A 49219-nucleotide genomic window follows, 5' to 3' on the forward strand; every position below is an offset into this window, starting at 1 on the left:
TGAAATGGAAGTGCGTGAGCTGCTGTCTCAGTACGACTTCCCAGGCGACGACACGCCAATCATCCGTGGTTCTGCTCTGAAAGCGCTGGAAGGCGACGCAGAGTGGGAAGCTAAAGTTGTTGAACTGGCTGAAGCACTGGATACTTACATTCCAGAACCAGAGCGTGACATTGACAAGCCATTCCTGCTGCCAATCGAAGACGTATTCTCCATCTCCGGCCGTGGTACTGTTGTAACGGGTCGTGTTGAGCGTGGTATCGTTAAAGTTGGTGACGAAGTTGAAATCGTTGGTATCAAAGATACTGCGAAAACAACTTGTACTGGCGTTGAAATGTTCCGCAAACTGCTGGACGAAGGCCGTGCGGGTGAGAACGTTGGTGTTCTGCTGCGTGGTACTAAGCGTGACGAAATCGAACGTGGTCAGGTACTGGCTAAACCAGGTTCAATCAAGCCACACACTACTTTCGAATCTGAAGTATATATCCTGAGCAAAGATGAAGGTGGCCGTCATACTCCATTCTTCAAAGGTTACCGTCCACAGTTCTACTTCCGTACAACTGACGTAACCGGTACTATCGAACTGCCAGAAGGCGTTGAGATGGTAATGCCAGGTGACAACATCAACATGATCGTTACTCTGATTGCTCCAATCGCAATGGACGAAGGTCTGCGTTTTGCAATCCGTGAAGGCGGCCGTACCGTAGGTGCTGGTGTTGTTGCTAAAGTGATCGCATAATTTTTTAATGTGTTCATTTTGGAAGGGCATCGATAGATGCCCTTTTTATACGTTGTCTTAAAAAGAACCTATCTCATCAATAGTTATTTAATAGTTGTTCGATAGTTGTCGATGGGTACATGAAATAGTTGTACTGAATTATTGGTGAGATAGGCTCTGATACAACGGATAGGATTTGGTATCCGCCTGTTTTCAGACAGATAGTTTTAAGAGAGTTTTCTTAATAAGTTCGTTTTCAGGAAAACGGGTACGAAAAGTCCTGCTGAATTATGACGCCGAGTCAGATACAATTACAATTATTTTTGGGTTCGGTCTGATTTGTTTTGCTCTTGCGAGGCAAGCTGGCTATCTATTTACATCATAGTTACTTACATATAGTTACAGGTTGGTTTATGAGTGCGAATAGCAATGCTCAAGAAAGCGGGCGTGGTCTTGATATAGCAAAATGGCTATTGGTAGCAGTGCTGCTGGTGGTTGCTATTGTGGGTAATTACTATTACCGGGAGTATAACCTGCCCCTGCGCGCGATAGCCGTTGTTGCTATTGTTGCCCTTGCAGGAGCAGTTGCATTGTTGACTGCGAAAGGTAAAGCTGCATTAGCATTTGCCCGTGAATCTCGCGTCGAAATGCGTAAAGTCATTTGGCCAACTCGCCAGGAAGCCCTGCATACAACTCTCATTGTTGCAGCAGTAACCGCTGTCATGTCACTGATTTTGTGGGGGCTTGATGGTATTCTGGTGCGTTTAGTTTCATTTATTACAGGCCTGAGGTTTTAAGAATGTCTGAGTCCCCAAAAAAGCGTTGGTATGTCATACAGGCATTTTCTGGGTTTGAAGGTCGCGTAGTTCAATCTCTGCGTGAACATATCAAATTACAAGATATGGAAGATTCTTTCGGTGACATTATGGTGCCGACAGAAGAAGTCGTTGAGATCCGCAGTGGCCAGCGTCGTAAAAGCGAACGTAAATTCTTCCCGGGCTATGTCTTGGTACAAATGGTAATGAACGATGCAACATGGCATCTGGTTCGCGGTGTACCTCGCGTAATGGGTTTTGTTGGCGGTACACCTGACCGTCCTGCACCAATCACTGGCAAAGAAGTCGATGCTATTATGAATCGTCTGCAGCAGGTTGGTGATAAACCACGTCCAAAAACTTTGTTCGAACCAGGCGAAATGGTCCGTGTCAACGATGGTCCATTTGTAGACTTCAATGGTGTTGTAGAAGAAGTCGATTACGAGAAGAGCCGCCTGAAAGTTTCGGTTTCTATCTTTGGTCGTACTACGCCAGTTGAGCTGGATTTCAGTCAGGTCGAGAAAGCTTGATTTGATGCTTAATTGAGCATTTTTTCTTGCAAAGGGTGTGAAATTAGCATACAATTTCGCGCCTTTTGTTTTTATTCGGGGGCTATTTTAGGTTATCCGAATAGGCAACTCAGTCTGATGACAGACATAATTTTTTGTGGTTTTGCCTGATTTAATTATTAGGCGGGGCCTGAAACGTTAGGGGAGCCTCTTTTCTGAGGCGATAACACCCATATAGAGGAAATATAGATGGCTAAGAAAGTACAAGCCTACGTTAAGCTGCAAGTTGCAGCGGGTATGGCTAACCCAAGCCCACCAGTTGGTCCAGCACTGGGTCAGCAGGGTGTTAACATCATGGAATTCTGTAAAGCGTTCAATGCTAAAACTGAAAGCATTGAAAAAGGCCTGCCAATTCCAGTTGTTATCACTGTTTATGCAGACCGTTCTTTCACTTTCGTTACCAAAACCCCACCAGCGGCCGTTCTGCTGAAAAAAGCAGCTGGCGTTAAATCTGGTTCCGGCAAACCGAATAAAGAGAAAGTTGGTAAAGTAACCAGCGCTCAGATTCGTGAAATTGCTGAAACTAAAGCTGCGGATATGACTGGTGCTGACATTGACGCAATGATGCGTTCAATCGAAGGTACTGCTCGTTCCATGGGCCTGGTAGTGGAGGGTTAATCAATGGCTAAACTGACTAAGCGCATGCGCACTATTCGTGAAAAAGTTGATGCAACTAAGCAATATGACATCAATGAAGCCGTTGCTCTGCTGAAAGAACTGGCTACTGCTAAGTTCGTAGAAAGCGTTGACGTAGCTGTTAATCTTGGCATCGATGCTCGTAAATCTGACCAGAACGTTCGTGGCGCGACTGTACTGCCACACGGTACCGGTCGTTCAGTACGTGTTGCTGTATTTACCCAGGGTGCAAACGCTGAAGCGGCTAAAGCTGCTGGCGCAGAACTGGTAGGTATGGAAGATCTGGCTGAACAGATTAAGAAAGGCGAGATGAACTTCGACGTTGTTATCGCATCTCCAGATGCAATGCGCGTTGTTGGTCAACTGGGTCAAATCCTGGGCCCACGTGGTCTGATGCCAAACCCGAAAGTTGGTACTGTAACTCCTAACGTTGCTGAAGCTGTACAGAATGCTAAAGCTGGTCAGGTTCGTTACCGTAACGACAAAAACGGTATCATCCACACCACCATCGGTAAAGTTGACTTTGACGCTGACAAACTGAAAGAAAACCTGGAAGCTCTGCTGGTTGCGCTGAAAAAAGCAAAACCATCTTCAGCTAAAGGCGTTTACGTTAAGAAAGTTAGCCTGTCCACTACCATGGGCGCAGGTGTTGCGATTGACCAGTCTGGTCTGAACACCGTAACAGCTTAATAATTTAGGCTGAAAGCGAATAACGCTTTACCTCGGCGTCAGATTTGTTTAAAATCTGACGCCTCGAATTTGACTGAACAGATTTATAACAATTTATAATAATTGGCGCATAAAATTTGTTCAGGGCAAATCACAGTTTTCGGTTGGAGCTTGGCCTAATCCAAGCCCCGTCCAAGACCGCAGGCGTAAGTACGTAGATAAATTACTTACTTAATATCCTGCGTAGACGGTGACAGAGCCAAATGAAATTTAATTTCTGGATTCTGCTCACCGTGTTTCAGCGCTCAGGCATATTTCATGTTCTGAGTGAAGTGAGTCCCGGGTTTGCCCGGTTAATCCAGGAGCAAGAAGCTAATGGCACTAAATCTTCAAGACAAACAAGCGATTGTTGCTGAAGTCAGCGAAGTAGCCAAAGGCGCGCTGTCTGCGGTTGTTGCGGATTCTCGCGGCGTTACTGTAGATAAAATGACTGAACTGCGTAAAGCAGGTCGCGAAGCTGGCGTTTACATGCGTGTTGTTCGTAACACTCTGATGCGTCGTGCTGTTGAAGGTACTGATTATGAGTGCCTGAAAGAAGCGTTTGTTGGTCCAACCTTGATTGCTTTTTCTAACGAACATCCGGGCGCCGCTGCTCGTCTGTTCAAAGATTTCGCGAAAGCGAACCCAGCATTCGAGATTAAAGCAGCAGCCTTTGAAGGTGAGTTTATCCCAGGTTCGGACATCGATCGTCTGGCTACACTCCCAACTTACGAAGAAGCAATCGCACGCCTGATGTCAACCATGAAAGAAGCCGCTGCAGGCAAACTGGTTCGCACTCTGGCTGCGCTACGCGATCAGAAAGAAGCTGCTTAATTGCTTATTTCCTTCGTTGCTTTTTAACGTATAAATTATTTCTGAATTTTAGGAACACTTGTTATGTCTATCACTAAAGAACAAATTCTGGACGCAGTTGCAGAAATGTCTGTAATGGACGTTGTTGAACTGATCAGCATGATGGAAGAAAAATTCGGCGTTTCTGCTGCTGCAGCTGTAGCTGTAGTTGGTGGCGCTGCTGAAGCAGTTGAAGAAAAAACTGAATTCGACGTAATCCTGACTGGCGTTGGCGCTAACAAAGTTGCTGTAATCAAAGCAGTACGTGGCGCAACTGGCCTGGGTCTGAAAGAAGCTAAAGACCTGGTTGAAAGCGCACCAGCAGCACTGAAAGAAGGCATCAGCAAAGACGACGCTGAAGCTCTGAAAAAATCTCTGGAAGAAGCAGGTGCTTCTGTTGAGATCAAGTAAGATCAGTTTGAAGTTCGCAGCCTGATTTTCAAGGCTGGCGGCTGGCGGTTTTTTAATCGCCAGCCTTTTTGCGCTGTAAGGCAGCTTGTAGTTTGTAAGGGACTTGTTTTACAAGGATGACTTTACAGAAAGACTGCCTTACAGAGCACATGCAGGGTGTTAGTAGCATTTCACACTGTTTGGCTACTAATCAACCCTAAATACTCCTTCCTATTGACGACTTAATATACTGTGTTCTCAGCTACGATCCACTCGGGTAGCTCGGTAGTAAGGTAACGCAATGAAATGATTTAAGAGTAATAGCAATGGGTATTACGGAAAATATTCTATTTTCTGTTCGAAAAAATAGTGTTGCAGAGTGCTGTCCTTAAGGGCGGACAGAGTGGGTCACTTATCAGCGAGCTGAGGAACCCTATGGTTTACTCCTATACCGAGAAAAAACGTATTCGTAAGGATTTTGGTAAACGTCCACAAGTTTTGGATGTTCCATACCTTCTTTCTATCCAACTTGACTCGTTCCAGAAGTTTATCGAGCAAGATCCTGAAGGCCAGAATGGACTGGAAGCGGCCTTCCGTTCTGTGTTCCCAATTCAGAGTTACAGCGGCAGTTCTGAGCTGCAATATGTAAGCTACCGTCTTGGCGAACCTGTTTTTGATGTTCAAGAGTGTCAGATCCGTGGTGTGACTTATTCCGCTCCACTGCGCGTTAAACTGCGTCTGGTGATCTATGAGCGTGAAGCGCCGGAAGGCACAGTAAAAGACATCAAAGAACAAGAAGTCTACATGGGTGAAATTCCACTCATGACTGATAACGGTACTTTCGTTATCAACGGTACTGAGCGCGTAATCGTATCTCAGTTACATCGTAGCCCAGGCGTTTTCTTTGACAGCGATAAGGGTAAAACCCATTCATCCGGTAAGGTACTGTATAATGCACGTATCATTCCTTACCGTGGTTCATGGTTGGATTTCGAATTCGATCCTAAAGATAACCTGTTTGTGCGTATCGACCGCCGTCGTAAATTACCGGCTTCGATTATTCTGCGCGCGATGGATTACACGAGCGAAGACATTCTGAATCTGTTCTTCGACAAGACCACGTTCGAAATTCGCGACAACAAATTGCAGATGACTCTGGTACCAGAACGTCTGCGTGGTGAGACAGCTTCATTTGATATTGAAGCGAACGGCAAACTTTATGTTGAAAAAGGCCGTCGTATCACTGCACGTCATATCCGCCAGTTAGAAAAAGATCAGGTAGACCGCATTGAGGTGCCTGTTGAATATATCGCGGGTAAAGTTGTTGCAAGAGATTACATCGATCAGCACACGGGTGAAATCATCTGTGCTGCGAACATGGAACTCTCTTTGGATCTGCTGGCACGTTTGAGCCAATCTGGTCATAAAACCATTGAGACCCTGTTCACCAACGACTTGGATCACGGTGCATACATCTCCGAGACTCTGCGAATTGACCCAACCAACGACCGCCTGAGCGCATTGGTTGAAATCTATCGCATGATGCGTCCGGGTGAACCACCAACACGTGAAGCAGCAGAAAATCTGTTTGAGAACCTGTTCTTCTCTGAAGATCGCTATGATCTGTCTGCTGTTGGCCGTATGAAGTTCAACCGTTCACTGGATCGTGAAGAGATTGAAGGTTCAGGTATCCTGAGCAAAGCTGACATCATTGATGTCATGAAAAAGCTTATCGATATCCGTAACGGTAAAGGCGAAGTGGATGATATCGACCACTTGGGCAACCGTCGTATCCGCTCCGTTGGTGAAATGGCTGAAAACCAGTTCCGTGTAGGTCTGGTACGTGTAGAGCGTGCGGTGAAAGAGCGTCTGTCTCTGGGCGATCTGGATACCCTGATGCCTCAGGATATGATCAACGCTAAGCCAATTTCAGCCGCAGTGAAAGAGTTCTTTGGTTCCAGCCAGCTGTCTCAGTTTATGGACCAGAACAACCCACTGTCTGAAATCACGCACAAACGCCGTATTTCTGCTTTGGGCCCGGGCGGTCTGACCCGTGAACGTGCAGGCTTTGAAGTTCGAGACGTACACCCGACTCACTATGGTCGTGTATGTCCAATCGAAACGCCTGAAGGTCCAAACATCGGTCTGATTAACTCCCTGTCCGTTTATGCCCGTACCAACGAATATGGTTTCCTTGAAACCCCTTATCGTTTAGTACGTGATGGCGTGGTAACCGATGAGATTCATTACCTGTCAGCGATTGAAGAAGGTAACTACGTCATTGCGCAGGCTAACTCCGCACTGGACGAAGAAGGCCACTTCATTGAAGAACTGGTAACCTGCCGTCATTATGACGAATCCAGCTTGTTCAGCCGTGATCAGGTTCAGTACATGGACGTTTCGACACAACAGATCGTGTCCGTCGGTGCTTCCCTGATCCCATTCCTTGAACACGATGACGCCAACCGTGCATTGATGGGTGCGAACATGCAACGTCAGGCAGTTCCAACTCTGCGTGCAGACAAGCCGCTGGTCGGAACAGGTATGGAGCGTGCGGTAGCGGTTGACTCCGGTGTAACCTCCGTTGCTAAACGTGGCGGTGTGGTTCAGTACGTTGACGCATCCCGTATCGTGATTAAGGTTAACGAAGATGAAATGTACGCTGGTGAAGCGGGCATTGATATCTATAACCTGACCAAGTACACCCGCTCTAACCAGAACACTTGTATCAACCAGATGCCATGTGTGTCTCTGGGTGAAATGGTAGAACGTGGTGACGTTCTGGCTGATGGCCCATCCACCGATTTGGGTGAGCTGGCACTGGGTCAGAACATGCGCGTGGCGTTCATGCCATGGAATGGTTATAACTTCGAGGACTCCATCCTCGTCTCTGAGCGTGTTGTTCAGGAAGACCGTTTCACTACTATTCATATTCAGGAACTGGCTTGTGTATCCCGTGATACTAAACTGGGGCCTGAAGAGATCACTGCTGACATCCCTAACGTGGGTGAAGCAGCGCTGTCTAAACTGGACGAATCCGGTATTGTTTATATCGGTGCGGAAGTGAAAGGTGGCGACATTCTGGTCGGTAAAGTGACACCAAAAGGTGAAACTCAGTTAACGCCAGAAGAAAAACTGTTGCGTGCGATCTTTGGTGAAAAAGCGTCTGACGTTAAAGATTCATCACTGCGTGTACCAAACGGTGTTTCCGGTACTGTTATCGACGTACAGGTCTTTACCCGTGATGGCGTAGAAAAAGACAAGCGTGCTCTGGAAATCGAAGAGATGCAGCTGCGTCAGGCGAAGAAAGACCTGACTGAAGAACTGCGTATTTTCGAAGCTGGTTTGTTTGCCCGTATTCGTTCCGCACTGGTTTCCGGTGGAATTGAAGCGGAAAAATTAGACAAGCTGCCACGTGAGCGCTGGTTAGAACTGGGTCTGGCTGATGAAGATAAACAGAATCAGCTGGAACAGTTGGCAGAACAGTATGACGAACTGAAAGCTGAGTTCGAGAAAAAACTGGATGCTAAACGCCGTAAGATCACTCAGGGTGATGATTTAGCACCTGGTGTACTGAAAATCGTTAAGGTTTATCTGGCAGTGAAACGTCAGATCCAGCCTGGTGATAAGATGGCAGGTCGTCACGGTAACAAGGGTGTAATCTCTAAGATCAACCCAATCGAAGACATGCCTTACGATGAAAATGGTACTCCTGTTGACATCGTACTGAACCCGCTGGGCGTACCATCACGTATGAACATCGGTCAGATTCTGGAAACTCACCTGGGTATGGCGGCGAAGGGCATTGGTGACAAGATCAATGCAATGCTGAAACAGCAGCAGGAAGTTGCCAAACTGCGTGAATTTATCCAGAAAGCTTATGATCTGGGTGATGACACCCGTCAGAAAGTTGATTTGAATACTTTCACTGACGACGAAGTCATGCGTCTGGCTGAAAACCTGAAAAAAGGTATGCCAATCGCAACGCCAGTTTTCGACGGTGCGAAAGAGACTGAAATCAAAGAGCTGTTGAAACTGGGTGGCCTGCCGACTTCCGGTCAGATCACACTGTTTGACGGCCGTACCGGTGAGCAATTCGAGCGTCAGGTAACCGTTGGTTACATGTACATGCTGAAATTGAACCACTTGGTTGATGACAAGATGCACGCCCGTTCTACCGGTTCTTACAGCTTGGTTACTCAGCAGCCGCTGGGTGGTAAAGCACAGTTCGGTGGTCAGCGTTTCGGGGAGATGGAAGTGTGGGCACTGGAAGCATACGGTGCTGCCTATACTCTGCAAGAAATGCTTACCGTTAAGTCTGATGACGTTAACGGTCGTACCAAGATGTATAAAAACATCGTGGACGGTAACCACCAGATGGAACCAGGTATGCCGGAGTCTTTCAACGTATTGCTGAAAGAGATCCGTTCCTTGGGTATCAACATCGAGCTGGAAGACGAATAAATCGTTTTCCGCTGGCACTACCCCCTTAAATACATAAGGGGGTAGTTTGCCAGCCAGTGGTTACACTGGTTACAAGGGGGGAGTGGCATGGGCCACTCACCTAACAGGTCTAACTCCGACAGGAGCCATTTCGTGAAAGACTTATTGAAGTTTCTGAAAGCGCAAACCAAGACCGAAGAGTTTGATGCGATCAAAATTGCTCTGGCCTCTCCAGATATGATCCGTTCGTGGTCATTCGGGGAAGTAAAAAAGCCGGAAACCATTAACTACCGTACGTTCAAACCTGAGCGTGACGGTCTTTTCTGTGCGCGTATTTTCGGGCCGGTAAAAGATTACGAATGCTTGTGTGGTAAATACAAGCGCTTAAAACACCGTGGTGTGATTTGTGAGAAGTGTGGTGTTGAAGTCACTCAGACTAAAGTTCGCCGTGAACGTATGGGTCACATTGAACTGGCATCTCCGACTGCTCACATCTGGTTCCTGAAATCACTGCCATCCCGTATCGGCTTATTGCTGGATATGCCATTGCGTGACATCGAACGCGTACTGTACTTCGAATCCTATGTGGTTGTAGAAGGCGGCATGACCAGTCTTGAGCGCAGTCAGATCCTGACTGAAGAGCAGTATCTGGATGCACTGGAAGAGTTCGGTGATGAGTTCGACGCAAAAATGGGTGCAGAAGCGATCCAGTCTTTGTTGAAAAACATCGATCTGGAAAACGAATGTGAAACTCTGCGTGAAGAGCTGAACGAAACTAACTCTGAAACCAAACGTAAGAAACTGACCAAGCGCATCAAGCTGCTGGAAGCTTTCATTCAGTCTGGTAACAAACCAGAGTGGATGGTTCTGACTGTTCTGCCAGTTCTGCCACCGGATCTGCGTCCATTGGTTCCTCTGGATGGCGGCCGTTTCGCAACGTCTGACCTGAACGATCTGTATCGTCGCGTTATCAACCGTAACAACCGTCTGAAACGCCTGCTGGATCTGGCTGCGCCAGACATCATCGTACGTAACGAAAAACGTATGTTGCAGGAAGCGGTTGATGCATTGCTGGACAACGGTCGTCGTGGTCGCGCAATCACGGGTTCCAACAAGCGTCCTCTGAAATCCCTGGCTGACATGATCAAGGGTAAACAGGGTCGTTTCCGTCAGAACCTGTTGGGTAAACGTGTTGACTACTCAGGCCGTTCTGTAATTACAGTAGGTCCATACCTGCGCCTGCATCAGTGTGGTCTTCCTAAGAAGATGGCACTGGAGCTGTTCAAACCATTTATCTACGGCAAGCTGGAACTGCGTGGTCTGGCGACTACCATCAAAGCAGCTAAGAAAATGGTTGAACGCGAAGAAGCGGTTGTATGGGATATCCTTGATGAGGTTATCCGTGAGCATCCGGTTCTGCTGAACCGTGCACCAACCCTTCACCGTCTGGGTATTCAGGCGTTTGAACCGGTTCTGATCGAAGGTAAAGCGATTCAGTTGCACCCATTGGTGTGTGCGGCTTATAACGCCGACTTCGATGGTGACCAGATGGCTGTTCACGTACCGTTGACACTGGAAGCCCAGTTGGAAGCGCGTGCGCTGATGATGTCTACCAACAACATCCTGTCTCCGGCGAGCGGTGAACCAATCATCGTTCCATCTCAGGACGTTGTATTGGGTCTGTACTACATGACCCGTGACTGTGTTAACGCGAAAGGCGAAGGCATGGTTCTGACCGGTCCTAAAGAAGCAGAACGCGTATACCGCGCAGGTCTGGCTTCTCTGCATGCCCGTGTCAAAGTTCGTATCACTGAAGAAGTGAGAGATGGTGAAGGTAACGTTGCTGTTAATACAGGTCTGGTTGATACCACTATCGGTCGTGCCATCCTGTGGATGATTGTACCGCGTGGTCTGCCATACTCACTGATTAACCAGCCACTGGGTAAAAAAGCAATCTCTAAGATGCTGAATACCTGTTACCGTGTGCTGGGCCTGAAACCAACCGTTATCTTAGCTGACCAGACCATGTACACCGGTTTTGCTTACGCTGCCCGTTCAGGGGTATCCGTAGGTATTGACGACATGGTTATTCCTGAGAAGAAAGAAGGCATCATCGCGGAAGCAGAAGCTGAAGTTGCTGAAATTCAGGAACAGTTCCAGTCAGGTCTGGTAACTGCGGGCGAACGCTATAACAAAGTTATCGATATCTGGGCTGCGGCAAACGAACGTGTTGCTAAAGCGATGATGGAAAACCTCTCTTCTGAGACTGTGATTAACAGCAAAGGTGAAGAAGAACAACAGGTTTCCTTCAACAACATCTTTATGATGGCCGACTCCGGTGCTCGTGGTTCTGCTGCTCAGATTCGTCAGTTGGCGGGTATGCGTGGTCTGATGGCAACGCCAGATGGCTCCATCATCGAAACCCCAATCACCGCGAACTTCCGTGAAGGTCTGAACGTACTTCAGTACTTCATCTCAACCCACGGTGCTCGTAAAGGTCTTGCGGATACCGCACTGAAAACTGCGAACTCCGGTTATCTGACTCGTCGTCTGGTTGACGTTGCTCAGGATCTGGTTGTTACTGAAGATGACTGTGGTACTCATAATGGCATCATGATGACTCCGGTTATCGAAGGTGGTGACGTTAAAGAACCTCTGCGTGAGCGTGTACTGGGTCGTGTGACTGCTGAAGACGTTCTGAAACCGGGTTCTGCGGATATTCTGGTTCCACGTAACACTCTGCTGAACGAGAAATGGTGTGATCTGTTAGAAGAAAACTCCGTTGACAGCGTGAAAGTACGCTCTGTAGTAAGTTGTGAAACTGACTTCGGTGTCTGTGCGAACTGTTACGGACGTGACCTTGCTCGTGGTCATATCATCAACAAAGGTGAAGCAGTTGGTGTTATCGCGGCACAGTCAATCGGTGAGCCGGGTACACAGCTGACGATGCGTACGTTCCACATCGGTGGTGCGGCATCTCGTGCGGCAGCAGAATCCAGCATTCAGGTACGTAACAAAGGTCAATTGAAACTGACCAACGCTAAATTCGTTACCAACTCAGCGGGCAAACTGGTTATTACTTCCCGTAATACCGAATTGCGTCTGATTGACGATTTCGGCCGTACTAAAGAAAGCTATAAAGTGCCTTACGGCTCCGTATTGTCTAAAGGTGATGGCGAGAAAGTTGCCGGCGGTGAAACCGTTGCTAACTGGGACCCACACACCATGCCAGTCGTGAGTGAAGTGTCCGGTATCATCCAGTTCTCTGACATGGTAGATGGCCAGACCATTACCCGTCAGACGGACGAACTGACCGGCCTTTCATCACTGGTGGTTCTGGACAGTGCAGAGCGTACCGGTAGCGGTAAAGACCTGCGTCCGGCACTGAAAATCGTTGATGCTCAGGGTAACGACGTTCTGATCCCAGGTACAGATATGCCTGCTCAGTACTTCCTGCCGGGTAAAGCGATTGTTCAGCTGGAAGATGGCATATCTATCTCTGCGGGTGACACGCTGGCGCGTATTCCTCAGGAATCTGGCGGTACTAAAGATATCACCGGTGGTCTGCCACGCGTTGCAGACCTGTTCGAAGCACGTCGTCCGAAAGAGCCTGCTATCCTGGCAGAAATCAGCGGTATCGTTTCCTTCGGTAAAGAAACCAAAGGTAAACGCCGTTTGGTAATCAGCCCACTGGATGGTAGTGATGCTTACGAAGAGATGATCCCTAAATGGCGTCAGCTCAACGTATTCGAAGGTGAGGTTGTTGAACGTGGTGACGTGATCTCCGATGGCCCAGAATCTCCACACGACATTCTGCGTCTGCGTGGCGTTCATGCCGTTGCTCGTTACATCACTAACGAAGTTCAGGAAGTTTACCGTCTGCAAGGCGTTAAGATTAACGATAAACACATTGAGGTTATCGTTCGTCAGATGCTGCGTAAAGTGACCATTGCAAGCGCAGGAAGCTCTGAATTCCTTGAAGGCGAGCAAGTTGAATACGCACGCGTTAAAGTTGCTAACCGTAAATTGGATCAAGATGGCAAAGTCCCTGCGACCTTCCACCGTGATCTGTTGGGTATCACCAAAGCATCACTGGCAACAGAATCCTTCATCTCTGCGGCGTCGTTCCAGGAAACAACCCGCGTACTGACTGAAGCAGCTGTTGCAGGTAAACGTGATGAACTGCGTGGCCTGAAAGAGAACGTAATTGTGGGTCGTCTGATCCCAGCGGGTACCGGTTATGCTTACCATCAGGATCGTATGCGTCGTCGTCACGAGAATGAAGTGGTTGAAGCACCACAAGTGACTGTTGACGAAGCCACTGCAAACCTTGCTGAATTGTTGAATGCAGGTTTCGGTAGCAGCTCCAACGAGTAATACCATGATGAGTAGGATACATAATTCGTATCACTAATCATAAAATGCCCTCTCTGGTAGAGGGCATTTTTATTTTGGATGGAAAACAGAATGAGACAAATCGTTAATGTTGCTGCCATGATTTTCTTGCTGTCGTTATTCTTTTTCTCCAATCAGGTCGCAGCGTATCAGCCTGATGGGAAAAACTATCGTTATATGGAGGTCATCAGAGACAGCGAAATTTATGCCTTGATCGGAGAGCATGTGATTCAGGTTGGCACCTTTAGGGAAGGGCAGAGCCTGCAAGTGGTTCAGGATGAAGGGGAAGACAGTGATTATTATGTATTTAGGTTTGGTAATGGGAAAGGTTATATAGCTAAAAACCATTTAAAAGAAATAAAAAAAGCCCAATTCCCCAGTGATCCTTTCCCCATCCTCAATAATAAAGTCGCTCAGGGTTTAGCCACCTTTCAGAAAACGAAGGTTTACAGCACGCTGAAAGTTGATAGCAAGCCAATTGCAGTACTGGCAGCCGATCTCCGCTATCCGATTCAGGATAAGGTACAGGATATTAAGCATAATATTTGGTATGAAATTAATCTGGGGGGACGGTTGGGCTATATTCGTGCTCAGGATGCTGAACAGGATAATGGTATACCTGTGCTGACATACCACCATATCCTTAATGATAAAGAAAATAAGCGTTTTCTGCATACATCAACAACCACGTCTTTGAACGCCTTCCGTAGTCAAATGGATTACTTAAAACAGGCTGGCTACACCACAATTTCACTCTATGAGTTGGAAGGGTACTTAAAAGGTACAATTAACCTGCCGGCGAAAGTCGTTGCTTTGACTTTTGATGATGGATTGAAGTCAGTGTATCGCTATGCTTATCCAATACTGAAAAAAAATGGACAAGAGGCGACACTTTTTATCATTTCATCCCGAATCAAACGTCACCCTCAGAAATGGAATCCCAATAATCTACAATTTTTGAGTCTTAATGAATTGTTATCTATGCAGGATGTTTTTGATTTTCAATCCCATACTCATTTTTTGCATCGGTTAGATAAAAATAAGAAACCCATATTATTCAAGCGATCATACCGGAATATTTTGTATGATTTTGAACGCTCCCGCCGGGCATTATCACAATTTAATCCCCACGTGATTTATCTTTCCTATCCGTTTGGCGGATATAATATGTCAGCGATGAAAGCGGCTAAAAATGCAGGTTTTCATTTGGCGGTTACTACCGTGCAGGGAAAAGTTAAATTGGGAGATAATCCTTTTTCTTTGAAACGGCTATATATATTACGGACAGATTCCATTGAAAAAATGGCAAAAATAATAGCCAATAAACCAAGAGATATTTCTTTTTCTAAGATAAATAGTCACAAATGACATATTAAGGTTAGCGGTTATGTCTCCAATGTTCTGCTCAAGAAAATAAACGTATTTATAATAAATTATGTGATTTGGCAGAGCGTCAGTTGCTATTTTTTGATGATGACAAAATTAAGTTAACACGCAGTGGCAAAGCGCTGATTGAGTCAATCGTAACTACAGAATTTAATGACTAAATATGATGAGTAATCATCATTAAAGCCACCCGTTTTTATTCCTATGTTACACAATGGATTTCAAGATGCAGCCACCAAAGAAGCAACTTAAAAGACGAAGTGTATAAACGGGTGGTTTTAATGTGTGCCGGTTCAGGTAGATCCTTTACTCTTTATCATTTTGATAAATGTTTCCCGGGCACTCGATGAACCAAGGCGTTCAGCTTCATCTAGCAGAGCCAGTGCCTTATTGATATCTCCCTTTTTAATTGCTTCTCTGATGGCCTCGTTGAAGTGCTGTTCTGTTTCATTTGAAATAGATTTAGTCACCCTATTAGGCTTCGGATCTATAAGAGAATGATCAGCCAATACGTTTTCGGTAGTTCGTTCTGACGTCACTTTCAGTATTAAAGTTCCGGTATCAGTATGGCGAGCTACTGGGTCTGGAATATTGGGAACCGCGTTACCTACTCCCTGAGCATAGGCTTTGGCTGGATCAACCATTTTTGTCGATGTTTGTAGGTCTGCATGGGTAGTATAAATCAGCAAATATATCTTTTTCTGGCCTGATGTCGGCGTTATTTTAAACGTTCTTTCAACCCGTTCCCCTGAAAAGATCTCCGGCTGTTGATAGGAAAAAGAATGGCTTGAATAAAATGCAACAGGTTGAAATTTTTCATCAAACGCCAACACGTTAGGTAAATAGACCTGCTTATCATTTATCAGGCTGCTTAACGTCATTTTCAGTGCACCCTGACTGGCTGGTAAAGCAAGAGTGGTAACTGCTCCCTGAATATTTCCTTCGTTAATCTGAGGTGAAGTCCGATTGAGAACAATGGTGTGCATTGCCGGGAGCTTCATGGGTTTCCATACCTGCTTCTGTAAAACAGAAGCAGGTATGGAATAAGCAACATTGTTGCTTATTTCCTGATTAAACATAGCCTTCTCAGAGACAGTATCTGTTGCATAAGCCACTAAGGGGAGGCTTAGGCAGGAGAGAATACTGTAATAGAAGAGAGTAGTTAGTGTGGTTTTCATCGTTTTACCCTTACCTGAAATTACCACCAGGCTTCAAATTGAGCACCAAACGTGAACTCATCATTCTTACCACGGCTGAAATGGTGATCAGTGGTGTCACGATACGCTACCCCATCGTTATAACCGGGAATTTTATTGGCATAACCCCATTTTTCATTCCATTTAGCATAAGTGGTGTACAAACGGATAGCCGGACGGGACCAGATGCTATCACCCGCCTGCCATTGTTGGGCCAGCGTGATTTTGTACTGGTCATTAATCGCTTTGGTACGCTGAGACTGGACATTATCGTAGCCAATCTCCATTAACGTACTCATGGTGGGTGTCCATTTGTACATTGGGCGGATACCTGCGGTATACCAAATAGTGCCATTACGATTATCGCGATCAATATTTTGGTACATGGCGACGTACATTAAGTCCCATTCTTTAGCCAGATTGATGGCTCCATGATTTATTACACGCAGCACATGACCATTATTGTTGGTACTGGCTCCCGCAGAACGACCATTATTATTGGATGTCATAGCGTCAGTCGCATACTGAACAACAAGTTTATTGAACCCATCCAACATACTTTGGGTATGTTCAGCCGTTAGCATGACTCCATCTTTAGACGCATTTTGGGCCAGATGATAACCCTTACGTAGATTAGTCCGCCCGTAATCGACACCTAATTCCAGCACGCCATCACTGTTGATGGGGAGGGCTGCAAGCCGGGCATCAAAAATATCATTAGAGGTTTCTGTATTTTGATTTTTATTACCAACCCAGCGATATGAACCTCCACTTTCGGTATTGCGTGTCACGGCAAGAGAAAGTTTGCCAAAATCAAGGTCAATATTTTCTAAACCGGCTCCGGGACCGGAGGTGTCCCAATAATAGAAATCGATCATATGTACATCATGGCGTTGATAAAAACGCTTCCCGGCCCACAGTGTTGAACCGGGTAACCAGTCAATCAGGTTAGTTGCCTTTACATTCACTTCGCGGAATACTGGGTTGACTGATTCATTATCGTTTTTCTGAGCGACGCTATAGGCCAGATTGGTATCGAAATAGAAGCGTTTATCGTCTTGCTGCCATAAAGCTTGCCCCAATTTTAATTCAGCATAGGTTTCACACTCATTTCCGAGGCGGTATTTACTCTGTGCCCCTGTACTTTGAGCACATGTTTGCTCACCGCCACGGCCTGCCCAGCCGATACCTGAACGGGCATAACCGTGGAAGTCTACCGCAGCGGCCTGCATGGAAAATAATCCAGCCAGCACGGGTAATGAGAGAGGTAAGATGCGCATAATTGTTCTCCTGTTATTTTTTTATGGCGGGGTTTTAAACCCCTGGTTCTTTATATAGACGCCGACATGCCGTTCCGTCTTCCCGAAACAGATGACAACGATGAGGGGCTAATCCGATAGTGAAGGTTGCCCCTTCTTCTACAAGAACAATATCAGGCTGGAGATAAACGAGATTTTGACGAATGGTTGATATGTGGATATGAATATGCGTTTCATTACCTAACTGCTCTATTATCTGTACAGTTCCTGTCAGTGTTACGTCAGCGATATCGCTGGGCAAAAGGTGTTCCGGACGGATACCCAGAGACACATTACTCCCGACGGTAACTCCGTTACTTTCGACCGGAAGCCAGACATGCTGCCCATTAGGCAGGCTGATCTGTACTTGATCAACAGCGATTGCAGAGACTTTGACAGGTAAGAAATTCATCTTTGGAGAGCCCATGAAACTGGCTACGAAACGGTTAGCCGGATAGTGATAAATTTCGAGAGGTTTACCAACCTGAGCAATACTGCCAGCATCCAATACAACGATTTTGTCCGCTAATGTCATGGCCTCGGTTTGATCATGGGTGACATAGATCATGGTACGTTGCAGACGTTTGTGCAGACGTGAAATTTCGATACGCATCTGGACTCGCAGAGCAGCGTCCAGATTGGAAAGAGGTTCATCCAGTAGAAAAATATTGGGTTCGGCTACCAGAGTACGGCCAATAGCCACTCGCTGGCGCTGACCACCGGATAGTGCTTTGGGACGGCGATCCAGTAGATGAGCGAGCTGGAGAGTTTCTGCGACTTGCTCTACCCGTCTTTGAATCTCACTTTTTTTAATACCTGCCAGTTTCAGGCCGAAAGACATGTTATCTGCTACGGACAAATGGGGGTAAAGTGCATAAGATTGGAAAACCATGCCGATACTGCGTTTCGCAGGTGGCACATCATTTATGACTTGGCCTGCAATCAGCATTTCACCGGACGTAATATCTTCCAGACCGGCAATCATCCTCAATAAAGTCGATTTTCCACATCCTGACGGACCAACAAAAACCACAAACTCCCCTTCATCAATCTCAAGATTGAGATTTCTGGAAATAACATTTTCACCATAAGCCTTAGATACATTACGCAGTGTGACGCTGGACATATGTTTCCCTCGGAGTTGCCATCCTGGTTTGTAGTGAAATGTAGATGGCAGGATTGTGTACAAAATTACAGGAATAAAAATCCTCCATTTTATCGTTTTTTTATGGGGGAGGGATTAGGAGGATGAGATTAGTCGGATTACAAAATTCCTTGATATTTCACGAAATAAAATGTGATTTTAGTTCCAAAAATGGGTGCCTTCTTAAGGCTGGCGGCATGATTTACAGTGCTTTTGTAATCACGTTCACACTCATTTGATGAGAGGCGTAGACAAGGGGAGGATGAGTCGGCTTTCTATTAATTGCACACTGTGAAATATTTTCTGGCGGTGTAGTGAAAAATGCATTTTAAATCAGCAAATACTGAAAAGGACGGAATGATGACAAAAATAATCTCAAAAGTAGGTGCTCGTGCGCTGATGCTTTCCGTTTTATCTGCATGGGTACTTTCTATTCCTGCTTTCGCAAAACTGGAAGAAGGTAAGCTGGTGATTTGGATCAATGGGGATAAGGGATATAACGGGTTGGCGCAAGTTGGTGACAGGTTTATGCAGGAAACGGGGATCCCAGTCAGTGTTGAACATCCCGATAAACTGGAAGAAAAATATCCTCAGATTGCGGCTGTGGGAGATGGCCCGGATATCATTTTCTGGGCACATGATCGTTTTGGGGGCTATGCACAGTCGGGGTTACTGGCTGAGGTTACGCCTGATAAGAATTTTATGGATAAACTATTTCCCTTTACCTGGGATGCGGTTCGTTATGAGGGCAAATTGATCGGCTACCCTATTGCGGTAGAAGCTCTTTCTCTTATTTACAATAAGGACTTGGTTAAGTCACCTCCCTTAACATGGGAAGAGATTCCAGTGTTAGATAACGAGCTAAAAAAGCAGGGGAAAAATGCGATCATGTTTAATCTTCAGGAACCTTATTTCCCTTGGCCCCTGATTGCTGCTGATGGTGGATACGCTTTCAAGAGGCAGGGTGATACCTACGATATTAAAGATAGCGGGGTAAATCATACTGGTTCTAAAGCTGGTCTGGCATTTTTAGTCAGTCTGGTAAAAAACAAACACCTTAGTGCTGATACCGATTATTCCATTGCTGAAGCTGCTTTTAATAAAGGTACGATAGCAATGACGATTAATGGCCCCTGGTCATGGGGGAATATCGATAAAAGTAATATTAACTATGGTGTTACTCTGCTGCCGACTTTTAAAGGCCAGCCTTCTAAACCTTTTGTTGGCATTTTAAGTGCAGGAATTAACGCCGCCAGCCCCAATAAAGAACTGGCCAAGGAGTTTTTGGAAAACTACCTGCTGACTAATGATGGCTTAGCAATGATGGATAAGGATAAGCCGTTGGGTGCTGTAGCGTTGAAGTCTTATCAGGATATCCTTGCTAAAGATCCCCGCATTGCAGCCACGATGGATAATGCCCAGAAAGGCGAAATTATGCCGAATATTTCACAAATGAGCGGCTTTTGGTACGCCATGCGTAGTGCAGTTCTTAATGCCGTCAGTGGCCGACAACCTGTAGATGCGGCTCTCAATGATGCAGAAGCCCGGATTGTAAAATAAACGAGTATGTGTCTTCTTCTTTTGAAGGAGATTTTTGGTTTATTGGAGGAAGGATTTTCTCATTGAATCTCAGTAACACCGATTCGTGGGAAGAGGCACACAGGTAATAAATTTTTAGTGACAGGAAGTACATAATGTCAGCAAGGTTGAACAAAAATGTATGGTGGCCAGGTTCTCTCCTGAAATGGTTTGCAGTTGGACTGAGCTTGTCTTTTACCGGTTATTTGATTGTGTTGATGTACGCACAAGGGGAATACCTGTTTGCGATTCTGATACTGGTATTACTGGGTAGTGGTGTTTATGTTTTCGCTAATAGTCAGTCCTATGCTTGGCGTTATACCTACCCGGGTATTGCCGCAATGTTATTGTTTGTTCTGTTCCCGCTGATTTGTACCATTGCGATTGCTTTTACAAACTATAGCAGTACAAACCAGCTTACCCTTGAACGAGCTCAGGTAGTACTGATGAGTAGACAATATCAGACAGGGCAGTCATTTAATTTCAAACTTTATCCCCAAGATCAGCAGTGGGTTTTGGTATTAAATTCTGCTGACAGTTCAAAGGTATTGGTATCAGCACCTTTTTCTTTATCTGATAAAGAAAAAATCATTCTGCCATTATATGAGCAAGTAACCCGCTTTCATCATGATGCTGCTACATTGCGTACCATTACACAGAACCGTCAGGCATTAGGGCAAATAACCGTTATTCTGCCGGATAACAGTCGATTACGCATGAGTTCTTTGCGGCAATTTTCCGGTCTACATTCCCTTTATACTCTGGATAAAGAGGATAATACCCTCACTAATAATCAGACAGGTGTAAAATATCGCCCGAATATGGAGACAGGTTTTTACCAATCTATTGATGCAAAAGGGGAATGGGGTGATGGGACGTTGAGTCCCGGATTTACGGTTTCCATTGGTTGGAAAAATTTTCTACGGGTTATGCAAGACGAAGGGATTCAAAAACCTTTCCTCTCCATTTTTATCTGGACTGTGCTCTTTTCTCTGTTAACGGTAATATTAACTGTGGCACTGGGCATGATTCTGGCTTGTATTGTGCAGTGGGAAGCGCTTAAGGGCAGGGCTATTTATCGTGTATTGCTTATCTTACCGTATGCCGTACCTTCCTTTATTTCTATCTTGATTTTCAAAGGATTATTTAACCAGAGTTTTGGTGAGGTTAATCTACTGCTTAATGGATTATTTGGTCTGAAGCCGGACTGGTTTACTGACCCGACTCTGGCCAGAACTATGTTGATTATTGTTAATACATGGCTGGGCTATCCCTACATGATGATCCTTTGTATGGGGCTATTGAAAGCGATTCCTGATGATCTGTATGAAGCCTCCGCGATGGATGGTGCCGGGCCGCTACAGAATTTCTGCTATATCACTTTTCCTTTGTTAATTAAACCTCTGACGCCTTTGATGATTGCTAGTTTTGCTTTTAACTTCAATAACTTTGTTCTCATCCAATTGCTTACCAACGGCAGGCCGGACCATATTGGGACAACGACACCTGCGGGTTATACCGACCTACTAGTCAGCTATACCTACCGTATTGCTTTTGAGGGTGATGGAGGACAGGATTTTGGATTGGCGGCGGCGATAGCAACGTTAATCTTCTTGTTGGTGGGAGCGTTGGCAATCATTAACCTGAAAACGACACGAATTAAATTTGATTAAGGAGATAGTGGCATGGCGATGGTGCAACCTAAATCACAGCGGTGGCGAATATGGGTAACGCATATATTCATGCTGATTTTTATCGCCTCGATTTTATTTCCCTTACTCATGGTCATTGCTATCTCTTTACGACCGGGGAACTTTGCGACGGGTAGTTTGATCCCTGAGTCGATTTCCTGGGAACACTGGAAATTAGCATTGGGCTATAGTGTTGAATCCTCTGATGGGCGCATTACTCCTCCACCGTTTCCGGTAATGTTGTGGTTATGGAACTCTATAAAAGTCGCATTAATTACGGCGACTGGCATTGTTGCGTTGTCAACAACGTGTGCTTATGCTTTTGCTCGAATGCGTTTTCGTGGCAAAAACACCTTATTGAAAGGAATGCTTATTTTTCAAATGTTTCCCGCTGTTTTGTCGTTGGTGGCATTGTATGCCTTGTTTGATCGTTTGGGGGAATATATCCCTTTTATTGGTCTGAATACCCACGGTGGTGTGATTTTTGCCTATCTGGGGGGCATTGCTCTACACGTGTGGACGATAAAAGGTTATTTTGAAACGTTAGATCGGTCTTTAGAAGAAGCGGCCATGCTGGATGGCGCAACATCGTGGCAGGTTTTTCGTTTGATACTGTTGCCGCTTTCTGTCCCGATATTAGCGGTGGTATTTATCCTGTCTTTTATTGGTGCGATTACTGAAGTGCCAGTCGCATCGTTATTGTTAAGGGATGTGGATAATTACACATTAGCTGTGGGTATGCAGCAATATCTCCACCCTCAAAATTACCTCTGGGGTGACTTTGCCGCCGCTGCTGTACTTTCTGCTATACCTATTACAGTGGTTTTCTTACTTGCTCAGCGTTGGTTAGTGGGAGGATTGACAGCTGGTGGTGTGAAGGGGTGACAGTCTGTTCTAAACTCATCAAAGAGTAAAGGTAAAGCAAAACTTCGTACCTGAATAAAGGGTACGAAGTTTAATATTTTTTCGTCTTTTTCGTCTTTTTCGTCTTTTTCGTCTTTTTCGTCTGTCGTTATGGCACTCTTCTTCTGTGTTTATCTATTGTTTCCAATAATTGATTTATGTGTGCATTTTTGAACATCTCTTCCAATGTGACGGTTAATTTACGTCTCCAATTAGGATATTCCACAGTTGTGCCCGGGACATTGACAGGATTTTCCATACCCAGCCAGTCCTCAGGTTGTAAGCCCAACAAGGCACTGGTACAGCTGGCGAGATAATAGTGTATTCCTTGATTAATGGATGTTGGTATCTGTGATGAAGATGTCTCTGGCTGCAAGGGGGTTAGCGTATTTTCTGATCCTGAGAGATAGCCATGATGATTTAAACTCTGTAATAGTTTTTGCTTACAGTATTCGCGTTCATCATGTAATTCAGTAAGTAATGCCTTATCAGGATATAACCCAATTGATTCCCCCAGTTCCAGATCACCACTTTGCCAAAATCCACATAATGTCGGTAAATCATGAGTAGTGATAGTAGCCATAGCTTGTGTCTGATATTTTTCGGGTGGCTTAAATTCACCTTGTCCGTCGCGCTCAAAATAAAAAACCTTATAAGAATAAACACCACGGTCACGTAATTTTCCAACAATCTCTTCCGGTACAATCCCTAAATCTTCGCCTATCACCATGCAACAATGACGCTGGCTTTCTAATGCCAGTATCGCCAATAAATCATCAACAGGATAATGGATATAAACGCCTTGAGCTGCGGTTTCTCCCTGAGGGATCCACCAAAGCCTGAGCAGTGCCATAACATGATCAATGCGTAATGCTCCACAGTGACGCATATTACTACGCAGTAATTGAATAAAAGGTTGATAATTCTGAGCCTGTAATACATGAGGATTTATTGGAGGAAGCCCCCAATTTTGCCCCAATGGCCCCATGATATCAGGCGGCGCACCAATAGATGCTTTCATACAATAGAGATCTCGGTTATCCCAGGTTTCTGAACCACCTTGTGCCACGCCAACGGCCAGATCACGATAAATACCAATCGGCATAGCATAGCGCTGACTTTTACGAAAACAGTCAGCCAGTTGCCTATCAGCAATCCATTGTAACCAAAGAAAAAATTCCACCTCCTGTAGATGGGCGTGACAAAATGCCTGTACAGTCTCATTATCTGGATCGCGGTACTTTTCAGGCCAGACGTGCCAACCCCAATAAGTAGGACTTTCTCTATATAGTTTGTAATGCAGTGCATCATAGGTAGCCTGAGAATACAGGCTTTTGCCACCTTGTTTAATGAATTGACGGAATGCGAGATTTAGGGGATCGGCATCAGTTCGAGTATTGAATTGTTGATAAGCTAAACGTAACGCTGCCATTTTTAATGCCATTACACCGGCATAATCAACCCATTCTGTTTGGCGGAGACTTTGAATTCTGCTCTGGGTTTCCGGCCTCATCCACCACTTTTGAGCGTTGGCACTGGCTTGGAAATCCTCTACCTGACTGACATCAATATAAATGATATTCAACCAGTGGCGGGATGAGGGACTATAAGGACTGGCGTTTTCAGGCATGGCAGGATACATCGCATGTAGCGGGTTCAAGCCAATAAAAGCGCCGCCACGTCGAGCCAGTTCACGTAATATCTTTTTCAGATCGCCAAAATCGCCAATTCCCCAGTTAGTTTCGGAGCGCAGGGTATAAAGCTGGATACAGGCTCCCCACAATTTGTTACCTTCTATCAGTGATTCTGGTTCATAACAGCGTTCCGGTGCGATGATGATCTGCATAACATGGCGTTGTACCGTATCTTTGGAGCATGATAAGGGGACTAAACTAAGCGTGTGATAACCCAGAGGCAAAGAGGTTGGTAGTGCAAGTTGGTACTGGCAGTTTCCATGCAGGTGTGCCCCTTGTTCTGTCTGTATTTGCCACTGATATTGGGCAGAGGTATTCAGCGTAAATGTGAATGACTGACCAATGATTAATACTTTCACGGTGGGTAAGGCTGAAACCAATGGATCAGAAACCGGCCTTTTGACCGGTATATTTTCCTCCATGGCTTGCAGGATCCTATGCCTTATCTGAGTAGGAATAGTTTGTGGTTTGCCATAGGCATTAATATATTCAGTGACTATGCCAGCTTCTGCTGCTAAATCATCAAGGCTTTTGTTTTCCATTATGATCCTCTATTTAACCTGCCAGATACGTTGTTGATAATCCTGAATTGTTCTGTCGGAACTGAATGTTCCCATACGGGCAGTATTAAGGATCGTACTTTGTGTCCAGTGCGGGGTATTACGGTAGCGTTCATCAATCTGCTGATGCGTGGCACAGTAAGACGCAAAGTCAGCTAATACTAGATAAGGGTCACCACCATCAATCAGGCTGTGCAGCATTAAATCAAATGCCTGTTTATCTCCATGACTGAACTCACCGTTGGCGAGGGAATCCAGTATTGGTTGTAATTGCTTATTTTGTTGGAGAATGCTGGTGGGATCATAGCCCTCTCTCAGTAAGGTTTTTGCTTCTTCTACTGTATGTCCAAAGATAAAAATGTTGTCGCTACCAACCTGTTCGGCAATTTCGACATTCGCACCATCTAAGGTTCCAATAGTCAGTGCTCCGTTCAAGGCAAGTTTCATGTTACCAGTGCCGGAGGCTTCTTTTCCTGCTGTGGAGATTTGCTCTGATACATCGGCAGCCGGGATCATCAACTCAGCTTTGGAAACATTGTAATCAGGAATAAAGACAATTTTTATGCGATTGCGTACGATCGGATCATGGTTGATTTTTTCTGCTGCGTGATTGATAGCTGAAATAATATTTTTTGCCAGATAGTAGCCGGGAGCTGCTTTAGCACCAAACAGGAAAACACGCGGGTAAATGTCCAGTGTCGGATTTTCCTGAATCTGTCGATAAAGTGAGAGAATATGCAGCAGATTCAAATGCTGTCGTTTGTACTCATGCAGTCGTTTGATCTGCACGTCGAAAATGGCATGAGGGTCTAGTTTAATCCCCATTGTTTTATTGATGTAATTGGAAAGACGGATTTTATTGTTCTGTTTGACGGTGCGATAAGCTTCACGAAAAGCAGCATCAGCAGCGTAGGGTTCGAGTTTTTTTAGTTCAGTAATATCATTGCGCCATTCATGGCCTAATGTTTGATCAATCAGTGAAGAGAGTGCGGGGTTACACTGTGTTAACCAGCGACGTGGTGTCACTCCATTGGTAACGTTATGGAATTTTTGAGGCCACAATTGGTGATATTCAGGGAAGAGATCCGTCACAATTAAAGATGAATGCAATGCGGCAACGCCGTTAATCGCAAAACAGGCTACAACACAAAGATTGGCCATTCTTATCTGATGATCATGGATGACTGCCAGTTTTTCCCATATTCTTTGATTACCCGGCCAGTTTTGTTCTACCGTTTTACGAAAACGATGGTTTATTTCCTGAATAATACGATGGTGGCGTGGCAGTAATTCGCTGATGAGATGTTCATCCCAACGTTCCAAACCTTCCGGTAATAGAGTGTGGTTAGTATAAGCGAAGGTTTTCCCGGTAATGCTCCATGCAGTATCCCAATCTAGTTGGTGTTCATCAATCAGCAGGCGCATCATTTCAGGAATAGCGATAGTGGGGTGGGTATCATTGAGCTGTATCACTTCGTATTGCGGCAGCTCCTGTATTTGCCGTCCCGTTCGCTGGTAACGACGCAGAATATCGGCTACAGAACAGGCGCACTGAAAATATTGCTGCATCAGGCGGAGGCGTTTTCCAGCCCGATGGTTATCATTCGGGTAAAGAACTTTGGTCAGGCTGGTGGCTTCTATACCTTGTTGTTCCGCATGCAGGAACTGCCCATCATTGAACAGTGATAAATCAAAGGGATTATCATGTGTTGCTTGCCACAGGCGCAGCGGCTGTATAACACCATTATTATAACCAACGACAGGCAGATCCCACGCTTCCCCGGTCAGAGTAAAAGCCGGTTGCCAGATTTCACCACCGTCGGTTGTTGTGACCATTTCACCGCCGAAACTAACATCAACGTTCAGTGGTATATTGCGGTAAAACCATGGGTAGGTATTGCGCCCCCAGTCATCCGGAGTTTCAATTTGTAACCCTTGTTCGAAGGATTGCCGGAACAGCCCATACTGATAGTTAAGGCCGTAGCCGATTGCCGGTTGATTAATGGTTGCCATTGAGTCAAGAAAACAAGCAGCCAGACGACCTAAACCACCATTACCCAAGGCAGGATCAACTTCTTCTTCCAGGACATCACTTAGTACCACACCATATTCGGCTAAATACGTCTGAATATCATCATACCAGCCAAGATTCAGCAGATTGTTACCGGTTAAACGACCGATCAGAAACTCCATTGAAATGTAGTTTACATGCCGTTGCTTGCCTTTTGAGCCATCGGTAAGGGGAGGATTATTTATTTGATGGTGATTGTTTTGGTGATAAGCAGGCAGTAATTCCAAAAGAGTGGCACTGACAATTTGCCACCACTGATGTGTTGTTATTCCCTGTGCTAAGTCAAGGCCAAAGCGCTGCAACTGCCGGGTCAGGGCAGCCTGAAATTCGGCTTTATCAAGTTGGGGCTTTTTCATGGCGTCTTCATCCTGTCACTGAATAAGGAAAATATGCAGATTATTTAGTCTGATATGCTGAGGGTTCAGTGGACAAGAAACATCATCCTGTCAGGATATTCACGGGGATGAGTATTAGGGCGTAGCTATTTTTTCGTGCGCTTTCGCAATTTATTCAGGAAAAAGAAACGTTTCAGTTAAAGAATGTGACAGGGTGCAATTTAACACAATCTAATCAATCAACCTCATTGCAAATGGCGCACGTTTCTCTAAATTTGGGTGCTTATTTATGAATGTTACTGATTTGTATTTCTCAATAACATGACAACAAGGTTACAGGGATCAGTTCTACTCATTGCTTGTGAGGGGAGGAAATCAATGCTTATCCCATCGAAACTCAGTCGCCCCCTTCGCCTCAATCATATGGTCATGCGTGAGCGTCTGCTAGCGCAGCTGAATGAAGCACAGAATTATCGTTTGGTATTAGTAACCAGCCCGGCAGGGTATGGTAAAACTACGCTGATGTCACAATGGGCGGCAGGGCAGGGTAATCTGGGGTGGTATTCTCTGGATGATAGTGATAATCAGCCGGAGCGTTTTGCCAGTTATCTGATTGCTGCGATTCAACAGGCCACACAGGGGCATTGTGTCAAAAGTGAGGTTTTGGCGCAGAAACACCAGTATGCCAATTTATCGGCGCTGTTCGCACAGTTGTTTATCGAATTGAATGAATGGAAGCAGTCATTGTTTCTGGTGATCGATGATTATCATCTGATAGTGAATAATCTTATTCATGAAGCCATGCGTTTTTTTCTCCGTTATCAGCCGGAAAATCTCACTCTGATTATTCTTTCCCGTCAATTACCGTCGCTGGGGATTGCTAACTTGCGGGTGCGTGAGCAATTGCTGGAGTTTGACAGCCAGCAGTTAGCGTTTAATTATCAGGAGGCTCAGCAATTTTTTGATAAACGGTTGCCCAGTCCACTGGACGAGGATAATTGCAGGCAGTTATGTCATGACGTGGCCGGTTGGGCAACTGCGTTGCAGTTGATTGCTCTTTCTGCCCGTCAGGCCGGTAATACAGCAGAAATATCGGCAAAACGTCTCTCAGGCATTAATGCGGGTCATTTGTCCGATTATCTGGTGGATGAAGTTTTAAACCGTGTTGATCAGGAAACTCGCGCATTTTTGTTGCGCAGTTCTCTCCTGCGTTCAATGAATGATGGGTTGATTGTTTGTCTGACGGGCATGGAAAATGGTCAGCAACGCCTTGAAGATATTGAGCGTCAGGGGTTATTTATCCAGCGCATGGATGATTTCGGAGAATGGTTTTGTTTTCATCCCTTGTTCGCATCATTTCTTCGGCAGCGTTGTCATTGGGAAATGGCAGCCGATCTGCCGAAATTACATAGTACGGCGGCAGAAGGCTGGTTGATACAGGGGTATCCGGGAGAAGCCATTCATCATGCTTTGGCAGCAGGGGATACGAAGTTATTGTGCGATATTTTGCTGCAATATGCGTGGGAGCTGTTCAACCAGAGTCAACTGTCGCTATTGGAAGAGTGCATGAATGCGTTGCCCTATGAACAGCTCTTGGAAAACCCCCGTCTGGTGTTGTTACAGGCATGGTTGGCGCAGAGTCAGCATCGTCATTATGAGGTTAATGCGTTACTGAATCAGGCAGAGCAATCGTTGAAGCAAAAACAGATAACGATTGAGGCTGAACTATTGGGAGAATTTGATGCATTGCGTGCTCAGGTTGCGATTAATGATGGTCGACCGGATGACGCGGATTTGCTGGCTGAAAAAGCATTAGCTGCACTGCTGCCTGATAATGAATATGGTCGTATTGTTGCGATGTCAGTGAAAGGGGAAGTGTTGCACTGTAAGGGGGCGCTGTCTCAGGCATTAGCATTGATGAAACAGACGGAACAGTTGGCCCGTCGCTGCCATGTCTACCACTATGCGTTATGGGCATTATTACAGCAAAGTGAAATTTTACTGGCGCAGGGGTATTTACAGGGCGCTTATGAAACCCAAAAACACGCTTTTGATCTGGTCCGTGAACAACACTTGGAACAGCTACCGATGCATGAGTTTCTTTTGCGTATTCGCTCTCAGCTTCTGTGGTGTTGGGCGCGTATTGATGAATCAGAGGAAGCGGCCCGGCATGGTCTGGAGGTACTATCTAACTTTCAGCCTCAGCAACAATTGCAATGTCTGTCTCAACTGGCGAAATGCTCCTTAATCCGGGGAGATATTGATAACGCCCGCCGCCATTTAACCCGTTGTGAAAATTTGTTGAGTAATGGGCATTATCATCGGGACTGGAGGACGAATACCGATAAATTGCGGATCATTATCTGGCAGCATCTGGAAGATAATATTTCAGTAGCTCAATGGCTGGCTCAGGCTGAGAAACCTGAAAGTTTCAGTAATCACTTCAATCAGAATCAGTGGCGTAATATTGCCCGTGCTCAGATATTACTCGGCCAGAATGAAGAGGCGGAGACCATTTTAAACCGGCTGAATCAGTATGCGGTAAAACTGGAGTTGGTCAGTGATTTAAACCGCAATTTGTTGCTGTGCAACCTGCTTCACTGGCAGCTTGGTCGCAAGGCAGAAGCGCAAAAAGTGCTGATAGAAGCGCTGAAATTGGCTAATCGCACGGGCTTCATCAGTCACTTTGTACTTGAGGGTGAGTTGATGGCCCTGCAATTACGCCAGCTCATCCAGCTTAATATCCTGCCTGACTTTGAACAACATCGGGCACAGCGTATTTTGCGTGAAATTAATCGTCAGCATCGGCATAAATTTGCGCATTTCGATGAAACTTTTGTTGAACAGCTAATTACTCATCCCGATGTACCCGAACTTATCCGTAATAGTCCATTAACCCAACGTGAATGGCAGGTATTAGGCTTAATTTATTCTGGTTACAGTAATGAGCAAATTGCGACTGAACTGGAAGTCGCCGCTACGACGATTAAGACGCATATACGTAATCTGTATCAAAAAATGGGTATTACTCATCGTCAGGAAGCGATTCAACAAGCGCAGAGTTTAATGAAAATGATGGGGCTGGGTGTTCAATAAAATTTTCGTGAGGATGACATTTCTGATGATTTCATAAATAAAAAGGGGATATTGATGAATTTATTGCACTGTCATTGGCTTAATGAACCGGCCTCATGGCAACGTCAGGATAATGTACTGAGCGTGATAACTGATAATAAAACTGATTTTTGGCGTGACACATGGTATGGCTTTCAGCGCCACAGTGGCCATGTTTTTGGCTGCTATATTGGTGATTCACTGATTAAAGAAGGGTTCACTTTTCAGCTCTGCATTGAAGGGCGTTTTGAGCAGTTATACGATCAGGCTGGTATTATGTTGTTGCTTGATGAGCAGCATTGGCTGAAAGCCGGTATTGAATATGCCGATGGCAAGGCAACAATCGGCAGTGTATTAACCTCACCTTATTCTGATTGGGCGATGGGAGTTTTTTCGGGTAACGCTGAGAAATTCTGGTTGCGGCTGACCTATCAGGAAGGCGCTATCCGGCTGCAATATTCCACAGATGGTAAGCAGTGGCCCCTGTTGCGGTTATCCCCTTTTGCTATTAACCAACACAATGGTCAACGAGTGTTGATTGGTGCGATGTGTTGTTCACCAGAAAGAGAAGGGTTACAAGTGAAGTTCTCTGAATTCAGACTGAGGCCAGCCCTGAACAAGCCTTTGCATGATTTGAGTTAGTGTAATGGCTACAAATCGGTCAGATGAAATGCTTTTATGATGGATTAATACCCGAATATAAAAAGTAAAATAAAGGTATTATGGAAAAGGAGATGCAGATGGAAGATTTGTTGGAGTTTTTCGCGGCACTACTGGAGTGTATTTATCACATCATAAAATGCATATTTACATTATTAAGATGGATAATGGAAAATATCTTTAATTTTTTTATGGTTATCGGGGTTTTATTCTGTATTCCCATCGCGGGAAGTATCGTTAAATTTATTTGTTATAGCAGCTTCTTGGTATTGGTTTTATTAGCGTGTAAATACCGAAGAAAAATAAAAAGATATCTGAATGAAAAAGATCTCTTTAAATAAGTATTGAGGCGACTATCCCTCACCCAATGTGCAGTGTGGATGAGGGACATAAGTTTATTTCTTATCCCTGCCTGCCCAAATAATTATCCCAATCTTTCCAGACTGGCTGTAAGCCCGATCTGACCAGTGCTTCGGCAACCTGTTCCACAGAGCGGTGGTCATTCGGAGAAAATTGTTCCAGTTCGAGATGATCATTTTCGACGTAACCACCCGGCTGAGTCTTAGAACCAGCACTGACACTGTTTATCGCCAGAGGTACAACATGGTCGCGGAAATAAGGTGACTCACGGGTAGAAAGAGAAAGTTCAACATCGGGTGCCAGCAGGCGGAATGCGCAGATCAGTTGTACCAGTTCTGCATCATTCATCAGGGATGCGGGTTCAATCCCGCCAGCACAGGGACGCAGGCGTGGAAAGGAGATGGAATAACGGCTTTTCCAGAACTGTTTTTGTAGGAAAAACAGATGTTCTGCCACCATATAGCAATCAGTTCGCCAATGAGGTGATAAGCCGATTAATGCGCCCAGACCAATTTTATCAATGCCCGCCCGCCCTAGCCGCTCAGGGGTTTCCAGCCGCCAGTGAAAATCTTGTTTCTTACCCCTGAGATGGTGTAATTGATAACTGGGTTCGTGGTAGGTTTCCTGATAGACCAGTACAGCATCTAATCCCAGTGTTTTCAGTTCGGCATATTCTTTTTGCGCCAGTGGCTGAACTTCCATTGTGACTGAACTGAAATAACGGTGTATTAAGGGAAGGTAATGGCGAAAATAATCCATACCGACCTTTTTCTGGTGCTCCCCTGTCACCAGAAGGATATGCTCAAATCCCAGTTTTTTCAGCGCCTGACATTCAGCCTCAATTTCCTGTTCATTGAGCGTCTTACGTTTGATGTGGTTACTCATGGAAAAACCACAATAGGTACAGTCATTGGCGCACAAATTGGAAAGATAAAGCGGGATATAGAATCCCACAGTATTACCGAATCGCTGACGGGTTAATTGCTGTGCCCGCTGCGCTAATGGTTCAAGGTAGGGAAGGGCGGCGGGTGAGAGCAGAGCCATAAAATCATTCAGTGTCAGACGTTCACTATTTAGAGCATGCTCAACATCATGGCGGGTTTTACTATTGATGCTCAGCGTAATGTCATCCCAGTCTAACTGTTGCCAGTGATGGCGGAAAGTCTGTTCTGTCACGGTATTGCTGCTCATAAAGCCCCCAGAAAATCGGTCAGTGGGCTGGAGGCTTCCGCATGGAATTTCTGGCTTGCCACTCCTGCCTGATGAGCGAGTTCGCCTGCTTCAATGGCTGTTTTGAATGCCTGCGCCATTTTGACCGGATTACGGGCAACGGCGATTGCCGTATTGACCAAGACAGCATCGGCACCCATTTCAATGGCTGCCAATGCATGGCTAGGAGCACCAATACCGGCATCGACAACCACAGGAACATTAGACTGTTCAATGATAATTTGCAGAAAATCCCGGGTGAGTAAGCCCTTATTTGAACCAATAGGCGCTCCCAATGGCATGACAGCGGCACAACCCACTTCTTCCAGACGGCGGCACAGAACCGGATCTGCGCCACAGTAAGGCAGAACCACAAAACCTTCTCTGACTAATTGTTCCGCTCCTTTCAGGGTTTCTATCGGATCAGGTAACAGATATTTCACGTCAGGGTGGATTTCCAGCTTAACCCAGTTAGTGCCTAGCGCTTCCCGTGCAAGGCGGGCAGCAAATACCGCCTCTTCTGCGGTTTTTGCGCCGGAAGTATTTGGCAGGAGTTTAACCCCCAGTTCCTGCAAGGGAATGAGAATGCCATCATCTTTGCCTTGCAGATCAATCCGTTTCATCGCCATTGTGACTAACTGGCTACCGGAGGCGCGGATGGCTTCAATCATCAGCCCGGCATTGGCAAATTTTCCTGTGCCTGTAAACAGACGGGAATGAAAGGTGGTATCAGCAATTTTTAACATGGTTAACCTCCGGCATTAGCCCCCTGCTATGGCCTGAAACAGCAGGATATTATCCCCGTCATTGAGCTGATGGGTACTCCATTCTGAGCGGGGGATGATGGTCTGGTTAATAGCCAGTGCAGTACCTGACTGAGTACGCTGCATATGCTCCAGTAATTGCTGAATTGTCATGGGATTATCTGTCGGCGTATCCAGCGTGATCGTTTGATCGTTGACAATAATGTTCATACGATTTCTGTTCCTGAAACGGTTTTATCTGTGCCTGCTGTTTTACCTATGACTGGTCGTGTTCCGCATATCGGACATCGTGGTGAGGGTGTCAGCTGTAACGTACTCCAGTTTTGTTTTCTGCCATCAAACAATCGCAGTTTTCCACTCAGATAAGAAGGAAGACCCGCCAGCATTTTAATGGCTTCCAGCGCCTGTAATGTCCCAATCACACCGACTACCGGCCCTAAAACACCCGCAGTACGGCAGTTACGCTGAGGCTCTTCCTGATCGGGATAGAGGCAGGCATAACAGCCATGCTGGTAAGGCGGTTCGAATACCATAAGCTGACCACTGAAACCGACGGCGCTGCCACTGATAAGGGGTTTACCGGTTTCGATACAGGCGGCGTTAATAGCATGGCGGGTTGCCATGTTATCGCAGCAATCCAGTATCAGATCGACCTGCCGGACGAGGTTTGTCAGTGATTTTTTATCCAATCGTTCATTAATGACGGTTGTATTAACCAATGGATTCAGATCAGCCAGTTTTTGTGCCGCCAGAGCGGCTTTACCTGCAGGAATATCAGCCGTGCGATAGAGGATCTGACGTTGCAGATTTGAGACATGTAACTTGTCATCATCGGCAAGATAAAGATGCCCCACTCCCGCTGCTGCGAGGTAGAGTGCGGCAGGGGAACCTAATCCCCCCATCCCGACGATTAACACCTTGCCGTTTTTTAATTTTTCCTGTCCGTCCGGGCCGATATCTTCCAGTAATAATTGACGGCTGTATCGCATAAATTCTTGATCGTTCAACATAAGCGCCTCCGATCATTTTCTTCAACGTTTCTGTCAGGTGTCCCTTCAACTAAATGAAGCAATCTGGCTGTTGCCTGCCGCCAGTCTTTCGCTTTAGTGATGGCACTGACCAGCGCGACACCACCGACACCGGTTGCGACCACATCAGCTACACGCTCCAGTGAAATACCACCAATAGCCACTGTCGGGAATTCAGGTGTGAGCGTGACCTGATGTTTCAGGGCGATTAAGCCCTGTGGCGATGAAGGCATCTCTTTGGTTGTTGTCGGGAAAATATGCCCCAGAGCAATGTAGGATGGGCGTAAGGTTTTTGCCCGCGCCAGTTCCTGTTCGTCATGGGTGGAGATCCCCAGCCGCAGCCCTGCTTGTCGGATGGCACTGAGATCAGCGATGTCTAAATCCTCCTGCCCCAGATGAACGCCATAAGCACGGTGTTTGATTGCCAGACGCCAGTAATCGTTGATAAACAGACGCGCGTTGTATTGCTTCCCCAATGCGATCGCCTGCCGGATATCATGCTCTACCTGATCTTCGGGCAGATCTTTAATACGCAGTTGCAGCGTTCTGACCCCCGCTTCCAGTAACCGCTCAATCCATATCAGAGAGTCCACCACCGGATATAACCCCAACCGATGCTCAGTTGGCGCAAAGGAGGCTGTTTCAGGGCAAACGGTTTCAGATAAAATGGCTTCAGACTGATTTAACATCGTTGATATCCTCAGCCCGGTGATACAGTTCGCTGCCATGTGTCCGGAATTCTTCGGACATCTGTTCCATACCCGATTGTTGTTCCAGTTTTGCGGCATAGTCCCGCACATCCTGTGTAATTTTCATTGAGCAGAATTTCGGCCCGCACATGGAGCAGAAATGGGCAACTTTACCGGATTCCTGCGGCAATGTTTCATCGTGATAAGCGCGGGCGGTATCAGGATCAAGGGCCAGATTAAACTGGTCTTCCCAGCGGAATTCAAAACGCGCTTTTGACATGGCGTTATCACGAATTTGAGCACCGGGATGCCCTTTCGCTAAATCTGCCGCATGAGCTGCGATTTTGTACGTGATGAGTCCTTGTTTCACATCTTCTTTGTTTGGCAGGCCAAGGTGCTCTTTCGGCGTAACGTAACAGAGCATGGCACAACCGAACCAGCCAATCATGGCTGCACCAATGCCGGAGGTGAAATGGTCATAACCCGGTGCGATATCGGTGGTCAATGGCCCTAATGTGTAGAAAGGCGCTTCGTGGCAGTGTTCCAGCTCTTCCGTCATATTGCGGCGGATTAACTGCATCGGAATATGCCCCGGCCCTTCGATCATCACCTGAACATCATATTCCCAAGCGATTTTGGTCAGCTCACCCAGCGTATGCAGTTCGGAAAACTGTGCTTCATCATTGGCATCCTGAATAGAACCGGGACGCAAACCATCCCCCAGAGAAAGAGAAACATCGTAGGCGGCACAGATTTCACAAATTTCACGGAAATGGGTATAGAGGAAGTTTTCCTGATGATGGGAAAGACACCATTTCGCCATAATGGAACCCCCACGGGAAACGATGCCTGTCAGTCGTTTGGCGGTCATCGGGACATAGCGCAGCAGAACACCGGCATGAATAGTGAAATAATCGACTCCCTGTTCCGCCTGTTCCAGTAACGTATCGCGGAACATTTCCCACGTCAGGTTTTCCGCAATGCCGTTGACTTTTTCCAGTGCCTGATAGATGGGAACTGTACCGATTGGCACCGGGCTATTACGCAGTATCCATTCACGGGTTTCGTGGATATAGCGCCCGGTGGAAAGATCCATCACGGTATCCGCGCCCCAGCGGGTAGACCAGATCAGCTTCTCAACTTCTTCTTCAATGGAAGAGGTTACGGAAGAATTACCGATATTGGCATTCACTTTCACCAGAAAGTTACGCCCGATAATCATTGGTTCGGATTCTGGATGGTTAATGTTGGCAGGAATAATCGCACGACCCGCAGCGACTTCCTGTCGCACAAATTCCGGCGTAATGTTTTCCGGTAAGTTGGCACCGAAACTTTGCCCCGGATGTTGCTGGAGCAGAATTTCGCCGCGAATACGTTCACGCCCCATATTTTCCCGCAGAGCGATAAATTCCATCTCCGGCGTAATAACACCTTTACGCGCGTAGTGTAATTGGGTAACGCGTTCGCCTGATTTCGCTTTCAAAGGGTGGGGGCGATGGTGAAAACGCAGGTGATCCAGACCAGCATCAGCAAGGCGCTGTTGGGTAAAATCAGAGCTGAGGGTTGTGACAGGCTCTGTGTCATTGCGCTCTTCAATCCACGGCTGGCGGATTTTCTGCAAACCTGCGTGGACGTTCAGCACGGCTTCAGGGTCGCCATAAGGGCCGGAAGTATCATAAACAGGTACGGGTTCATTTTCCTCAAATTGAGGCGCTTCTTTTGTCCCGCCAACCAGTGTAGGAGATACCTGAATTTCACGCATAGGAACCTGAATATCCTCGCGTGAGCCTTCCAGATAGATACGGCGTGAATTGGGGAAGGTAACACCCTGAATTGAATTGATAAATTCCTGTGCGGCATCCCGTTGGACTTTACGTGGACGTGCCGGATGGGTTTTAGGGGAGATATCCGTTGTAGGGATAATATCGGCGCTGGAGGTAACAGTTTCGTTAGTAATAGCATTAGACATAGCAAATTCCTGACTGTGTAATCGCCTGTAATCAGGCTTAAGTTGAGAAAATTGCTTGTCTGGAGCTCGCAGGGAGTAATGATGGTTGCTGAACGATGTTATCTGGCAGAAGGTCTGTACAGAAGCAATAAGTCATATCAGCAGAGGGATTACTCTTGTTCCCTTCGCGGGTATTAGCCCGATCAGGTTCTGCGGATCCCGAATAAACGGTCTCAGCCTGTGTTCACCGTGATATACGCTGAACGCTAGGCACTCCGACAAGAAAACACCCCAGAGTATAAAGGGGATTATGGAAACTGCAACCGGAAAACTGAGCCTTTTGTATTGGCCCGATGTCAGGTATTAACTCCGTGGCGCTAACGCCCTGCTCAATTGCTTCCAACCATGTTTTTCTGCTGCTGACTGTAATTTTGTATCAGCATTAACCGTAAATACCTCACTGGCAAAGAAACACATCGGTAAGTCGTTTGCTGAGTCTGTGTAAAAAGAGATATGTTGTGGCGATAAATTCTGTTCTGCCAGCCATTGCTGTAAGCGGGTCACTTTCCCTTCACGGAAAGTCGGGATACCCTCAATATCGCCGGTATAACAACCCTCTTTCATGACCATATCAATGCCCATTGCGGTTTTTACGCCGAATGCAGCCGCAATTTTTTTCACCACGAAAGAAACAGTCGCAGAAATGATAATGACAGGAATATTTTGTTGGCGGTAAATATCTAATTGTGTTTTCGCTGCGGGATAGAAGAGAGGCTTGATTGTCGTTTCCACAAAATCCGTCAGCCAGACATCAACTTGTTCATGGGGTATTTGGCAGAGGGCTTGCAAACTGACTGACAGGTATTCCTGCATGTTCAGCTTCCCTGCGCTGTAATCCGATATCATTTTCTGATCTGCTTCTACAAAACGTGGGTCAGTAATGATCTGTTTTTCCCATAAATATTTTGTCCAGAGTAGACTGGAATCCCCACGGATCAGGGTGTCGTCCAGATCAAATATGGCAACCTGCTGTGACATAGTTGTTATTCCTCACATCCGAAATCGACAGGATAGGGTCGGTTGAAAGAGAATCAAATATTTTATTGTGACTTATTATTGCTTTATTGCTGCTCACTGTTATTGCCGTGCTTCAATGAATATCCGAAAACATGCACATTCAGAAACATTGTTAATATAACAGATTGCAGACAGAGTACGATGAAGAAGAGTATGCTGTAATGGTATTAACCTTGGTTAACATTTAATTAACACTGACTTGGTTAATATATTCTTAATGATCACAGCATATGACACAACACATGATGGAGCCAATAATGCAAAAAAAACTGACAGGTATAGAACGAGGCTGGTGGATTGTCAGCCTTGAAAACAGAGTTTGGCTTCCACAGGGAGATTTACCGCTAGGCACTGCCGAGAGCTGGTCATTACAGGGCCTTGTAGCCTACGCTATCGGCGAGTGGTTGGGAGAAATAGTATGGCTTGTCCGTCATAAGATGGCATCAGAGATGTATTCTCCCCGCCGGATTGTAGAACAGGATCCTCAATTATTTCAGCTGGTAGGGCGCGGAGTCCAGTTGGCTGAGTTTTACCGCTCACATCGTTACTGTGGGTATTGCGGTCATGAAATGCAGCAGACTGAGCACGAGTGGGCCTGCCTGTGCCACCATTGCGATGAACGCTATTATCCGCAGATTGCTCCTTGCATTATTGTGGGTATCCGCCGTGAAGATCACATTCTACTGGCACAACATCAGCGTCATCGCAATGGTATTCATACCGTGCTGGCTGGGTTTGTGGAAGTGGGTGAAACACTTGAAGAGACGGTTCACCGCGAGGTGATGGAAGAGAGTGGGATAAAAATCCGTAACCTGCGTTATGTGACTTCTCAACCGTGGCCTTTTCCGCATTCATTGATGATGGGGTTTCTGGCTGATTATGAGAGTGGCGATATTGAGCATGACCCCGTTGAGCTAATCAGTGCGGATTGGTATCGATATGATGATCTTCCCCTGATCCCCGGGCCTGATACGATTGCCCGCCGTCTGATTGAGGAAACGGTCGCACTGTGTCGTCAGAACTGTCGCCAATATTGATAGTGAATACTTACAAATCATGAGAGTTACCCGATTTTTTCTATCAGGTAACTCTCAATATTTCAGGGTACTTGGTTATTCTTGTTCCGTAAGACCCCGGTTTTTCAGCATAGATTCGGTACTTGGCGGTTTACCTCGCCAGTTTATATACAGTTTTTCCAGATCTGTACTATTACCGCGTGACAATATCTTATCGCGGAAAATCTGCCCATTTTCTCTTGTCAGACCGCCATGCTCGGTAAACCATCCAAACGCATCGTCGGCCAGCATTTCTGTCCACAGATAGGCATAATAACCGGCAGCATAACCACCACCCCAAATGTGTTTGAAGTAACTGGAGCGGTAGCGCGGTGGCACGTAGCTGAGATGGATGTTGTCTTCTTGCAGAGATGCGGCTTCAAATTTATTCACGTCCTGCTGGGGCTTATCAGCGGCTAGCATATGCCAGTGCATATCCAGCAATGCGGCTGACAGCAACTCAGTCATTGTATAGCCTTTGTTAAATTTATCCGCCTGATTGATTTTATCCATCAGCGCCTGTGGCATGACCTCGCCGGTTTGGTAATGTCTGGCGTAATTCGCAAATACCTTAGGATCGCGAGCCCAGTATTCATTAATTTGTGATGGGAACTCCACAAAGTCACGAGCAGTACTGGTTCCTGACAACGTCGGATATTCCTGATCGGCGAACATGCCGTGTAAAGCATGCCCAAATTCATGGAATATTGTGATCACGTCATCATACGATAACAGCGCAGGCTGGCCCGGAGCCGGTTTAGTAAAGTTGGCAACGTTGTAAATTACCGGTTTGGTTCCGAAGAGTCTGGACTGATCAACAAAATTACTCATCCATGCGCCACCGGCTTTATTGTCACGCTTAAAGTAATCGGAATAGAACAGCGCCAGTTGTTGCCCGTCTTTATCGAAAACTTCATATACGTGGACATCGGGATGATAAACCGGAATGTCTTTGCGTTCTTTAAAGGTAATGCCATAGAGCAGGGTAGCGGCGTAGAACACACCGTTATTCAGGACGTTATTCAGTTCGAAATAGGGCTTAATCTGGGACTCGTCCAAATCATACCTTGCCTTGCGTACCTGTTCGGCATAGAACGGCCAATCCCATGCTTCCACTTTGAAGCCGCCTTTCTGCTGGTCAATCACGTCTTGAATATCTTTTGCTTCACGTTCAGCGCGTGCAGTTGCAGCAGGGACGATATCACGCAAAAACTTCAATGCGACTTCTGGTGTTTTTGCCATCTGGCTCTGCAACTTCCATGATGCGTAATCTTTGAAACCCAGCAATTTAGCCTGTTCAGCCCGGATTTTCGCTAAGCGGGACAGCGTTTGGCGTGTGTCGTTATCATCCCCTTTTTCCGCTCGGTTCCACGATGCTTCGAATAACGCCTTACGTGTATCGCGATCTTTCAGATCTTGCAGAATCGGTTGTTGGGTCGTGTTCTGTAATACGAACAGCCATTGATTATCCAGCTTACGCTCACTGGCAGCCTGTGCAGCCGCAGCCATTTCGCCATCGGACAGCCCGGCCAGCAGATTTTTATCTTTAACCGCCAGAGCGCCATCTTTAGTTGCTGCTAACAATTTATTGGTAAATTGAGTACGAAGGGTTGCCGATTCCTGATTTAATGATTTCAGCTTTATTTTATCGGCATCAGATAAATTGGCACCCGCTAATTCGTATTGCTTATAGATGACTTCTACCAGACGGAGCGATTCTGAGTCCAGATTCAGTGTTTCGCGCTGTTGGTAAACGGTTTTGATGCGGTTGAACAGTTTACTGTTCAGCATTATCTCATCATTCATTGCCGCCAGTTTTGGTGACATTTCCTCACTGAGTTTTTGTAGACCGTCAGTCGTATTCGCTGAGGTCATCGCCCAAAATACGTTTGTTACCCGATCCAGCGTCGTGCCAGTTTTCTCCAGTGCGATAAAGGTATTTTCAAAGTCAGGCGGAGCGGGATTATTGGCGATCTTCTCCACTTCTTCCAGCTTCTGTTTAATACCGGCCGTGATTGCAGGTGAGTAGTCTGTTTCTTTTATTTTATCGAACGGAGGGGCCTGGAAGGGTAGTTCGCTGGTATAGAAGAAAGGATTATTCTTATCCTGTTGTTGGTCAACTTTATCGGTCACACTTATCTCCTTTATCTGACCACCTGATACGCTAGTGTGGCCGGATCCCCGTTTATTTTCTTCGGCTTGCGCCTGAGTGCCTAATGCTAAGCCAATAGCCAGTACTAAAATGGATAAACGCATCAGTCGAAACTCCTCCATGTAAATTTTATAGGTTATTTATCAATAAAAATGACTTTATAAGAGCTTTGAGACAGTCGATTGACGATGGCCGCTTAACGAAAGCCCATTAACGACCGTCAATTAACTAACGTAAACCAATTCATCCAACGATTAACTGAAAAGCGCGAACGGTGAAGGATTATGGCAATGTGAGATACCAGATTGCCTGCGCGCTACATATCTGTAACACAAGGTTAACATAATGAGAGCGATAGACCGGAGTGCCTAGTCCTTGTTGCTAGTTTTGTGAACCCATACATAAATTTTTTTCATCTTAGGTTGTTGATTGATGACTGAACGTTTATTTATTGGCACTCACAACGGAAGTTGGGCGGTTGACGTGTTATCATGCGGGCGCTTTTTGTCGATAATCAAGGGAGCCTGTCATGAATGAGTTGAAAAACGACCGTTATCTGCGTGCCTTATTACGTCAGCCAGTTGATATCACTCCGGTATGGATGATGCGGCAGGCAGGGCGATATTTACCTGAATATAAAGCAACACGGCAGGAGGCGGGGGATTTCATCTCGTTATGCAAAAATACTGAACTGGCCTGTGAAGTCACACTTCAGCCTTTGCGACGCTTTCCACTGGATGCAGCCATCCTGTTTTCCGATATTTTGACTATTCCTGATGCAATGGGATTAGGGCTGTATTTCGAAGCCGGTGAAGGCCCGCGTTTTCAGGCGCCAATCCTTAACCATGCCGATGTAGAAAAGCTATCTGTTCCTGATCCGGAGATGGAGCTGGGTTATGTCATGGATGCTGTCCGTGCGATACGCAAGGCTTTGGCAGGGCAGGTTCCTCTGATTGGTTTTTCCGGTAGTCCGTGGACACTGGCAACCTATATGGTCGAAGGCGGAAGTAGTAAGGCGTTTACTAAGATCAAAGCCATGATGTATGCTGAGCCGGCGACACTTCATCTGTTGCTGGATAAATTGGCTGATAGCGTTATTCTATATCTGAACGCCCAGATTAAAGCAGGCGCACAATCTGTCATGATTTTCGATACGTGGGGCGGTGTTTTATCCCAGCGCGATTATCAGGAGTTTTCCCTGCAATATATGCATAAGATTGTCGATGGATTGATCCGCGAACATGAGGGTCGCCGAGTACCTGTCACCCTGTTTACAAAAGGGGGAGGACAATGGCTTGAGGCAATGGCGGCAACTGGCTGTGATGCGCTTGGGTTGGACTGGACAACGAATATTGCTGATGCTCGTCGTCGTGTCGGAGATAAAGTCGCTCTACAGGGGAATATGGACCCATCCATGCTGTATGCCTCACCAGCGCGTATTGAGCAGGAGGTTTCGACTATCCTGCAAGACTTTGGCACAGGCAATGGGCATATTTTCAATTTGGGGCACGGCATTCATCAGGACGTTCCGCCAGAACATGCCGGGGCTTTTGTCGAAGCAGTACACCGGCTGTCAGCGAAATATCATCAATAAATCTATGTACAACACGAAAGCACTACGTCAGGAACAAACAGAGAAAGCACAACGAGTGATCCGCCATGATGTGCTTCCGGCTTCTTTTATCCCGGAATTCATTGCAGGGGCTGACGTAGGGTTTGAAGAAAACGGCACGGTAACCCGTGCCGCCATCGCTGTTTTACATTATCCCTCTCTTGAGCTGGCAGAATACCAAATCGCGAGAATGGCGACTGTACTTCCCTATATTCCCGGTTTACTCTCATTTCGTGAATATCCGGCATTGCTTGAAGCATGGGGCAAGTTAAACTTACGTCCTGATTTAGTGATGGTTGATGGTCAGGGGATAGCTCACCCAAGGCGTTTTGGCATTGCCAGCCACTTTGGTTTGTTGGTGGATGTTCCGACAATTGGGGTAGCTAAAAGTCGCCTGTGTGGTGAACATGCTCCTGTCGGAGAAGTAGTGGGAAGTCGTCAGCCACTGATCGATCATGGTGAACAGATCGGTTTGGTCTGGCGGAGCAAAAAAAGGTGTAATCCACTCTATATTTCCATTGGTCATAAGGTCAGTATTGATAGCGCCATGGGTTGGATTGAACACTGTATGAAAGGATATAGGTTACCTGAACCGACCCGTTGGGCTGATGGAATAGCCTCAAATAGAGCGTTTTTTAGGCAAACAATGCAGAAAAGTCTTTAATTGAAGCGGAAATATGTGGATATTCTTGATTTTCAGGTAAACTTCGGCGCAAATTAGGCATCATGAGTAACGACTAATGTTAAGAAACCCGATTCACCTGAGGTTGGAGAAGCTTGAAAGTTGGCAACATCTGACTTTTATGGCTAGTCTATGTGAGCGGATGTATCCGAATTATCACACGTTTTGCCATCAGACTGAGTTTGCTGATCCTGCACAATATCGCCGAATTCTTGATCTGGTGTGGGAAACATTAGTTGTCAAAGATGCAAAAGTAAATTTTGATAACCAGCTGGAAAAATTGGAAGCCATTATCCCATCAGCAGATAGCTATGATATTTATGGTGTGTATCCAGCAATTGATGCGTGTATTGCATTAGGTGAAGTCATTCATTCGCGTTTGAGTGGTTCAACGTTAGAGCATGCAATAGCCGTCAGTGAAATATCCATCCGTACTGTCGCCATGCTGGAAATGACGCAGGCTGGTCAGGAAATGACAGAGGATGAATTAAAGGCATTGCCTGCCATTGAAGAGGAATGGGATATTCAATGGGAGATTTACCGTTTATTGGCGAACTGCGAAGAACGGGACATAGAATTAATTAAAGGATTAAAGGCTGATCTCCGTGAGTGCGGAGTCAGCAATATCGGCATAAATTTAGAGCAATAAGTTATAAAACGTGACTTAGTGCTTGATTTGCCGGATTTAAAGACTTCACATTTGCCCTCACTCTGTTCTAAATTGAGGGCGAAAAGAAGTGGCTATCGGTGCGTGTATGCAGGGGTGCTGTCAAATCGGCATATCCGTCGCACTCGATGCTTTGCAAACGATAAACACACTGTAAGGATAATCTATGAATAAGACTGAATTAGTTGATGCAATCGCAGCAGGTGCTGATCTGACCAAAACTCAGGCTAAAGCTGCTCTGGAATCAACTTTGGCTGCAATCACTGAATCTCTGAAAAGCGGTGATGCAGTGCAACTGGTTGGCTTTGGTACTTTCAAAGTTAATCATCGTGCAGAGCGTACTGGTCGTAACCCACAGACTGGTAAAGAAATCAAAATCGCAGCTGCAAACGTACCTGCTTTCTCTGCTGGTAAAGCTCTGAAAGACGCAGTTAAGTAATCGTATTGCGGAAAAAGAAAAAAGAGGGGAAGTCAACGCCCCTTTTGTTGATGATACAGGGGCTGTTAGCATTGGGGTTTATCTCATTGCTCAGCGCCTGCTCAGTCAAACCGAACGAACCCACTTTCAGTGCCAGTGGTTTCATTACCGATGGTGGCGTTATCCGCCTATGGCGTCTGAATGATCAAAACAGTAAACCTCAGGTTATCATGAGCGTTTACAGTCCTTACCAGCACAACAACACCACTGTTACTTTCTACGAATATCGTCAGGGCCATTTGTGGCAGATACGCCGCAACGTGTTTAATGATAATCCAACAGAAGAAATCCTGCGGTTCGATAAAGACGACGACATCGTTTTTATGCAACGCCAGTTTAATGGGCATCGCGAACAACTTTCCAACGATGACATCATCAGGTCATTGTTTGATGCCAGCCGAATAAAAGAAACCAGTGATGTTCTGATTGCCGGGAAGGTAAAACTGATGCAGGGGCACTGGCAGAACGGTGAAGTGACTACCTGTTCAGGGGAGAAAATATCTATTGAGTTTGACCCTCAGTCACAGGCATGGCTCGAAGAAAGAAGTAAAAACAGTTATGGCATACTCACCATTGCGTGGCTGGACTCACCAGAAGGTAAACAGTTATTGTTAGTGGCCAATGACGATTTTTGTCTTTGGGAGCCGACGAAAGATAAACTGTAAACCTGTTACTTTCGCCGACTTTTTATTACTGGCTTTTTTTCTGAATATCGTTATTTCAGACGAGCAATAGCACGGTAGCCAATGTCTTTACGATAAAAGCAGCCTTTCCAGTTAATCTTTTCTGCTCTCAGGTAAGCTTTTGTCTGAGCTTCTGCGATATTGTTCCCCAATGCCGTAACACATAAAACACGACCACCGGCAGTGATTACCTCTTTATCTTTCAAAGCCGTTCCAGCATGGAAAACTTTTTCATCAGACTGTGGTTCACTGGGTTGAGGGTTTTGATTCAGACCAGTAATGACATCACCTTTAGAATAATCAGCCGGATAACCGTTTGCCGCTAGCACGATACCCAGCGCAGAACGGCTATCCCACTCAGAGGTTTTGCCATCTAACTGACCTTTTGCACCAGCAAGACACAATTCAACTAAGTCGGAACGCAGGCGCATCATAATAGGCTGTGTTTCAGGATCACCAAAGCGGCAGTTAAATTCGATAACTTTCGGTTCACCCTGCTTATCAATCATCAAACCGGCATACAGAAAACCGACGTAAGTATTTCCTTCCGCAGCCATGCCTTTAATGGTCGGATAAATGACTTTTTCCATGACCCGCTGGTGGACTTCATCAGTGACCACGGGAGCAGGGGAATACGCGCCCATTCCACCGGTATTCGGCCCGGTATCACCATCACCTACCCGCTTATGATCTTGACTGGTTGCCATAGGAACGACGTTTTTACCATCCACCATGACAATAAAACTGGCTTCCTCTCCATCCAGAAACTCTTCAATAACAATCCGATGACCGGCATCGCCAAACGCATTACCTGCCAGCATATCTTTAACTGCACTCTGTGCTTCTTCGATTGTCATGGCGACAACGACACCTTTACCTGCCGCTAGCCCGTCGGCCTTAATGACAACCGGAGCACCTGTTTGTTCCAGATAAGCGAGTGCGGGGTCTATTTCGGTGAAATTCTGGTAAGCCGCTGTTGGAATATGATGACGAGCAAGGAAATCTTTAGTGAAGGCTTTAGACCCTTCCAATTGTGCGGCGGCTTTAGTCGGGCCAAAAATTGTCAGCCCAGCCTGCTGGAAAGCATCAACCACGCCAATCACCAGTGGTGTTTCTGGCCCTACAATCGTGAGATCAATATGATGGCTTTGAGCAAATGCCAGTAATCCCTCAATATCTGTTGCGGCAATATCCACATTTTTCAAATTCGGCTCCAGAGCTGTTCCTGCATTGCCCGGAGCGACATAAACCTGCTCTGCCAGCGGAGATTGTGCAGCTTTCCATGCAAGTGCGTGTTCCCGTCCACCACTACCGATGATTAGTATATTCATTATTATCTCTCATTATATACCCTTCGTCTTTTAAGTTGCCTCTTTGTTGGCTGTACTCGCTCACCCCAGTCACATAGTTATCTATGCTCCCGGGGATGAGTTCCCTTGCCGTCGCGATGCAACTTAAAATCCATTGGGTATAAGTGTTGGGGCTGGTTAGTGGCGGAAATGACGCATACCGGTGAAAATCATGGCAATGCCATGTTCATCAGCAGCGGCAATGACCTCATCATCGCGAATAGAACCACCCGGCTGAATCACACAAGTCACACCGACTGAAGCCGCGGCATCAATACCATCGCGGAATGGGAAAAAAGCATCAGAAGCCATCGCACACCCCTGAACTTCCAGACCTTCATCACCGGCCTTAATGCCTGCAATTTTGGCGGAGTAAACCCGGCTCATCTGGCCTGCGCCAATGCCAACAGTCATATTATCTTTGGCATAAACGATAGCATTGGATTTAACGAACTTAGCCACTTTCCAGCAAAATAAGGCATCCTGCATTTCCTGTTCTGTTGGCTGACGTTTGGAAACTACCTGCAATTCTGCTTCTGTTACCATGCCTAAATCGCGATCCTGAACCAATAAACCCCCATTAACGCGCTTGAAATCCAGACCGGCAACCGATGAATTCCATTCGCCGCATGACAGAACGCGGACATTTTGTTTGGTTGCCAGAATAGGCAATGCTTCTTTATTAATAGAAGGAGCAATAATAACTTCGACAAACTGGCGCTCAATAATGACTTTAGCGGTGTCAGCATCCAGTTCACGGTTAAACGCGATAATCCCACCAAATGCAGATGTTGGGTCGGTTTTGAATGCCCGATCATAAGCAGTACGAATATCCGTTCCGATCGCCACACCACAAGGATTAGCATGTTTGACAATGACACAAGCGGGTTCGGCGAAAGTTTTCACACATTCCAGAGCGGCATCAGTGTCTGCGATATTATTGTAGGAAAGAGCTTTGCCCTGTAATTGCGTTGCTGTAGCGACAGAGGCTTCTGTGATTTTTTCTTCTATATAGAAAGCAGCATCCTGATGGCTGTTCTCGCCATAGCGCATATCCTGCTTCTTAATAAAGTTGAGATTGAGTGTGCGCGGGAATTTTCCTGATGGTTGATCGTTATCGCCATAATAAGCCGGAACCAGTTTGCCAAAATAGTTGGCAATCATACTGTCATAAGCAGCCGTGTGCTCAAACGCTTTGATAGCTAAATCGAAACGGGTGGGTTGAGTGAGGGAATTCTGATGGTTATCCATTTCCTCAATAATCTTGTTGTAGTCCTGTGCGTTGACAACAATCGCAACATCTTTATGGTTTTTAGCCGCGGAGCGAACCATTGTCGGGCCACCAATATCAATATTCTCTACAGCATCTTCCAGAGAGCAATCCGGTTTCGCGACGGTCTGGGCAAAGGGGTAAAGATTAACGACCACCATATCAATCGGTGCAATCTGATGTTGCTCCATCACTTCATTATCCTGCCCGCGTCTGCCAAGAATGCCGCCATGTACTTTGGGATGAAGTGTTTTCACCCGGCCATCCATCATTTCAGGAAAACCAGTATAGTCGGAAACTTCAGTGACATTCAGACCTGCCTCAGCCAACAGGCGAGCAGTTCCTCCCGTTGAAAGCAGTTCAATACCACGATTAGATAAAGCCTTAGCAAATTCAACAATACCCGCTTTGTCAGAAACACTCAGCAGGGCACGACGGATAGGGCGAAGCTGTTGCATTGGTGTGATCCCTTGGATTTCATCAAACAAGAATGTGTTATTGAGAAAAATATCTGCCATTTAGGTCAGAAAAACGCCATTCCAAGAAAAAATAGCTTTTCACAATAACATTTCAAAACAAGCAGAAAAAAGCACATGGCGATTTTTTCCGCTCAGATTGTAACGCAAACGTTTGCGCGATGCTCGACAATTTTTACCAAAATATCGCTCTGTTGATAACATTGTGTGTAACTTGGTATAAAGCGGCCTTTTGCTGTGTAATGCAGCAAACGATAATTTTTTTCAAAAAAACTATTGTCAGGGCCGAAAAACTCCCTATAATGCGCCACCACTGACCGACGCTGAGCTGAACACAGCCGCTGAGGCCAGCGGAACGAAAGCGAAAATAAACGCTTGACTCCGGAGGCGAAAAGCGTAAGATACGCAGCCTCGCAACACGGAAGACACTTCCGGTTGCCATTGCTCTTTAACAACATAATCAGACAATCTGTGTGGGCACTCGCAAGACACTATCGACATGCCGAAAGGCAAAAAAAGATTAAAGTCTTGAAGAGTGACTGAACAGTTAATTCATTACGAACTAAC

At 46.0% G+C, this 49219-nt stretch carries 36 protein-coding genes and 1 riboswitch; of the genes, 21 read left to right on the forward strand and 15 right to left on the reverse strand.

Translation table 11 applies throughout. The annotated features are described in order from the left end of the window. The 10 genes from AAC855_RS18550 to AAC855_RS18595 all read left to right on the forward strand — a co-directional run. A partial coding sequence (locus AAC855_RS18550) for an elongation factor Tu (RefSeq protein WP_340611534.1) occupies positions 1-736 on the forward strand: 736 nt, incomplete at its 5' end. A gap of 392 nt (positions 737-1128) precedes the next feature. Next, positions 1129-1512: a preprotein translocase subunit SecE gene (gene secE, locus AAC855_RS18555; RefSeq protein ID WP_099109246.1), complete on the forward strand. Its 384-nt coding sequence runs from the start codon at positions 1129-1131 to the stop codon at positions 1510-1512. A gap of 2 nt (positions 1513-1514) precedes the next feature. Next, complete coding sequence (gene nusG, locus AAC855_RS18560; protein ID WP_340611536.1) at positions 1515-2060, forward strand: transcription termination/antitermination protein NusG; 546 nt, start codon at positions 1515-1517, stop codon at positions 2058-2060. Positions 2061-2288: 228 nt separating this feature from the next. Next, positions 2289-2717, forward strand: coding sequence for a 50S ribosomal protein L11 (rplK, locus tag AAC855_RS18565; RefSeq protein ID WP_340611537.1), 429 nt, complete (start codon positions 2289-2291; stop codon positions 2715-2717). A 3-nt stretch (positions 2718-2720) separates the two neighbouring features. Then, a complete protein-coding gene (rplA, locus tag AAC855_RS18570; RefSeq protein WP_099120240.1) occupies positions 2721-3425 on the forward strand; it encodes a 50S ribosomal protein L1 in 705 nt (234 codons plus the stop codon). Positions 3426-3779: 354 nt separating this feature from the next. Continuing rightward, positions 3780-4277, forward strand: coding sequence for a 50S ribosomal protein L10 (gene rplJ / locus AAC855_RS18575; RefSeq protein ID WP_340611538.1), 498 nt, complete (start codon positions 3780-3782; stop codon positions 4275-4277). A 63-nt stretch (positions 4278-4340) separates the two neighbouring features. Further along, complete coding sequence (gene rplL, locus AAC855_RS18580; protein WP_038237923.1) at positions 4341-4706, forward strand: 50S ribosomal protein L7/L12; 366 nt, start codon at positions 4341-4343, stop codon at positions 4704-4706. 414 nt (positions 4707-5120) lie between these two features. Continuing rightward, positions 5121-9149, forward strand: coding sequence for a DNA-directed RNA polymerase subunit beta (gene rpoB / locus AAC855_RS18585; RefSeq protein ID WP_340611539.1), 4029 nt, complete (start codon positions 5121-5123; stop codon positions 9147-9149). A gap of 132 nt (positions 9150-9281) precedes the next feature. Then, complete coding sequence (rpoC, locus tag AAC855_RS18590) at positions 9282-13505, forward strand: DNA-directed RNA polymerase subunit beta' (protein WP_340611540.1); 4224 nt, start codon at positions 9282-9284, stop codon at positions 13503-13505. A 90-nt stretch (positions 13506-13595) separates the two neighbouring features. Further along, positions 13596-14891, forward strand: a complete 1296-nt coding sequence (locus AAC855_RS18595) for a polysaccharide deacetylase family protein (RefSeq protein ID WP_340611542.1) — start codon at positions 13596-13598, stop codon at positions 14889-14891. A 311-nt stretch (positions 14892-15202) separates the two neighbouring features. Here AAC855_RS18595 and AAC855_RS18600 read toward each other — a convergent pair whose 3' ends face one another. The 3 genes from AAC855_RS18600 to malK are packed head-to-tail and all read right to left on the reverse strand — an operon-like array spanning position 15203 to position 18529. Next, complete coding sequence (locus AAC855_RS18600; protein ID WP_340611544.1) at positions 15203-16087, reverse strand: MalM family protein; 885 nt, start codon at positions 16085-16087, stop codon at positions 15203-15205. Between the two features lie 20 nt (positions 16088-16107). Then, complete coding sequence (locus tag AAC855_RS18605) at positions 16108-17385, reverse strand: maltoporin (RefSeq protein ID WP_340611545.1); 1278 nt, start codon at positions 17383-17385, stop codon at positions 16108-16110. 34 nt (positions 17386-17419) lie between these two features. Further along, positions 17420-18529: a maltose/maltodextrin ABC transporter ATP-binding protein MalK gene (gene malK, locus AAC855_RS18610; RefSeq protein ID WP_340611546.1), complete on the reverse strand. Its 1110-nt coding sequence runs from the start codon at positions 18527-18529 to the stop codon at positions 17420-17422. Positions 18530-18907: 378 nt separating this feature from the next. On the opposite strand from malK, the gene malE reads away from it, so the two are divergent. From malE to malG, 3 genes are all read left to right on the forward strand, one after another. Next, positions 18908-20107, forward strand: coding sequence for a maltose/maltodextrin ABC transporter substrate-binding protein MalE (malE, locus tag AAC855_RS18615; RefSeq protein WP_422824406.1), 1200 nt, complete (start codon positions 18908-18910; stop codon positions 20105-20107). A 134-nt stretch (positions 20108-20241) separates the two neighbouring features. After that, positions 20242-21798, forward strand: coding sequence for a maltose ABC transporter permease MalF (gene malF / locus AAC855_RS18620; protein WP_340611547.1), 1557 nt, complete (start codon positions 20242-20244; stop codon positions 21796-21798). 12 nt (positions 21799-21810) lie between these two features. Beyond that, a complete protein-coding gene (gene malG / locus AAC855_RS18625; protein WP_340611548.1) occupies positions 21811-22701 on the forward strand; it encodes a maltose ABC transporter permease MalG in 891 nt (296 codons plus the stop codon). A gap of 127 nt (positions 22702-22828) precedes the next feature. Here malG and malQ read toward each other — a convergent pair whose 3' ends face one another. Both malQ and malP read right to left on the reverse strand, forming a co-directional pair. After that, positions 22829-24955, reverse strand: coding sequence for a 4-alpha-glucanotransferase (malQ, locus tag AAC855_RS18630; RefSeq protein WP_340611550.1), 2127 nt, complete (start codon positions 24953-24955; stop codon positions 22829-22831). Positions 24956-24964: 9 nt separating this feature from the next. Beyond that, a complete protein-coding gene (malP, locus tag AAC855_RS18635) occupies positions 24965-27400 on the reverse strand; it encodes a maltodextrin phosphorylase (protein WP_340611552.1) in 2436 nt (811 codons plus the stop codon). 357 nt (positions 27401-27757) lie between these two features. Between malP and malT the strand changes: the two genes are divergently transcribed. Further along, positions 27758-30475 carry an HTH-type transcriptional regulator MalT gene (malT, locus tag AAC855_RS18640; RefSeq protein WP_340611554.1) on the forward strand — a complete coding sequence of 906 codons (2718 nt, stop codon included), beginning with the start codon at positions 27758-27760 and terminating at the stop codon, positions 30473-30475. A 54-nt stretch (positions 30476-30529) separates the two neighbouring features. Beyond that, the gene (locus tag AAC855_RS18645) at positions 30530-31135 is read left to right on the forward strand and encodes a DUF1349 domain-containing protein (RefSeq protein ID WP_340611555.1); all 606 of its coding nucleotides are present in this window, start codon (positions 30530-30532) and stop codon (positions 31133-31135) included. Between the two features lie 420 nt (positions 31136-31555). On the opposite strand, the gene thiH is transcribed toward AAC855_RS18645, so the two are convergent. From thiH to AAC855_RS18680, 7 genes are all read right to left on the reverse strand, one after another. Further along, on the reverse strand, positions 31556-32704 hold the full coding sequence (thiH, locus tag AAC855_RS18650; protein ID WP_340611557.1) for a 2-iminoacetate synthase ThiH: 1149 nt from the start codon (positions 32702-32704) through the stop codon (positions 31556-31558). Continuing rightward, positions 32701-33468, reverse strand: coding sequence for a thiazole synthase (locus tag AAC855_RS18655; protein ID WP_340611558.1), 768 nt, complete (start codon positions 33466-33468; stop codon positions 32701-32703). The genes thiH and AAC855_RS18655 overlap by 4 nt, the downstream gene beginning before the upstream one ends. Before the next feature lie 15 nt (positions 33469-33483). Beyond that, entirely contained in the window at positions 33484-33696 is a 213-nt protein-coding gene (gene thiS, locus AAC855_RS18660) for a sulfur carrier protein ThiS (protein WP_340611560.1), read from the reverse strand. Continuing rightward, complete coding sequence (locus AAC855_RS18665; RefSeq protein WP_340611562.1) at positions 33693-34496, reverse strand: HesA/MoeB/ThiF family protein; 804 nt, start codon at positions 34494-34496, stop codon at positions 33693-33695. The genes thiS and AAC855_RS18665 overlap by 4 nt, the downstream gene beginning before the upstream one ends. Beyond that, complete coding sequence (gene thiE / locus AAC855_RS18670) at positions 34490-35203, reverse strand: thiamine phosphate synthase (RefSeq protein WP_340611564.1); 714 nt, start codon at positions 35201-35203, stop codon at positions 34490-34492. Before thiE ends, AAC855_RS18665 begins: the two co-directional genes overlap by 7 nt. Then, a complete protein-coding gene (gene thiC, locus AAC855_RS18675; protein WP_340611566.1) occupies positions 35187-37172 on the reverse strand; it encodes a phosphomethylpyrimidine synthase ThiC in 1986 nt (661 codons plus the stop codon). Before thiC ends, thiE begins: the two co-directional genes overlap by 17 nt. A 142-nt stretch (positions 37173-37314) precedes the next feature. Then, positions 37315-37439: riboswitch (TPP riboswitch) on the reverse strand. A 75-nt stretch (positions 37440-37514) separates the two neighbouring features. Beyond that, positions 37515-38189 (reverse strand): HAD family hydrolase, encoded by a 675-nt coding sequence (locus AAC855_RS18680; RefSeq protein WP_340611567.1) that lies wholly within the window; start codon positions 38187-38189, stop codon positions 37515-37517. 296 nt (positions 38190-38485) lie between these two features. Between AAC855_RS18680 and nudC the strand changes: the two genes are divergently transcribed. Then, the gene (gene nudC, locus AAC855_RS18685; RefSeq protein ID WP_340611568.1) at positions 38486-39265 is read left to right on the forward strand and encodes an NAD(+) diphosphatase; all 780 of its coding nucleotides are present in this window, start codon (positions 38486-38488) and stop codon (positions 39263-39265) included. A 75-nt stretch (positions 39266-39340) separates the two neighbouring features. Here the strand turns inward: nudC and dcp are convergent, their stop codons facing one another. After that, positions 39341-41539: a peptidyl-dipeptidase Dcp gene (dcp, locus tag AAC855_RS18690; RefSeq protein WP_340611570.1), complete on the reverse strand. Its 2199-nt coding sequence runs from the start codon at positions 41537-41539 to the stop codon at positions 39341-39343. A 425-nt stretch (positions 41540-41964) separates the two neighbouring features. Between dcp and hemE the strand changes: the two genes are divergently transcribed. The 5 genes from hemE to AAC855_RS18715 all read left to right on the forward strand — a co-directional run bounded on the left by hemE (position 41965) and on the right by AAC855_RS18715 (position 45539). After that, the gene (gene hemE / locus AAC855_RS18695; protein ID WP_340611572.1) at positions 41965-43029 is read left to right on the forward strand and encodes a uroporphyrinogen decarboxylase; all 1065 of its coding nucleotides are present in this window, start codon (positions 41965-41967) and stop codon (positions 43027-43029) included. Positions 43030-43033: 4 nt separating this feature from the next. Further along, positions 43034-43711, forward strand: coding sequence for a deoxyribonuclease V (nfi, locus tag AAC855_RS18700; protein WP_340611576.1), 678 nt, complete (start codon positions 43034-43036; stop codon positions 43709-43711). A gap of 76 nt (positions 43712-43787) precedes the next feature. Further along, positions 43788-44378: a YjaG family protein gene (locus tag AAC855_RS18705; RefSeq protein WP_228860433.1), complete on the forward strand. Its 591-nt coding sequence runs from the start codon at positions 43788-43790 to the stop codon at positions 44376-44378. A 184-nt stretch (positions 44379-44562) separates the two neighbouring features. Beyond that, a complete protein-coding gene (gene hupA / locus AAC855_RS18710) occupies positions 44563-44835 on the forward strand; it encodes a nucleoid-associated protein HU-alpha (protein WP_099109277.1) in 273 nt (90 codons plus the stop codon). Between the two features lie 50 nt (positions 44836-44885). Then, positions 44886-45539: a DUF1481 domain-containing protein gene (locus AAC855_RS18715; protein WP_340611578.1), complete on the forward strand. Its 654-nt coding sequence runs from the start codon at positions 44886-44888 to the stop codon at positions 45537-45539. 50 nt (positions 45540-45589) lie between these two features. On the opposite strand, the gene purD is transcribed toward AAC855_RS18715, so the two are convergent. Next, entirely contained in the window at positions 45590-46888 is a 1299-nt protein-coding gene (gene purD / locus AAC855_RS18720; RefSeq protein WP_340611574.1) for a phosphoribosylamine--glycine ligase, read from the reverse strand. 156 nt (positions 46889-47044) lie between these two features. Beyond that, positions 47045-48634 carry a bifunctional phosphoribosylaminoimidazolecarboxamide formyltransferase/IMP cyclohydrolase gene (purH, locus tag AAC855_RS18725; RefSeq protein ID WP_340611579.1) on the reverse strand — a complete coding sequence of 530 codons (1590 nt, stop codon included), beginning with the start codon at positions 48632-48634 and terminating at the stop codon, positions 47045-47047. Positions 48635-49219: the final 585 nt, after the last annotated feature.

The sequence above is a fragment of the Xenorhabdus bharatensis genome (assembly GCF_037996705.1).
Classification (GTDB): domain Bacteria; phylum Pseudomonadota; class Gammaproteobacteria; order Enterobacterales; family Enterobacteriaceae; genus Xenorhabdus; species Xenorhabdus bharatensis.

What these genes read in the sequence shown, in the direction of transcription:
- nfi (WP_340611576.1), top strand. Translation starts at nt 43,034, where the DNA reads ATGTACAACACGAAAGCACTACGTCAGGAACAAACAGAGAAAGCACAA.
- malP (WP_340611552.1), bottom strand. Translation starts at nt 27,400, where the DNA reads ATGAAAAAGCCCCAACTTGATAAAGCCGAATTTCAGGCTGCCCTGACC.
- thiE (WP_340611564.1), bottom strand. Translation starts at nt 35,203, where the DNA reads ATGTTAAATCAGTCTGAAGCCATTTTATCTGAAACCGTTTGCCCTGAA.
- malE (WP_422824406.1), top strand. Translation starts at nt 18,908, where the DNA reads ATGACAAAAATAATCTCAAAAGTAGGTGCTCGTGCGCTGATGCTTTCC.
- thiH (WP_340611557.1), bottom strand. Translation starts at nt 32,704, where the DNA reads ATGAGCAGCAATACCGTGACAGAACAGACTTTCCGCCATCACTGGCAA.
- rpoB (WP_340611539.1), top strand. Translation starts at nt 5,121, where the DNA reads ATGGTTTACTCCTATACCGAGAAAAAACGTATTCGTAAGGATTTTGGT.
- AAC855_RS18600 (WP_340611544.1), bottom strand. Translation starts at nt 16,087, where the DNA reads ATGAAAACCACACTAACTACTCTCTTCTATTACAGTATTCTCTCCTGC.
- AAC855_RS18705 (WP_228860433.1), top strand. Translation starts at nt 43,788, where the DNA reads ATGTTAAGAAACCCGATTCACCTGAGGTTGGAGAAGCTTGAAAGTTGG.
- thiS (WP_340611560.1), bottom strand. Translation starts at nt 33,696, where the DNA reads ATGAACATTATTGTCAACGATCAAACGATCACGCTGGATACGCCGACA.
- rplL (WP_038237923.1), top strand. Translation starts at nt 4,341, where the DNA reads ATGTCTATCACTAAAGAACAAATTCTGGACGCAGTTGCAGAAATGTCT.
- AAC855_RS18680 (WP_340611567.1), bottom strand. Translation starts at nt 38,189, where the DNA reads ATGTCACAGCAGGTTGCCATATTTGATCTGGACGACACCCTGATCCGT.
- AAC855_RS18645 (WP_340611555.1), top strand. Translation starts at nt 30,530, where the DNA reads ATGAATTTATTGCACTGTCATTGGCTTAATGAACCGGCCTCATGGCAA.
- AAC855_RS18665 (WP_340611562.1), bottom strand. Translation starts at nt 34,496, where the DNA reads ATGTTGAACGATCAAGAATTTATGCGATACAGCCGTCAATTATTACTG.
- thiC (WP_340611566.1), bottom strand. Translation starts at nt 37,172, where the DNA reads ATGTCTAATGCTATTACTAACGAAACTGTTACCTCCAGCGCCGATATT.
- nusG (WP_340611536.1), top strand. Translation starts at nt 1,515, where the DNA reads ATGTCTGAGTCCCCAAAAAAGCGTTGGTATGTCATACAGGCATTTTCT.
- malG (WP_340611548.1), top strand. Translation starts at nt 21,811, where the DNA reads ATGGCGATGGTGCAACCTAAATCACAGCGGTGGCGAATATGGGTAACG.
- rplK (WP_340611537.1), top strand. Translation starts at nt 2,289, where the DNA reads ATGGCTAAGAAAGTACAAGCCTACGTTAAGCTGCAAGTTGCAGCGGGT.
- AAC855_RS18655 (WP_340611558.1), bottom strand. Translation starts at nt 33,468, where the DNA reads ATGTTAAAAATTGCTGATACCACCTTTCATTCCCGTCTGTTTACAGGC.
- AAC855_RS18605 (WP_340611545.1), bottom strand. Translation starts at nt 17,385, where the DNA reads ATGCGCATCTTACCTCTCTCATTACCCGTGCTGGCTGGATTATTTTCC.
- purD (WP_340611574.1), bottom strand. Translation starts at nt 46,888, where the DNA reads ATGAATATACTAATCATCGGTAGTGGTGGACGGGAACACGCACTTGCA.
- rplJ (WP_340611538.1), top strand. Translation starts at nt 3,780, where the DNA reads ATGGCACTAAATCTTCAAGACAAACAAGCGATTGTTGCTGAAGTCAGC.
- nudC (WP_340611568.1), top strand. Translation starts at nt 38,486, where the DNA reads ATGCAAAAAAAACTGACAGGTATAGAACGAGGCTGGTGGATTGTCAGC.
- hemE (WP_340611572.1), top strand. Translation starts at nt 41,965, where the DNA reads ATGAATGAGTTGAAAAACGACCGTTATCTGCGTGCCTTATTACGTCAG.
- purH (WP_340611579.1), bottom strand. Translation starts at nt 48,634, where the DNA reads ATGCAACAGCTTCGCCCTATCCGTCGTGCCCTGCTGAGTGTTTCTGAC.
- malK (WP_340611546.1), bottom strand. Translation starts at nt 18,529, where the DNA reads ATGTCCAGCGTCACACTGCGTAATGTATCTAAGGCTTATGGTGAAAAT.
- malQ (WP_340611550.1), bottom strand. Translation starts at nt 24,955, where the DNA reads ATGGAAAACAAAAGCCTTGATGATTTAGCAGCAGAAGCTGGCATAGTC.
- AAC855_RS18595 (WP_340611542.1), top strand. Translation starts at nt 13,596, where the DNA reads ATGAGACAAATCGTTAATGTTGCTGCCATGATTTTCTTGCTGTCGTTA.
- malT (WP_340611554.1), top strand. Translation starts at nt 27,758, where the DNA reads ATGCTTATCCCATCGAAACTCAGTCGCCCCCTTCGCCTCAATCATATG.
- malF (WP_340611547.1), top strand. Translation starts at nt 20,242, where the DNA reads ATGTCAGCAAGGTTGAACAAAAATGTATGGTGGCCAGGTTCTCTCCTG.
- dcp (WP_340611570.1), bottom strand. Translation starts at nt 41,539, where the DNA reads ATGCGTTTATCCATTTTAGTACTGGCTATTGGCTTAGCATTAGGCACT.
- AAC855_RS18715 (WP_340611578.1), top strand. Translation starts at nt 44,886, where the DNA reads ATGATACAGGGGCTGTTAGCATTGGGGTTTATCTCATTGCTCAGCGCC.
- hupA (WP_099109277.1), top strand. Translation starts at nt 44,563, where the DNA reads ATGAATAAGACTGAATTAGTTGATGCAATCGCAGCAGGTGCTGATCTG.
- rplA (WP_099120240.1), top strand. Translation starts at nt 2,721, where the DNA reads ATGGCTAAACTGACTAAGCGCATGCGCACTATTCGTGAAAAAGTTGAT.
- secE (WP_099109246.1), top strand. Translation starts at nt 1,129, where the DNA reads ATGAGTGCGAATAGCAATGCTCAAGAAAGCGGGCGTGGTCTTGATATA.